At 32.4% G+C, this 57,671-nt stretch carries 57 protein-coding genes and 3 pseudogenes (2 of these 60 cut by a window edge); 46 read left to right on the forward strand and 14 right to left on the reverse strand.

Annotated elements, in window-relative coordinates; genetic code table 11:
- A protein-coding gene (locus BWGOE10_RS12080) for a lytic polysaccharide monooxygenase (protein ID WP_070142774.1) crosses the window boundary here: on the forward strand, positions 1-229 show its end. It extends 1,148 nt beyond the left edge of the window; only the last 229 of its 1,377 coding nucleotides appear in the window; its start codon lies off the left edge, out of view; it ends in the stop codon at positions 227-229.
- 137 nt (positions 230-366) lie between these two features.
- Here BWGOE10_RS12080 and BWGOE10_RS12085 read toward each other — a convergent pair whose 3' ends face one another.
- Together BWGOE10_RS12085 and BWGOE10_RS12090 are read right to left on the reverse strand one after the other, a co-directional pair.
- Complete coding sequence (locus tag BWGOE10_RS12085) at positions 367-1,782, reverse strand: phosphatidylinositol-specific phospholipase C (RefSeq protein ID WP_070142776.1); 1,416 nt, start codon at positions 1,780-1,782, stop codon at positions 367-369.
- A gap of 423 nt (positions 1,783-2,205) precedes the next feature.
- Positions 2,206-2,775 carry a methyltransferase gene (locus BWGOE10_RS12090; RefSeq protein WP_070142777.1) on the reverse strand — a complete coding sequence of 190 codons (570 nt, stop codon included), beginning with the start codon at positions 2,773-2,775 and terminating at the stop codon, positions 2,206-2,208.
- A 661-nt stretch (positions 2,776-3,436) separates the two neighbouring features.
- On the opposite strand from BWGOE10_RS12090, the gene BWGOE10_RS12095 reads away from it, so the two are divergent.
- From BWGOE10_RS12095 to BWGOE10_RS12180, 18 genes and pseudogenes are all read left to right on the forward strand, one after another.
- Positions 3,437-4,279 carry a metallophosphoesterase gene (locus tag BWGOE10_RS12095; RefSeq protein WP_070142779.1) on the forward strand — a complete coding sequence of 281 codons (843 nt, stop codon included), beginning with the start codon at positions 3,437-3,439 and terminating at the stop codon, positions 4,277-4,279.
- 216 nt (positions 4,280-4,495) lie between these two features.
- Positions 4,496-4,747 (forward strand): hypothetical protein, encoded by a 252-nt coding sequence (locus tag BWGOE10_RS12100; protein WP_070142781.1) that lies wholly within the window; start codon positions 4,496-4,498, stop codon positions 4,745-4,747.
- A gap of 292 nt (positions 4,748-5,039) precedes the next feature.
- Positions 5,040-5,259, forward strand: a pseudogene (locus BWGOE10_RS34005) (ATP-binding cassette domain-containing protein); the annotation flags it as partial.
- The gene (locus tag BWGOE10_RS34010) at positions 5,248-5,559 is read left to right on the forward strand and encodes an AAA family ATPase (protein WP_070142782.1); all 312 of its coding nucleotides are present in this window, start codon (positions 5,248-5,250) and stop codon (positions 5,557-5,559) included. The pseudogene BWGOE10_RS34005 and the gene BWGOE10_RS34010, both read left to right, overlap by 12 nt.
- Positions 5,556-6,575 carry an ABC transporter permease gene (locus BWGOE10_RS12115; RefSeq protein WP_070142784.1) on the forward strand — a complete coding sequence of 340 codons (1,020 nt, stop codon included), beginning with the start codon at positions 5,556-5,558 and terminating at the stop codon, positions 6,573-6,575. The genes BWGOE10_RS34010 and BWGOE10_RS12115 overlap by 4 nt, the downstream gene beginning before the upstream one ends.
- A gap of 24 nt (positions 6,576-6,599) precedes the next feature.
- The gene (locus tag BWGOE10_RS12120; protein WP_070142786.1) at positions 6,600-7,253 is read left to right on the forward strand and encodes a TetR/AcrR family transcriptional regulator; all 654 of its coding nucleotides are present in this window, start codon (positions 6,600-6,602) and stop codon (positions 7,251-7,253) included.
- A gap of 4 nt (positions 7,254-7,257) precedes the next feature.
- On the forward strand, positions 7,258-8,226 hold the full coding sequence (locus tag BWGOE10_RS12125) for a YbgA family protein (protein WP_070142788.1): 969 nt from the start codon (positions 7,258-7,260) through the stop codon (positions 8,224-8,226).
- Between the two features lie 216 nt (positions 8,227-8,442).
- Positions 8,443-9,588: an acyl-CoA dehydrogenase gene (locus BWGOE10_RS12130; RefSeq protein WP_070142790.1), complete on the forward strand. Its 1,146-nt coding sequence runs from the start codon at positions 8,443-8,445 to the stop codon at positions 9,586-9,588.
- Between the two features lie 15 nt (positions 9,589-9,603).
- Positions 9,604-10,941 (forward strand): acetyl-CoA carboxylase biotin carboxylase subunit, encoded by a 1,338-nt coding sequence (locus BWGOE10_RS12135; protein WP_070142792.1) that lies wholly within the window; start codon positions 9,604-9,606, stop codon positions 10,939-10,941.
- Positions 10,942-10,967: 26 nt separating this feature from the next.
- A complete protein-coding gene (locus BWGOE10_RS12140) occupies positions 10,968-11,183 on the forward strand; it encodes an acetyl-CoA carboxylase biotin carboxyl carrier protein subunit (RefSeq protein WP_001987345.1) in 216 nt (71 codons plus the stop codon).
- A gap of 21 nt (positions 11,184-11,204) precedes the next feature.
- Positions 11,205-12,116, forward strand: coding sequence for a hydroxymethylglutaryl-CoA lyase (gene mvaB / locus BWGOE10_RS12145; RefSeq protein ID WP_070142794.1), 912 nt, complete (start codon positions 11,205-11,207; stop codon positions 12,114-12,116).
- Positions 12,117-12,120: 4 nt separating this feature from the next.
- Positions 12,121-12,909, forward strand: coding sequence for an enoyl-CoA hydratase (locus BWGOE10_RS12150; protein WP_070142795.1), 789 nt, complete (start codon positions 12,121-12,123; stop codon positions 12,907-12,909).
- Between the two features lie 2 nt (positions 12,910-12,911).
- A complete protein-coding gene (locus BWGOE10_RS12155; RefSeq protein WP_070142797.1) occupies positions 12,912-14,453 on the forward strand; it encodes an acyl-CoA carboxylase subunit beta in 1,542 nt (513 codons plus the stop codon).
- Positions 14,454-14,501: 48 nt separating this feature from the next.
- Positions 14,502-16,442, forward strand: coding sequence for an AMP-binding protein (locus tag BWGOE10_RS12160; protein ID WP_070142799.1), 1,941 nt, complete (start codon positions 14,502-14,504; stop codon positions 16,440-16,442).
- Positions 16,443-16,493: 51 nt separating this feature from the next.
- Positions 16,494-16,797, forward strand: a pseudogene (locus BWGOE10_RS29945) (N-acetylmuramoyl-L-alanine amidase); the annotation flags it as partial.
- 218 nt (positions 16,798-17,015) lie between these two features.
- Positions 17,016-17,300, forward strand: coding sequence for a hypothetical protein (locus tag BWGOE10_RS32375; RefSeq protein WP_070142803.1), 285 nt, complete (start codon positions 17,016-17,018; stop codon positions 17,298-17,300).
- Positions 17,293-18,075: an alpha/beta fold hydrolase gene (locus BWGOE10_RS12175; RefSeq protein ID WP_070142805.1), complete on the forward strand. Its 783-nt coding sequence runs from the start codon at positions 17,293-17,295 to the stop codon at positions 18,073-18,075. The genes BWGOE10_RS32375 and BWGOE10_RS12175 overlap by 8 nt, the downstream gene beginning before the upstream one ends.
- The gene (locus BWGOE10_RS12180; protein ID WP_070142807.1) at positions 18,035-18,499 is read left to right on the forward strand and encodes a DinB family protein; all 465 of its coding nucleotides are present in this window, start codon (positions 18,035-18,037) and stop codon (positions 18,497-18,499) included. The genes BWGOE10_RS12175 and BWGOE10_RS12180 overlap by 41 nt, the downstream gene beginning before the upstream one ends.
- 48 nt (positions 18,500-18,547) lie before the next feature.
- Here BWGOE10_RS12180 and BWGOE10_RS12185 read toward each other — a convergent pair whose 3' ends face one another.
- The 3 genes from BWGOE10_RS12185 to BWGOE10_RS12195 form a co-directional block, all read right to left on the reverse strand.
- Positions 18,548-19,564 carry a D-alanyl-D-alanine carboxypeptidase family protein gene (locus BWGOE10_RS12185; protein WP_070142809.1) on the reverse strand — a complete coding sequence of 339 codons (1,017 nt, stop codon included), beginning with the start codon at positions 19,562-19,564 and terminating at the stop codon, positions 18,548-18,550.
- A 181-nt stretch (positions 19,565-19,745) separates the two neighbouring features.
- The gene (locus BWGOE10_RS12190; RefSeq protein ID WP_070142811.1) at positions 19,746-20,903 is read right to left on the reverse strand and encodes a sensor histidine kinase; all 1,158 of its coding nucleotides are present in this window, start codon (positions 20,901-20,903) and stop codon (positions 19,746-19,748) included.
- Complete coding sequence (locus BWGOE10_RS12195; protein WP_070142813.1) at positions 20,893-21,588, reverse strand: response regulator transcription factor; 696 nt, start codon at positions 21,586-21,588, stop codon at positions 20,893-20,895. Before BWGOE10_RS12195 ends, BWGOE10_RS12190 begins: the two co-directional genes overlap by 11 nt.
- 197 nt (positions 21,589-21,785) lie before the next feature.
- Between BWGOE10_RS12195 and yqeK the strand changes: the two genes are divergently transcribed.
- The 14 genes from yqeK to BWGOE10_RS12265 all read left to right on the forward strand — a co-directional run bounded on the left by yqeK (position 21,786) and on the right by BWGOE10_RS12265 (position 35,566).
- Positions 21,786-22,394: a bis(5'-nucleosyl)-tetraphosphatase (symmetrical) YqeK gene (gene yqeK / locus BWGOE10_RS12200; protein WP_070142815.1), complete on the forward strand. Its 609-nt coding sequence runs from the start codon at positions 21,786-21,788 to the stop codon at positions 22,392-22,394.
- A 13-nt stretch (positions 22,395-22,407) separates the two neighbouring features.
- Positions 22,408-23,082, forward strand: coding sequence for a DUF3885 domain-containing protein (locus BWGOE10_RS12205; protein WP_070142817.1), 675 nt, complete (start codon positions 22,408-22,410; stop codon positions 23,080-23,082).
- Between the two features lie 24 nt (positions 23,083-23,106).
- Complete coding sequence (gene mtnN, locus BWGOE10_RS12210) at positions 23,107-23,817, forward strand: 5'-methylthioadenosine/S-adenosylhomocysteine nucleosidase (RefSeq protein WP_070142819.1); 711 nt, start codon at positions 23,107-23,109, stop codon at positions 23,815-23,817.
- Between the two features lie 16 nt (positions 23,818-23,833).
- Entirely contained in the window at positions 23,834-24,469 is a 636-nt protein-coding gene (locus BWGOE10_RS12215) for an SDR family oxidoreductase (protein WP_070142821.1), read from the forward strand.
- A 14-nt stretch (positions 24,470-24,483) separates the two neighbouring features.
- A complete protein-coding gene (locus tag BWGOE10_RS12220; protein ID WP_070142823.1) occupies positions 24,484-25,224 on the forward strand; it encodes a class I SAM-dependent methyltransferase in 741 nt (246 codons plus the stop codon).
- 27 nt (positions 25,225-25,251) lie between these two features.
- Positions 25,252-26,100, forward strand: a complete 849-nt coding sequence (locus tag BWGOE10_RS12225) for a GNAT family N-acetyltransferase (RefSeq protein WP_070142825.1) — start codon at positions 25,252-25,254, stop codon at positions 26,098-26,100.
- Positions 26,101-26,307: 207 nt separating this feature from the next.
- Complete coding sequence (locus tag BWGOE10_RS12230) at positions 26,308-26,871, forward strand: class I SAM-dependent methyltransferase (protein ID WP_070142889.1); 564 nt, start codon at positions 26,308-26,310, stop codon at positions 26,869-26,871.
- A gap of 444 nt (positions 26,872-27,315) precedes the next feature.
- Positions 27,316-27,795, forward strand: coding sequence for an SRPBCC family protein (locus BWGOE10_RS12235; RefSeq protein WP_070142827.1), 480 nt, complete (start codon positions 27,316-27,318; stop codon positions 27,793-27,795).
- A gap of 79 nt (positions 27,796-27,874) precedes the next feature.
- On the forward strand, positions 27,875-31,045 hold the full coding sequence (locus tag BWGOE10_RS12240) for an ATP-binding cassette domain-containing protein (RefSeq protein WP_070142828.1): 3,171 nt from the start codon (positions 27,875-27,877) through the stop codon (positions 31,043-31,045).
- Between the two features lie 446 nt (positions 31,046-31,491).
- On the forward strand, positions 31,492-31,833 hold the full coding sequence (locus BWGOE10_RS12245) for a PadR family transcriptional regulator (RefSeq protein WP_002085418.1): 342 nt from the start codon (positions 31,492-31,494) through the stop codon (positions 31,831-31,833).
- A complete protein-coding gene (locus BWGOE10_RS12250) occupies positions 31,830-32,345 on the forward strand; it encodes a hypothetical protein (protein ID WP_070142830.1) in 516 nt (171 codons plus the stop codon). Before BWGOE10_RS12245 ends, BWGOE10_RS12250 begins: the two co-directional genes overlap by 4 nt.
- Before the next feature lies 1 nt (position 32,346).
- Entirely contained in the window at positions 32,347-33,807 is a 1,461-nt protein-coding gene (locus BWGOE10_RS12255; protein ID WP_070142832.1) for a serine hydrolase domain-containing protein, read from the forward strand.
- A 131-nt stretch (positions 33,808-33,938) separates the two neighbouring features.
- Entirely contained in the window at positions 33,939-34,751 is an 813-nt protein-coding gene (locus BWGOE10_RS12260) for a MerR family transcriptional regulator (RefSeq protein ID WP_070142834.1), read from the forward strand.
- A 239-nt stretch (positions 34,752-34,990) separates the two neighbouring features.
- Positions 34,991-35,566, forward strand: coding sequence for an NUDIX hydrolase (locus tag BWGOE10_RS12265; RefSeq protein ID WP_070142836.1), 576 nt, complete (start codon positions 34,991-34,993; stop codon positions 35,564-35,566).
- 49 nt (positions 35,567-35,615) lie between these two features.
- Here BWGOE10_RS12265 and BWGOE10_RS12270 read toward each other — a convergent pair whose 3' ends face one another.
- Positions 35,616-36,332: an SDR family oxidoreductase gene (locus BWGOE10_RS12270; RefSeq protein WP_070142838.1), complete on the reverse strand. Its 717-nt coding sequence runs from the start codon at positions 36,330-36,332 to the stop codon at positions 35,616-35,618.
- A gap of 186 nt (positions 36,333-36,518) precedes the next feature.
- Here BWGOE10_RS12270 and BWGOE10_RS12275 point away from each other — a divergent pair, with 186 nt between their 5' ends.
- The 5 genes from BWGOE10_RS12275 (at position 36,519) to BWGOE10_RS12295 (ending at position 40,635) form a co-directional block, all read left to right on the forward strand.
- Positions 36,519-36,893: a winged helix-turn-helix transcriptional regulator gene (locus tag BWGOE10_RS12275; RefSeq protein ID WP_081338118.1), complete on the forward strand. Its 375-nt coding sequence runs from the start codon at positions 36,519-36,521 to the stop codon at positions 36,891-36,893.
- 244 nt (positions 36,894-37,137) lie between these two features.
- Positions 37,138-37,890 carry a class I SAM-dependent methyltransferase gene (locus BWGOE10_RS12280; protein ID WP_070142842.1) on the forward strand — a complete coding sequence of 251 codons (753 nt, stop codon included), beginning with the start codon at positions 37,138-37,140 and terminating at the stop codon, positions 37,888-37,890.
- A gap of 136 nt (positions 37,891-38,026) precedes the next feature.
- Positions 38,027-38,860 (forward strand): alpha/beta fold hydrolase, encoded by an 834-nt coding sequence (locus BWGOE10_RS12285; protein ID WP_070142844.1) that lies wholly within the window; start codon positions 38,027-38,029, stop codon positions 38,858-38,860.
- Between the two features lie 115 nt (positions 38,861-38,975).
- On the forward strand, positions 38,976-39,770 hold the full coding sequence (locus BWGOE10_RS12290; protein ID WP_070142846.1) for a VOC family protein: 795 nt from the start codon (positions 38,976-38,978) through the stop codon (positions 39,768-39,770).
- A gap of 115 nt (positions 39,771-39,885) precedes the next feature.
- A complete protein-coding gene (locus BWGOE10_RS12295; protein ID WP_070142848.1) occupies positions 39,886-40,635 on the forward strand; it encodes an aminoglycoside phosphotransferase family protein in 750 nt (249 codons plus the stop codon).
- 84 nt (positions 40,636-40,719) lie between these two features.
- Here the strand turns inward: BWGOE10_RS12295 and BWGOE10_RS12300 are convergent, their stop codons facing one another.
- Positions 40,720-41,667 carry a phosphotransferase enzyme family protein gene (locus BWGOE10_RS12300; RefSeq protein ID WP_070142850.1) on the reverse strand — a complete coding sequence of 316 codons (948 nt, stop codon included), beginning with the start codon at positions 41,665-41,667 and terminating at the stop codon, positions 40,720-40,722.
- A gap of 336 nt (positions 41,668-42,003) precedes the next feature.
- On the opposite strand from BWGOE10_RS12300, the gene BWGOE10_RS12305 reads away from it, so the two are divergent.
- Positions 42,004-43,080, forward strand: a complete 1,077-nt coding sequence (locus BWGOE10_RS12305; protein WP_070142852.1) for a helix-turn-helix domain-containing protein — start codon at positions 42,004-42,006, stop codon at positions 43,078-43,080.
- A gap of 63 nt (positions 43,081-43,143) precedes the next feature.
- Here the strand turns inward: BWGOE10_RS12305 and BWGOE10_RS12310 are convergent, their stop codons facing one another.
- Both BWGOE10_RS12310 and BWGOE10_RS12315 read right to left on the reverse strand, forming a co-directional pair.
- A complete protein-coding gene (locus BWGOE10_RS12310) occupies positions 43,144-44,835 on the reverse strand; it encodes a M3 family oligoendopeptidase (RefSeq protein ID WP_070142854.1) in 1,692 nt (563 codons plus the stop codon).
- A gap of 17 nt (positions 44,836-44,852) precedes the next feature.
- On the reverse strand, positions 44,853-45,791 hold the full coding sequence (locus BWGOE10_RS12315) for a DMT family transporter (RefSeq protein ID WP_070142856.1): 939 nt from the start codon (positions 45,789-45,791) through the stop codon (positions 44,853-44,855).
- Between the two features lie 127 nt (positions 45,792-45,918).
- Here BWGOE10_RS12315 and BWGOE10_RS12320 point away from each other — a divergent pair, with 127 nt between their 5' ends.
- The 4 genes from BWGOE10_RS12320 (at position 45,919) to BWGOE10_RS12335 (ending at position 49,153) form a co-directional block, all read left to right on the forward strand.
- Positions 45,919-47,289: a PLP-dependent aminotransferase family protein gene (locus BWGOE10_RS12320; RefSeq protein ID WP_070142858.1), complete on the forward strand. Its 1,371-nt coding sequence runs from the start codon at positions 45,919-45,921 to the stop codon at positions 47,287-47,289.
- A gap of 242 nt (positions 47,290-47,531) precedes the next feature.
- Positions 47,532-47,948 (forward strand): VOC family protein, encoded by a 417-nt coding sequence (locus tag BWGOE10_RS12325; protein ID WP_070142860.1) that lies wholly within the window; start codon positions 47,532-47,534, stop codon positions 47,946-47,948.
- Between the two features lie 302 nt (positions 47,949-48,250).
- A complete protein-coding gene (locus BWGOE10_RS12330; protein ID WP_002119629.1) occupies positions 48,251-48,454 on the forward strand; it encodes a hypothetical protein in 204 nt (67 codons plus the stop codon).
- 201 nt (positions 48,455-48,655) lie between these two features.
- A complete protein-coding gene (locus BWGOE10_RS12335) occupies positions 48,656-49,153 on the forward strand; it encodes a DUF421 domain-containing protein (RefSeq protein WP_070142861.1) in 498 nt (165 codons plus the stop codon).
- 94 nt (positions 49,154-49,247) lie between these two features.
- On the opposite strand, the gene BWGOE10_RS12340 is transcribed toward BWGOE10_RS12335, so the two are convergent.
- Positions 49,248-50,750: a multicopper oxidase family protein gene (locus tag BWGOE10_RS12340; RefSeq protein WP_070142863.1), complete on the reverse strand. Its 1,503-nt coding sequence runs from the start codon at positions 50,748-50,750 to the stop codon at positions 49,248-49,250.
- A 408-nt stretch (positions 50,751-51,158) separates the two neighbouring features.
- Between BWGOE10_RS12340 and BWGOE10_RS12345 the strand changes: the two genes are divergently transcribed.
- Positions 51,159-51,692: a TetR/AcrR family transcriptional regulator gene (locus tag BWGOE10_RS12345; protein ID WP_070142865.1), complete on the forward strand. Its 534-nt coding sequence runs from the start codon at positions 51,159-51,161 to the stop codon at positions 51,690-51,692.
- Positions 51,693-51,850: 158 nt separating this feature from the next.
- Positions 51,851-52,273 (forward strand): DUF3995 domain-containing protein, encoded by a 423-nt coding sequence (locus BWGOE10_RS12350; RefSeq protein ID WP_070142867.1) that lies wholly within the window; start codon positions 51,851-51,853, stop codon positions 52,271-52,273.
- Between the two features lie 340 nt (positions 52,274-52,613).
- Here the strand turns inward: BWGOE10_RS12350 and BWGOE10_RS12355 are convergent, their stop codons facing one another.
- Positions 52,614-54,053 carry a PLP-dependent aminotransferase family protein gene (locus BWGOE10_RS12355; RefSeq protein ID WP_070142891.1) on the reverse strand — a complete coding sequence of 480 codons (1,440 nt, stop codon included), beginning with the start codon at positions 54,051-54,053 and terminating at the stop codon, positions 52,614-52,616.
- Positions 54,054-54,201: 148 nt separating this feature from the next.
- On the opposite strand from BWGOE10_RS12355, the gene BWGOE10_RS12360 reads away from it, so the two are divergent.
- Positions 54,202-55,119: a DMT family transporter gene (locus BWGOE10_RS12360; protein ID WP_070142869.1), complete on the forward strand. Its 918-nt coding sequence runs from the start codon at positions 54,202-54,204 to the stop codon at positions 55,117-55,119.
- 194 nt (positions 55,120-55,313) lie between these two features.
- On the opposite strand, the gene BWGOE10_RS12365 is transcribed toward BWGOE10_RS12360, so the two are convergent.
- The 3 genes and pseudogenes from BWGOE10_RS12365 to BWGOE10_RS32435 all read right to left on the reverse strand — a co-directional run.
- Positions 55,314-55,757 carry a carboxymuconolactone decarboxylase family protein gene (locus tag BWGOE10_RS12365; protein WP_070142871.1) on the reverse strand — a complete coding sequence of 148 codons (444 nt, stop codon included), beginning with the start codon at positions 55,755-55,757 and terminating at the stop codon, positions 55,314-55,316.
- An 81-nt stretch (positions 55,758-55,838) separates the two neighbouring features.
- The gene (secY, locus tag BWGOE10_RS12370; RefSeq protein ID WP_070142873.1) at positions 55,839-57,143 is read right to left on the reverse strand and encodes a preprotein translocase subunit SecY; all 1,305 of its coding nucleotides are present in this window, start codon (positions 57,141-57,143) and stop codon (positions 55,839-55,841) included.
- 394 nt (positions 57,144-57,537) lie between these two features.
- Positions 57,538-57,671 (reverse strand): annotated as a pseudogene (locus BWGOE10_RS32435) (DUF3937 family protein) (its annotated part continues 7 nt past the right edge of the window); the annotation flags it as partial.

Genomic DNA, 57,671 nt, shown 5'->3' on the forward strand with positions numbered 1-57,671 from the left:
GGCGGTTGATTTAGCTGGAAATGAATCTAGTAGAAGTGATGTTTTGAATGTAACGACAAAGTCAGAGGATTCCACATATGAAAAATGGGATGCAAGAAAGGCATATACTAAAGGTGATAGAGTAGTACATGAGGGAAAAGTGTATGAAGCGGTTCAAAATCATCAAGGAAATGGCGACTCAAATTGGATTTTTGCCCTATCGCTTTGGAAGCCAGTTTTGAATAAATGATAAGCGGGGAAGGGTAGTTATCACTAATTCTATGTGCAATACCGAAACAGGGGTGAAGTTTTTAATCTCCATCTCAACATATACGAAATGAAATTATTAAAGAGTCCCAATGGAATTCCATTGGGATTCTTTATTTTCTAATGTGTAATAGCGTATATTTTCACTGTAAATTTGTTAGTGGCACCATTTGGATTTGCAATATAATTTTTAGTATTTGTGTAAGCTTCAGTCCTAGATCCATGTGAAATGTTTTTCCAACGAATAGAATCTGAACCTAGGGAAACATCAATCATTACATTGAAAGAAATAGTAGAAGGATGCTCTTTTTCTGAAGGCTCAATAACCCATTTTAATTCCTTGGTACCTATAGGTAAGCTATCAATTTTAAAGTTTTGACTGGATCGATTTTTTTGTCCGGATAAAGGACTAGACTCAGATGAAATTTGCGAAATTAATATTTCTTTTTCAATCGAATGTATACCATTTAATTTAATGATACTATCAATTAAACCTGGTCCAGGAAAATCAGCTGCAATGATACCAGTATGTTTAATTCCACCTTGTTGTAAGAGTTCAGTGCCAAGTGTATTCATTCCACCATAAAATACTTGACCATTTATATCACGAGGGAAATCTTCCCATGCATTAGTTATAGCTTTTTGAATCATTTTGGAGTTACTATCAGTATTTCTGCTCTCTTTACCACTTGCAACAAACCAAGGATAAACATTATTTAATAATGCAGCAGCACCACCTGTGCCACTAAAATGGTTAAGATAGATTTTATCATTGTTAAAATTATTATTTGTATTTTGAAGGTGGGTTTTCACGGCATTCCATTTTTCATACATTCCGTCTGGTCCGTTTTCAATTTCAAATGTATCTTGTATATTTAAGCTATCGTAATTAATACCATATTGCTGAGAGGCTGTAAAGTTTTGTAAGATTACAATTTTCCCTCGGATATCGCCTAGAGTAGGATTATTTCTTTTTGAAGTTGGTACAGAACTCGGATCCCAAAAATAGGAGGAATTAAGGTCTTTGTATTTTTTAAGTATTTCTTCGAATGATAGTGAGCCGCTTTCAGGAGTAGTTTCTTCTTTTAAGCGCATTAAAATTGTTTCTGTAGGATGATCTTTTAAAAATTGAATTGCCTCTTTTAATACATCTTCAAACATTGCTTTTTGATTTACAATCCCATGGTACATTGCAAAAGAATCTTTTACACGTTTAACACGCATATCTACATATCGAATTCCAGAATTTAATTGTTGGGGTAGACTCATAGTTTGATTTCTTGTCAAATTTTCATCAAGAAAACTTGCTCCATGTAAGGCCATTGTACCGTGAGTACCTGGAATAGATATTTCACTTAATTTTGTTGAATCTGCTACCTTCGACATCCACGATGGATTTTGATATCCTATATTGGATTCATAGGAATAACCTGGATGACTATCAGCTAAAATAGTAGATGGTGTACTTAAACTTACTAGTGTAAAACAAGTGAGGATGCTAATTTTAAAGAAATTTCTCATTTTTATTTTGTTCATTTTATCTCTCCTGACTTTTAAATAATAGATATAATAAAATAAAATGATTTTTTATTATATTTATTGTTTTCATTCTTAAAGTAATGAATTTTTGGGATTGAAAAAATTAAAAATAGAGGTAGTAATTTACTTGAGACTTTAATAGTTTGTTGTAATAAATTGTATCTAATAGCCAAACGGATTCTTAAAGAATAGAAGCATAGATAGGTGAAAAACAAATTTTACGCGGTACTGTATACAAACAAAACAGAAGTCTTAAAAAAGACTTCTATTTTGTGACATATAATGAATGATAAGGTGGTTAACAAATCAAGATAATGTGACTGAGTGGTAAAAATCTATTTATAGCTGTTTCAGAATCTCTTATAACAAGGTTACCTACGAAAAATGGGCCTCTGCAAGGCTAATAAAAATTGAAAAATTCTACTCATTAAAACTTAAACTAACTACAGTTGCGATAGATTGGGCTGCATGTTCCCAGCTTCCATCTATAACTTTTCCAATCTGCTGACCAAGTGCATTTAAATCATTTGGATTAACTGGAATCCCATTATACGCAGCAAGAATTGATAAAAGTGGAGCAGCAAATGGTGTCCAACCACCTCTATCAATATTAAATACAGGCTTATCTATAACCTTTCCATCTTGCACTGTAAACTCATAATAAAATTGATCATCTGGACGAAAACTTAAATGATGAGAAATTTGTCCTTTAACATATTTTTTCCCTGCACCTAGATTTACTACTTCTATTTCTTTTACATTAAACTCATGCTCAAATACTTTTATTTTTTTGACTTCTGGACCATTTAAGGCAGCGTTAACCGCTGTTTCTAAATTATTTTGTGCAAATGGTTGAATACTCATTTTGGCCTCTTTTTGTTGGATAGAAGCCTCTTTTTCTGCAGCAAACACCGATGTAGTAGGTAGTGCACCTGTAGCTAATGTAGCTGCAAGTGCAGTCGTCATAATGACTTTTCTTTTCTTCTTCATAGTTTTCTTCCTCCTTTTAAGTTATGGTATATAATCTTTTAAAGACTGACACGGTGCATTATTTTATTTCATAATGTACACAAAAAATTAGTTTAAAAATTAAGTGAAAACATGTCAGAAAATTAAAATCAATTATATATGCATTTACAATGATATCTATCTACACATATTATTTCAATTTTCTAATAAATATCGTAATAATCACTTTTCATAAGTTAATTTAGTGTTTCAATTCTCTCTATGTACGTTTTAAATAAATTAAAATCGTAGTGGTAATAATATATTTGCAAGCAAATGTCGTATATACTTCGAGAAAAATACACAGTTTTTTTATAAAAAACTATAGGAATTATCATTATATCGTTATTAAACTAAGTAAGATAAATGATAATATGATGAAGAGCTTCCAGTGATTCGCTATAAATTCACTAGAAAATGAGCATGATATCATACACTCATGCAGGACACCTAGGATATTAAAGCTCCACTTTATAGCAGTTAATACGAATGGGATTGGAAAACAGCAGTAAGTGTTTATTAGAGACGTATAACACTATGAAAAATACTTCAAATCAATTAAAAAGTTTCAGTTATTCTGAATTTGAAGGGCACGGAATGTTTATTGAGAATTGTAGTACTGATCAAAATTTTAGGAGGAAATATGAACAAGAAGGCTAAAAGAATTGTATTACTTATTGCTACATTAGTAGGTAGTAGTATCTTTTTATATTTACAGAACAATTTAATAAGTATAACTGAGGTTAAAATAACCTCCAGTAAAATTCCCTCCGCTTTTAAAGGGTATAAAATTCTACAAATTTCAGATTTACATAATAAAAAATTTGGTGAAAATCAAAACGTTTTAATTAAAAAAGTAAAAAACTTGAATCCTGATATCATTGTTATTACCGGTGATTTAATTGACAGTAAATCATATGATGCAGAAATTAGTTTGCAAGTAATACGAGAACTTGTGACGGAGTATCCAGTATATTTTGTGACAGGGAATCATGAGCAGTGGTCAGGGAAATATAACAGTTTGGAGAAAGAATTGAAGAAATACCATGTTACTGTTTTAAGAAATGAGCATGTAAGTATTCAAAAAGGTGAGCAAGAAATATACTTACTTGGTATTGATGATCCTGATTTTACTAATGGAAATCGTGACGAAGGAAGTATTATAAAAGCTGAAATTGTAAAAGCAAAGGATAAAGCGCAACTAGATGGATATAAGGTATTGTTATCTCATAGGCCTGAATTTTTAGCAGAGTATGCTAACGAGAAAGTAGATTTAGTTTTATCGGGTCATGCACATGGGGGACAAGTTCGGTTACCTTTTATCGGGGGATTAGTTGCTCCTAATCAAGGAATACTGCCCAAATATACAGCGGGTTTATATGAAAAACAAAATACGTCTATGATAGTTAGTAGAGGATTAGGCAATAGTATCATTCCGCAAAGAATTTTTAATAGACCTGAGATTGTAGTCGTGCAGTTAAATTAATCTGTGCGGCTTTTTTGTTCAGGGGAATAATTTAAAGGTAGTTTTTTTTCAGTACAAGTTTCCATTACAATTTTGTTAAAATTTTTCAACGTTACATAAAGTAACAAAATTTGACCTATTGAGTTTGTTATAGTGTAAATAATCAAAAAAATTAAAAATTAGTCGAGTTAAAATAGTTATTATTAAACGATATTAAAAATATAAAGGGGTGTACAAATGCATAAAGAATTTGAAATTGAAGAATATACGGCGATCGAGGAACAAATTCATTATTATAGTACGTCTTTATTAGTAAGTCATCCTGAGCAAATTGTAAAGTATTTAGAAAAACGGTTAGAAAAGTATGCAGAAACGTTACAATATGCACATTTATATCCGGAACCGATTTTATTGCCAATACAGCAAATAGTGATCGAATATTCTTTAGATGTTGCTAGAATTAGAAGGTATTTAAATTTAAAAACATAACTAAAATCGAATAATTTACAATGAAACAGAGTCGACTTTAAGAAAAAATATTCTAATGTCGACTCTGTTTCATTGTGTAATATTGTTGATGGAAAATAAATACTAATCAATGAAGTTTGACATATAATTACGCAAGAGTAAAATAAAAGTGAGTACTCACTCATTTTAAAGAAAAGGGGGATTTTTAGTGCAACAATCTTCAATTATTTTACGAGATGTATCAAAAAAATTTGGAAAAAAAGAAGTTTTGTATAACCTTTCGTTGCAAATAGAAAAAGCAGAAATTTTTGGGGTGGTTGGACCTTCCGGGTCAGGGAAAACAACACTCATTCAAATGATTGCAGGTATTAATGAGTCAACTACAGGGGATGTAATTGTTTTTAATACAATCATGCCTAATCTAAATGAAATGAAAAGAATTGGTTATATGGCTCAGGCTGATGCATTATACGAAGAACTATCGGCATATGAAAAAGCAAGTACAGCACTTTTCAGGTGGAATGAAAAAGCGTTTATCATTAGCGATAGCACTCCTTCATGAGCCAGAAATATTAATTTTAGATGAGCCAACAGTTGGGATAGATCCTCTTCTTCGAAAATCGATTTGGGAGAAGTTTTATGATCTTAAAAAGAAAGGCACTACTATTATTGTAACAACGCACATTATGGATGAAGCTGAGTTTTGCGAACGTCTAGGGCTAATTAGAGAAGGGAATTTAGTTGCGATTGGCACACCGGAGGAATTGAAAAAACAAACGTCATCCGGACGAATTGAAGATGTCTTTATGTTAGAAGGAGTGATTGAATCATGAGAGTTAGTGGTGTAGTTATCCGTATCATTCGTCAATTTTTTCGAGATAAGCGTTCTTTAGCAATGATGTTTGGGGCACCAATGTTATTACTTTGGTTATTGTCGCTAGTATTTACACAAAAAGACTATATACCGCATATTGCTGTAGTCGATGTGCCTGCTCCTATAGTAAAAGCAATGAAAAATCAAGAAGCATCAATTTATGAATATAGTAAAGACAAAGCAATTTCGGAGTTAGAAAAGCAAAAGGTAGATGCAGTAATTCATTTAGAAAATGGAAAAATAAATCTTCTATTAGAAGGCAGTGATTCATCAAAAAACCGTGCGGTACTTCAAGTATTGCAAAAGAGTACAGAGAAGAATGAGGCATCAATGATGAAGCCTGAAGTGGATTATTTACATGGCTCTAAAGACATTACGATGTTTGATGGACTTGGTCCCGTATTAATTGGTTTCTTTACATTTTTCTTTGTATTTATATTGTCCGGAGTTTCTTTTGTAAGAGAACGTTTAAGTGGTACATTAGAGAGATTATTGTCCACACCAGTGAGAAGATGGGAAATAGTTGTAGGATATATTATTGGTTTTGGAATCTTTGCATTTATACAATCTATTATAATTGTAAGTTTTTCAGTTTATATTTTAGATTTATATGTAGCTGGCTCAATATGGCTAACGTTACTTATAACATGTATGCTTTCTTTAACTGCACTAACATTAGGCACATTTCTATCGGCATACGCAAATAATGAATTTCAAATGATTCAATTTATACCGCTTGTTATCGTGCCACAAGTCTTCTTTTCTGGGTTGTTTCCAATGGAATCCATGAATACATGGTTACAAATGTTAGGTAAATTATTTCCACTCACATATGGTGCTGACGCTATGAGACAAGTAATGATTCGGAATCAAGGGTTTACAGAGATTGCATTAGATCTTACTGTATTACTACTTTTTTCACTATTATTTGCAGTAGGAAATGTATTTGCATTAAAGAAACATCGCAAAATATAATGATGATAAAAAGGAGCACAATAAATGAAGAAGGATTGGCTGGAAGAATTAGTTGCCGCAACGAATACTGATAAACGTAATGAACGTCAAATGCGTATATTAGAGGCAGCTGTTGATATGTTTGGAGAAAAAGGGTACGCTTCAACTTCAACGAGTGAAATTGCAAAGCGAGCTGGTGTAGCGGAAGGAACCATCTTCCGCTACTATAAAACGAAAAAAGATTTATTGTTTGCAGTCGTGATGCCGACCTTAACAAAGTTTGCTGCACCATTTTTCGTACAAGCCTTTGCAAAAGAAATATTTAAAACAGAGTATGAATCGTATGAAGTGCTTTTAAGAGTAATAATTCAAAATAGATTTGAATTTGCTAAAAAGCACTTTCCAATGATAAAAATATTAATTCAAGAAGTACCATTTCAGCCGGAACTAAAAAGTGAAATACAACAATTAATAGAAAGAGAACTGCTTGTACATTTTAAAAAGCTGATTGCAAAGTTTCAAGAAGAAGGGGAAATTATTGAACTTCCACCATCTTCCGTATTACGTCTTACTTTATCAGCTGTATTAGGGTTGCTCTTAACGAGGTTTTTATTATTGCCGGAAGAGAAATGGGACGATGAAGTGGAAATTGAAAATACGATTCAATTTATATTGTATGGACTAACGCCACGGAGGTAATGTGATGCGACAATTTGCTAAACCGATAATTGTTGTAAGTAAATGTTTAGAATTTGATGCCTGTCGTTATAATGGAGAGATGGTTCCAGATATAACAATTCGAAACTTACAGCCATTTGTTACATTTATACCTGTATGTCCTGAAGTAGAAATAGGTTTAGGGACTCCTCGTGAGACGATACGTATTGTAGAAAAAAATGGTGCGAATAGGCTTGTACAACCGTCAACACGAGAAGATGTAACTGGAAAAATGGAGCAATTTTCAAATGCGTTTTTACAAACATTACATGAAGTTGACGGTTTTATTTTGAAGAATCGTTCGCCAAGTTGCGGAACTCGTGATGTGAAAATCTATTCTAGTTTTGAAAAAGGACCAGTAAAAGGAAAAGGAACTGGATTATTTGGCGGAGCAGTAATAAAAAAATTTTCGCATCTTCCAATTGAAGAAGAAGGTAGATTGTCGAATTTTATTATTAGAGAGCATTTCTTTACAAGATTGTTTACAATCGCGCATTACAAAATGATTAAACATACTAAAAACATAAAAGAACTCGTAGCGTTTCAATCTGATTATAAGTATTTATTTATGGCATATAATCAGGTGAAACAAAAAGAATTAGGGCGTATTATTGCAAATCAAAAAAATGAAACGATTGAAGTTGTATTTGACAATTATGAGAAGACTTTATATGAATTATTCATGCGTACGCCCCGCTATACATCAAATGTAAATGTATGTGAGCACATTTTCGGATATTTTAAAACAAAGCTAAAAAAACAAGAAAAAGCTCATTTTTTAGAGTTGTTACAGAAGTATTCTGAAAAGAAAATCCCACTTAGTTGTTTACTTGTAATTTTAAAAACATGGGCCATTCGATTTGATGAAAAGTATTTATTAAGACAAACATATTTCGAACCATATCCTGAAGCTTTAGTAGAAATTTCTGATTCGGGAAAAGGTAGAGATTATTAAACAATAAATTACATAATTCGACACGAAACCTCCTATGTTGTTGTAGAACAATGTAGGAATTTTTTTGTGCATTGGTACAGAATCTGTTTTAAAATTAAGTTATGACAGAATTATAGCAATTGTCTAACTAATATTCGTCTCTTTTAAGAAGTAATGTTTGTAGTAGAAACTCGCACGCTGTCGAAACTAAATATTCGATAAGGGGTGTGTAGCGGAATGGAATTTACTCTAACTCGCGAAAAACAAATGATTAAAGAAATGGTACGTGACTTTGCTGAAAAGGAAATCGCACCGAAAGCTGTGTATTATGACAAAACTGCAGAGTTTCCATATGAAACATTTCAAAAAATGGGCGAACTAGGATTATTAGGCATCCCATTCCCAGAAGAGTATGGAGGTTCAGGTGGCGATACAGTATCGTACGCATTAGCAGTTGAAGAAATTGGTCGTGCTTGTGGTGGTACTGGTTTAAGCTATGCTGCAACAATTTCATTAGGTGCTTCTCCAATTTATTATTTCGGTACAGAAGAACAAAAACAAAAATATTTAGTTCCAATGGCGTCAGGGAAAACATTAGGTGCTTTCGGATTAACAGAGCCAAACGCTGGATCTGATGCAGGGGGCACACAAACGAAAGCGATATTAGATGGCGATGAATATGTTATTAGTGGTGAAAAGTGTTGGATCACAAATGCAGAGTATGCAAATACAATTATTGTAACCGCTATCAACGGTGTTGAAGACAATGGTAGGAAACGTATTTCTGCATTTATCGTACCGACTACTAGTGCAGGGTTAACGATTTCAAGCCCTTACGATAAGATGGGTGTTCGTGCTTCTAACACTTGTGAAATCGTACTTGATGGTGTACGTGTACCGAAAGAAAATATTCTTGGTGATGTAAATAAAGGATTTAAACAATTCTTATATACACTTGATGGAGGACGTATTTCAATCGCAGCATTAGCAGTAGGTATTGCACAATCTGCATTTGAACGTGCATTGCAATATGCGAAAGAACGTCAACAATTTGGAAAAACGATTTCTAATTTCCAAGCGATTCAATTTAAATTGGCTGATATGGCGACTGAAGTGGAATTAGCTCGTAATTTAGTACATAAAGCAGCTTGGTTAAAAGATAACGATAAACCTTTCGGTAAAGAAGCAGCTATGGCAAAATTGTTTGCATCTGAAGCAGCTAGTCGTATTGCGAATCATGCAGTACAAATTCATGGTGGATATGGCTATATGCGTGAATATGAAGTTGAACGATATATTCGTGATGCAAAACTTTTAGAAATTGGTGAAGGAACTTCTGAAATTCAACGTCTCGTAATTGCAAGACATTTAGGATGTAGATAAAAAGGAGGAGTCACTATGTTTCAAAAAATATTAATTGCTAATCGCGGGGAAATCGCAGTTCGCATTATGAAAACTTGTCAAAAACTTGGCATTCGTACCGTTGCTATTTATTCTGAGGCTGATGAAAATGCCCTTCATGTAAAATTGGCAAATGAAGCTTACTTAGTAGGCGGCCCACGTGTCCAAGAAAGCTATTTAAACCTTGAAAAAATTATAGAAATAGCTAAGAAGACAAATGCTGAAGCAATTCATCCAGGGTACGGATTATTATCAGAGAATCCATCTTTTCCGATTCGCTGTAAAGAAGAAGGAATCGTATTTATTGGTCCTTCAGAAGAAATCATTACTAAGATGGGAAGTAAAATTGAATCACGTATAGCAATGCAAGCAGCAGATGTACCAGTAGTTCCAGGCATTACTACAAATATTGAAACTGCTGAAGAAGCAATTGAAATTGCAAAACAAATTGGTTATCCATTAATGCTTAAGGCATCCGCGGGCGGCGGCGGCATTGGAATGCAGTTGATGGAAACTGAGCAAACGCTCACCAAAGCATTTGAAAGTAATAAAACAAGAGCGCAAAATTTCTTTGGTAACGGAGAAATGTACTTAGAACGCTATATAGCAGATGCACATCATATTGAAATTCAACTTTTAGCAGATACACATGGTAACACAGTGTATTTATGGGAACGCGAATGTTCAGTGCAGCGCCGAAATCAAAAAGTGATTGAAGAAGCGCCGTCACCATTTTTAGATGAAGGTACACGAAAAGCTATGGGAGAAGTTGCTGTACAAGCTGCTAAAGCTCTTGGTTATACAAATGCAGGTACAGTTGAGTTTCTTGTAGATGATCAGAAGAATTTCTATTTCTTAGAGATGAATACGAGATTACAAGTGGAACATCCAGTTACGGAAGAAATTACTGGTTTAGACCTTGTTGAACAACAACTTCTTATCGCATATGGTGAGAAGCTATCATTTACACAAGATGATGTAAAATGTAGTGGTCATGCCATTGAGGCTCGTATTTATGCAGAAGATCCGAAAACATTCTTCCCATCACCTGGGAAAATTACAGATTTAACGTTACCGACAAGTGTACGTATCGATCACTTTTTAGAGAATAATGTAACAATTACACCTTTCTATGATCCAATGATTGCGAAAGTCATTGCTCATGGTGAAACTCGTGAAGAAGCAATTTCAAAATTAGAAAATGCTCTAGAAGAGTTAAAAGTAGAAGGTATTAAAACAAACACACCAATGCTACTGCAAGTTTTGGAAGATGATGTGTTCAAAAGTGGTATTTATACAACAGGTTTTGTAACGAAACAACTTGTTAAAAAATAAGATTTATGAATATTAAGGGGGAAAAAATGATGACGAAAGTATATGCATCGATGGCAGGAAATGTTTGGAAGATTGTTGTAGGAGTAGGAGACACAGTAGAGGAAGAACAGGATGTCGTCATTTTGGAATCTATGAAAATGGAAATTCCAATCATTTCAGAAGAAGCTGGCACAGTTATGAAAATTAATGTGCAAGAAGGCGATTTTGTAAATGAAGGAGATGTATTACTAGAAATTGAATAGGGAGATATAGGGGGAAGCGAATTGAAACTACCTAATTTTGCTGTCATTAAAGAAGTCGGGCCACGTGATGGCTTACAGAATGAAAAAAAGATTGTTGGCACAAAAGATAAAGTAAAATGGATTCAACTACTTACAGAAGCGGGATTGTCGTACGTTGAAGTTTCCTCATTCGTTCACCCTAAATGGGTTCCTGCATTAGCAGATGCAAGTGATGTATTTTCTGAGCTAAAAAGGGATCCAAATGTTACATATGCAGCGCTTGTTCCAAATCAAAATGGTTTGGAACGAGCTTTTTTGCAAAATGTAGATGAGGTGAATGTTTTTTTATCAGCAAGTGAATCTCATAATAAAAGTAATATTAATAAATCAATTAAAGAAGCATTAGCTGTAATTGAAGATATAACAAAACAAGCAACATTCGAAGGGAAAAAGGTAAGGGGCTATGTTTCTACTGTATTTGGATGTCCTTATGAAGGAGATATAAGTGCCACAGCAGTTGACGAAATATGTAATCAACTATTTTCATACGGCATTTATGAAATCTCACTTGGTGACACGATTGGTGTAGCGAATCCGTTACAAGTAGAGCAAGTATTAGAACATTTATTAAAGAAGTATGATGCTTCGCAGTTTGCAATGCATTTTCATAATACGTATGGAATGGCACTGGCAAATGTAGTTAAGTCTTTAGAACATGGTATTACAACGTTTGATAGTTCTTGTGGTGGACTTGGAGGATGTCCTTATGCACCAGGAGCATCGGGTAATGTTGCTACTGATGATTTAGTGCATATGCTCCATAAGCTAGGTGTCCAAACAAATATAGACGAAGAAAAGTTATGGAAAGCTAGTCAATTTATTCAAAGTAAGTTAAATATCCAATTACCGAGCCATGTGTATAAAGCGCTTCAACATAAAACGATAAGTAGGTGAGAAGATGCTACAATTACAAAATATTTCAGTTGACTATGTAACACCGCATGTTGTAAAGATTTCGTTATATCGTGAAAGACAAGCAAATTCTTTATCTTTAGCGTTATTAGAAGAATTGCAAACAATATTAACGGAAATAAGTGAAGAGTCAAATACACGTGTAGTTATTTTAACAGGGGCTGGTGAAAAAGCGTTTTGTGCTGGCGCTGATTTAAAAGAACGGGCTGGTATGAATGAAGAACAAGTTCGCCATGCTGTTGGTATGATTCGTACTACTATGGAGATGGTTGAACAATTACCACAACCAGTTATTGCTGCTATTAACGGAATCGCACTTGGTGGAGGTACTGAATTAAGCTTAGCTTGTGATTTTAGAATTGCTTCTGACACTGCAAGTCTAGGTCTCACTGAAACTTCCCTTGCAATTATACCTGGGGCGGGTGGTACTCAGCGCTTACCTAGATTAATTGGAGTGGGTAGAGCGAAAGAATTAATTTATACAGGAAGACGTATTTCGGCGCAAGAAGCGAAAGAATATGGTTTAGTAGAATTCGTAGTACCAGCTGATTTACTAGAAGAGAAAGCAATTGAAATTGCAGATCGAATTGCTAATAATGGTCCAATTGCCGTTCGATTAGCAAAAGAAGCAATTTCAAATGGCATTCAAGTAGATTTACATACCGGCTTACAAATGGAAAAACAGGCGTATGAGGGCGTAATCCATACGAAAGATAGATTAGAAGGATTACAGGCATTCAAGGAAAAACGCAAACCAATGTATAAGGGGGAGTAAATATGTTAGATCAAAAACAACAATCTAATTCATTTGAAGAACGAGTTGAAACAATTAAGCAAGGCGGGGCACCGAAATATCATGAACAAAACAAAGCAAAAGGGAAACTTTTTGTTCGAGATCGTTTAGCTCTTTTATTCGATAATGGTGAATATGTGGAAGATGCATTATTTGCAAATTGTGAACAAACTGGATTACCAGCTGATGGTGTTGTAACTGCGACTGGTAAAATACATGGTCGTACTGCATGCGTAATGGCAAATGATTCGACTGTAAAAGCTGGATCATGGGGAGCACGTACAGTTGAGAAGATTTTACGTATTCAAGAAACAGCTGAGAAATTACGTGTACCGTTATTTTATTTAGTTGACTCTGCTGGGGCACGTATTACAGATCAAGTAGAAATGTTCCCGGGACGCCGCGGTGCAGGAAGAATCTTTTATAACCAAGTGAAATTATCTGGTAAAGTGCCACAAATTTGTTTATTATTTGGACCTTCAGCGGCTGGTGGTGCGTATATTCCAGCATTTTGTGACGTTGTTATGATGGTTGAAGGAAATGCTTCTATGTATTTAGGGTCTCCGCGTATGGCTGAAATGGTTATCGGTGAGAAGGTAACTTTAGAAGAAATGGGCGGAGCACGTATGCATTGCTCAGTATCAGGATGCGGAGATGTTTTATGTAAAACAGAAGAAGATGCAATTACGCAAGCAAGACAATATATTTCTTATTTTCCAAGTAACTATTTAGAAAAGACTCCTTTGATTACACCTCAAGAACCGAAACAGTTCGATAAAATGTTAGAAGAAATCATTCCAGAAAATCAAAATGCTCCTTTCAATATGAAAGATCTCATTAACAGAATTATTGATGAAGATTCTTTCTTTGAAGTGAAAAAATTATTTGCTCAAGAACTAATTACAGGTTTAGCACGCATTGATGGTAAGCCAATTGGCATTATTGCAAATCAGCCGCGTATGAAGGGCGGCGTATTATTCCACGATTCAGCTGATAAAGCAGCGAAGTTTATAAATTTATGCGATGCATACCATATTCCATTATTATTCCTTGCAGATGTACCTGGATTTATGATTGGTACAAAAGTAGAACGTGCCGGAATTATTCGTCACGGTGCAAAAATGATCTCTGCAATGAGTGAAGCAACTGTACCGAAAATTTCTATCGTCGTTCGAAAAGCATATGGAGCTGGCTTATATGCAATGGCAGGTCCAGCGTTTGAACCAGATTGCTGCTTAGCATTACCGACAGCTTCTATTGCAGTAATGGGTCCAGAAGCAGCAGTCAATGCTGTATATGCAAATAAGATTGCAGCTTTACCAGAAGAAGAGCGTGCAAGCTTTATTGCTGAAAAACGAGAAGAGTATAAGAAAGATATTGATATTTACCGTTTAGCATCTGAGATGGTGATTGATGGTATTGTTCATCCAAACAATTTACGTGAAGAGTTAAAAGGACGATTCGAAATGTATATGAGTAAATATCAAGTATTCACGGATCGTAAACATCCTGTATATCCAGTTTAAAAGCCCTATTTAGGGCTTTCTTGCTCAAAAAGTCAAGGAGGGGAAAACATGAAACAAGCAGTTTGGTTTCCAACAGAAGAATATAAAGAAAAAACTCGTTTATTTGGTTGGATGAAATCATTAGGCTATGAAGATTACGAAGCTTTTTATAATAAGTCAATTGAAGAAACAGCTTGGTTTTGGGGAGAAGCTGAGAGAGCAGTTGGCTATCAGTGGATGAAACCATATACTGAAGTGTTAGATTTAGAAAATGGTACACCATTTGCACAGTGGTATACTGAGGGAACTTGTAACGTTGTAGAATCTGCTTTATCTCGCTGGCTTGCAGACGATAAAACGAAAACACAAGCAGCACTTATGTATGAAGGGGAAAACGGAACTTCGAAATCATTTACATATGAAGAGCTTGACAGCTGGGTAAGCCGTGTTGCCAACGGTTTGAAACATGCTGGTATTGAAAAAGGTGATCGTGTAACAATTTACATGCCAATGATTCCTGAAACAGTTGTTGCTATGTTAGCGGTAATGAAAATTGGAGCGATTATTTCACCAATATTTTCAGGTTTTGCTGCTGATGCAGTAATGACACGTGTACAAGCAGCTGGTTCAAAAATGGTTATTACCGCAGATGGCTTTTCACGCCGTGGGAAAATTGTTTCATTAAAAGATGAAGTAGATAAAGCTTGTGAACATTGTCCAACTGTTGAAAAGGTGGTAATCGTTCGTCATGTAGGAAATGATTTTACACCACATAACTATGACTTTTCGTGGAGTACGCTAGAAAAAGAAAAACCATTCATACATGCCGAAGAAATGCAAAGTGATGATCCATTAATGCTCATTTATACATCAGGAACGACTGGTAAGCCGAAAGGAACAGTACACACGCATGCAGGATTTCCTTTGAAAGCAGCTTTTGATGCAGGATTTGGAATGAATATTAAACAAGGTGACCGTGTATTATGGGTAACTGATATGGGCTGGATGATGGGGCCATTTTTATTATTCGGTTCACTCATAAATGGAGCAACGATGGTTATGTACGAAGGTGTTCCAGACTTCCCAGAAGCAGATCGCTTATGGGAGACGGTTGATAAATATGAAATTACTCATCTAGGTATTTCGCCAACGTTAATCCGTGCATTAATGGCAAAAGGTGATGAGTATGTAAATAAGCATTCTTTAAAGAGTTTAGAAGTATTCGCATCAACAGGAGAACCTTGGAATCCAGATCCGTGGATGTGGCTGTTTGAAACAGTTGGAAAAGGAAAAGTCCCAATCTGTAATTATTCAGGTGGAACTGAAATTTCTGGTGGGATTTTCGGTAATGTTCTTATTAAGCCAATCGCACCAATTAGTTTTAACGCATCGTTACCAGGTATGGCAGCGGTTGTACTTGATGATCAAGGTAAAACAATTCGTGATGAAGTTGGAGAATTATGCTTAGAGAAACCTTGGGTTGGAATGACGAAAAGTTTCTGGGAAGACGATGAGCGTTATGTGAACACATATTGGTCACGATTTGAAAATAAATGGGTTCATGGTGACTGGGTTATTTACGATGGTGAACAATATATCATTACAGGACGCTCAGATGATACGCTAAATATTGCTGGTAAACGTATTGGGCCTGCTGAATATGAATCTATTCTTGTGAAACATATTAATGTAATAGAAGCAGCTTCCATTGGTGTACCTGACGATGTAAAAGGTGAGGTTTGTCATTGCTTTGTAGTATTACGAGATGGTGTAATATTCTCTGGAGAATTAAAAAAAGAATTAATGAGTTTAGTAAAATCTCATATTGGAAAAGCATTATGTCCAAAAGATATTCATGTTGTAGAAGATTTACCAAAAACTCGTAATTCCAAAGTTATGAGACGTGTCATTAAAGCTGCTTACTTAGGAAAAGAATTAGGAGATTTATCGTCACTTGTAAATCCTGAAGTAGTTCCGTTTATTCAAGGGTTACAGTCTAGTGAGCTATAAAGTTACGTATGAGCTCTATGTAAATAGAGCTCATTTTTTTTAAAACTCATAGACAGCTGGTTGAATCTTGGCGAAGAGCAATGGATTAAATACGATTCTTTTTATGTGAAGTTCGATAAGAAAAGTACATTAGATTCATCTATTGTAGGAAAACGTGGTGTTTCCAAAGTGAATAATTTACGTTTCTATGATTCTCCATCTTGGCAGGATAAAGATGTTGCCGGTTCTGTTGATGCATGATTAGGGTTTGTTATTGATGCAAAAGTAAGTGTTAAAGGAACGCTACAATACAAAGTGCACAATAGCAAAGGGAAAACATACTACTGCAAATAAAGCTTATGTGTATGTGAAGTAATTAAAAAGTCGATTTATAAGAGTCAGCTTATTTTTTCTCAATACCCCACTCAACCAGTAATTATATATGCTAGTTTAAATCTCTATGTGTTAATATACAAAAAGTTGACTATATTTAGTCAGCTTTTTGTATATTATATCTAGTATTTATCGGCCCCAAAAGACATATTCTTTGCCTTTAAGTTGACATTTAAAATCTTACCAATTTTTTCTTTTACAATGACAACAAATAAAGAAACATTTACAACGACACTTATTTCGCTTAAACTTCCAATCATCATCACAATGATGCTTTTCTTTAGATTTCCACCAGTCATCATTACAATGCTTTTACATAGTGATCTAAAGCATTATATAACATATGCGAGAAAAGCTTATTTAGAGGCAATTCATACTGTTAAACCGAATTCAGATATCGTTTTGGATGGATCTCTATCTGTAAGTGAAATAATTAATTATATTGTAGAAGAACTTAGTCGAAGAGAAGTGATTGTCAATGGTTGAATGTATAGAGGAATATGTACAAGTTGATAACTTTAAAATATATACGAAAATATTCCAAGGAAAGAAGCTGCAGCCTGTTATTATAATGGAGGCAGGTTATGGTGATTATTCAAAGGCATGGGATCACATTGCTGAAGAACTGACGAAATATGGGACGGTACTTACATATGATCGAGCCGGATTAGGAAAAAGTGATAATAGCTCTAAGCGACGTATTAGTTCTGAAATGGTAAAAGATTTAAGAGATTGTTTAAAGCAACTACAACTAAGCCCACCATATATCTTTGTAGGTCATTCATTTGGTGGTATAAATGCACGTTTATTTACGGATTTTTATCCTGAAGATATGTTGGGAATAGTTTTAGTTGATTCGACACCAGAAAATTATAAAGAAGATTTTTTGCCAATAATGTCTTCTGAATTTCAAGAAGCTTACTATAAGCAATTTATATATGAAAGTCCATACGAAGAGTTCATGTATAGTTTAGGTGAAGTAGGCAAACATCGTAAATCAATGAAAGATATTCCACTTGTCGTGTTAGCTGCTGGAAAAAAAGCTTTTTATTCAGAAGAGGCACAAATGAAATGGTTACAATTGCAAGAAGAATTATTACAATTATCAACCAACAATAAATTTATAATTGCAGAAAATAGTGGTCACTATATTCAAAAAGATGAACCACATTATGTAATAGATGCTGTGAAATGGATAATAGATATGGAGATTGATAAATGTGCGGACTTTATTTCAATACAATTGGCAAGTAAGGAATGATTGGTTTAAGTGGTGTGAGCAACTTACTGAGGAAGAATTACTACGCAAACGTGTTGGAGGGATTGGGAGTATTTTAGAAACTTTATTCCATATAGTGGATGTAGAGTATAGCTGGATCTGTGATTTGCAAGGAAAAGAAGTTAACGAACCTCAGTTTAATGATTACCAATCACTTCAAAAAGTAAAAGCGTTATCTGGTTTATATAACAAGGAATTAGAAGAGTTTGTACAGTCATGGACTGGAGAAATAGAGAATAAAATATTACAAGTTTCATGGATGGATAAAGAGTATAGATATGGAGAAGTGTTACGACACGTAATTGCACATGAAATTCATCATATTGGTCAGATATCTATATGGGCGAGGGAGTTAAATCTTCAGCCCGTTTCAGCGAATTTAATTGGAAGGGCGTTACAGATTTAGAAACCGACTTGCTACATGCAAGTCGGTTTTTTATATAAAAGAGAACTTTTAGTTAAAATCCTCTGATTTTTTCTGGCGTATATGTAAAAACATTAAGGTGGTAATGATTGAAAAAATCATAATCGTTTGTATAATTAAATTTTTAAACTGAAGCAAAATGGTCCAAGATGTAATAGTGTCTTTGAAAGCTTGGAGTGCAGAATATGAGGTAGGTTCAAAACCGTATTGAAGTAACTTTTTCGTCTCAGCAAAAGCTGTGTTTTCTTCATTGGCGTCTAATACTACAGAAATAAACCTTGTATCCCCTTGTTTTGCAGTGCCGACGAAACTATAATTACCGTTAGTTGACAAACTAGTTTGCAAGCCATCAACACCTTTTAGTTTAATGTTTTTATCAATAGAGTAAATCATTTTATTCGTATTGAGAACTTGAAAATCTTTGAAGGTAAATTGGTAAGAGGTTAGTTTAGTTATATTTAATACATCTGGATAGTCTTTTATTAATTGTGCAGCTATTTCGGCTGCATCTATTGCTGTTGTAATCGATTGTTTATTCTTTTCACTATTTATTCCAGTGGAATTTAAAAATAGAGATTGTTGTGATAACTTTAGTTGTTTTGCTTTTTCATTCATTAACGATGTGAAATTATCTTCATTTCCAGCAATGTGTTCTGCTAGTTCAAGTGCAGAACGATTATTTCCGGTTAAAAGCAATGTATTTAGTAAATCACGAACGGTTGTTTTATCATTCGATGTTACATGTATAGGACTCGTTTCGGTTTGAAAAACGTCGTTACTTATTTTCACAGATTCATCTAATTGTATTTTTCCATCATGAAGTTGTTCCATCACAATATACTCTGTCATTAATTTAGATAAAGTGGCCGATTGAATGGGAGTACTTTCATTTTTTTTATAAACAATTTCACCAGAATTAGTATCTATTAAAATAGCTGATTTAGCTTGAATAATTGGACCATTTACATAAAGATAAAAATATAAAACGATAAGTGCAGTAATAAGAAAAGATAATAATAAAATTGTTATTTTTTTCAAGAATTGCATAAGCGATCCTCCTACTATTACATCAATAATATTATTGTAAGAAGGAATGCTTAATTAGGAAGAAAGAAAAGGTAAAGAATTTCTAAAGAATTATAAAGGATTATTAAATTTTGGATATTCATGGAAAATAAAAGGTTCAATTTCTTATATGATAAGAAATTGAACCTAAAAATATGTCTTATTAACATTTGTATGGAAGTAATTTTACAGTGAAAGTTGTCTTTTCATCATCACTATATACTTCAATTGTTCCTTTATGCAGTTCGACAATACTTTTTGCAATTGCTAATCCGAGCCCAGATCCACCAGTGTTGGTCGATCTTGATTTCTCTACGCGATAAAAACGTTCAAAAATATGAGGTAAATCCGTACTTGGAATAGCTTGTCCGTAATTTGTTATATCAATTGCGATCGTATTATTGCTTTCGTAAGCTGTAATATCAATATGATCTCCATCATTTCCATAAGTAATAGCGTTTATGATTAGGTTTTCAAACACACGTACTAATTTATCCCCATCAGCTAGTACCATTAGCTTCTGAGATGGGAAAGAAGGGCGACATTCAATATTAGCTTCTTGAAGCTGTATCCGAAATTGGACAGTTAATTGTCCAAGCAATTCTACAATATCAATGGGAACAGAATTTAAACTTAACTCTTTATTTTGAACACGTGTATATTCAAACAAATCATTCATTAATGCGTTGAGACGGGTTACTTTATCGTAAATGACTTGTATGTAATGACGCAATTCCACTTCATCTCTATAATTATCATGATGGATTAAATTCACATAACCAACTATAGATGTAAGAGGCGTTCGTAAGTCATGTGATACATTCGTAATCAGTTCGCTTTTTGCTTGTTCCGCCTGTCTTTCTTCATCAATTGATACTTTTAACTGTTCAACAATTTGATTAACGCCAGTTGCTAATTCTTCTAAATAATTATGGTGTACAATAGAAACTTTATGATTAAAGTTTCCACTCGCAACATATCGAATTTCTTCAATCATTTTTTTAATACAAGTTTCATAGTAAAGCTTTCTTTCATGACGATAAAAAATGTAAAGATAGGATGAGAAAATAGAAAATAAAAACAAATAAGAAACGATCATCATCCATAAAGATTCCTTTATCCCTCTATACTTTTCATAACCAAAAATTCGAATGAATTCTTTACCTAGTTCACTTAGAGTAAGTGAACTCTCAATTACACTCGTTACGAGGCGATATATAATTAATTCGGTAATAGGTGTAAGAGTGATAGCTAATACAAGCCAAAAAATAATCTTCCACTTTGGAATATCTTTTAATATATCAAATGCTTCATTTCTCAATTTTATAGCCTACTCCCCAAACTGTATGAATCAGTTTTTCACCATTCATTACTGTTTCAAGTTTATCCCGTAAATTACTAATATGGACCATTACCGTTTTATTAGAACCATAACCATCTTCATTCCAAACACGTTCGAATATTTCTTCAGAACTAAATACTCTTCCAGTATTGCTCGCAAGTAAATATAAAATATCAAATTCAATTGAGGTGAGCTTAATATATTCACCATTTACTTTAACGGTATGATTATGTTTATGTATTTCAGCTGTACGAATGCGAATGATACCATCTTCATTCTTTGGTGTAGCAGCGTTTTGGAAAGCGGATCTTCGTAACAAAGCTTTCACTCTAGCAACTAATTCTAGTGGATTAAACGGTTTAATCATATAATCATCTGCGCCTGTCATAAGTCCTAAAATTTTATCCATATCTTCAGCCTTTGCACTAAGCATAAGGATAGGCACAGTATTATTTTCACGCACTTCTTGACAAACTTCTAATCCGTTTCGTTTGGGCATCATAATATCCAAAATCATAAGGTCAACTTCATATGTAGATATCATTTGTAATGCTTCATCACCATCATAAGCTTTATAAATGTTATAGCCTTCATTTCGTAAATAAACAGCCAGTAATTCTACAATATCTTTATCATCATCAATAATTAATATGTTTTTATTCATTTTATAGTTAGTTCCTTTCCTTACAATTAATCAACATTACTATAATATCAAACATTTATGTATTTTGTAGTAAAGTTTCTACATAAAATTTCATGTATCGTATTAAAAAGGAATTAAAACATTCATAACGAATATAAAATAAGAAGGACATTTAAACTCCACATTATACTGAAAGATAGTTATAAGGGGGACTTGCTATGTTATATAATGATATATATTCATTTACTCCAACTGGAAAAATAGAAAATGATATTAAAGCTTTTCTATTAAAATACAATAAAGAAGTTACATATAAACATTCAATTCGTGTGGCAAATGAGGCGAGAAAAATTGCGGGAATATTTTATGAAGATGAAGAAAAAGCAGCGATTGCAGGATGTTTACATGATATTAGTGCGATCTTTCCGAACGAGGAGCGGGTTTCAGTTGCTGAAAAATTTGGAATAGAAATATTACAAGAAGAACGAGAGTTTCCAATGATTATTCATCAAAAATTATCGAAAGTAATTGCAAAAGAGATATTTAAAATAGAGGATGAAGAAGTTTTAAATGCAATCAGTTGCCACACTACTTTGCATAAAAATGCAACGAAGATGGATTTAGTATTATTTGTTTCGGATAAATTAGAATGGGATCAAATAGGGACACCATCATATTTAATTGAGGTGAAAAAGGGATTGGAAAAATCTTTGGAACATGCTGCTTTTGTATATATTTCATATTTGTGGGAAAGAAAAGATACATTAAAAGTCATACATCCGTGGCTAGAAGAAGCATATTGGCATTTAAAAGAAATTGTAGAGTAGAAAGGGTATAAAAATGCAATTTAAAGAATATATGAATCAAACATTTCCAGGAGTTACGTTAGTACCGTACATATACTCTCAGTGGGAAAATCATCTACATTTTGATTTTGGGAAAGGTAAATATCAATTTAAAGAAGATGGTAACACTTATAATATGGAATATTTCACACAACTATATAGGTATAATAAATATCTATTTAAAGATATATTTTCAAAAGAAGATACCGTCTTTTTAGTCACAAATGTTTATCGATTTAAACAGGAAAATATAAAAAATCTGCAGAAAATAAATGTATATAATAGATTTATTAAAAAGAGGGGTTTAAAGCTTCATATTAGACAAGAAACATTACCTTTTCTATTTGAAGATGAAGAAGCTGACTTATATTGTACATATCAATTTTCTTTAAAATGTCTTGCGGAAGATATTAAATATGAACCGCTTATTGAAGCTGCTAATCATGAAGATTTCCCTGACCTACGTCCACGCCTAGGACGAAAAAAAGAAATTTCATATCCAGATGTATTTTTTATAAATGTAACAAAGGATATTATCATGTTTATTTATGATGATAGAGGATGTGAAGTAATCGCGAAGAATAAAGAAATGATACGGGATTTATATGAGAAGTATAAAGAGTGGGTACCAGATTATGAACGAGAAAGTATAGCTGACTTATTTACATGAAAATAGGAGGAAGTGAAGTGTGTAATGAAAAGGATAGCAATTGTATCTGCATGGGAACCAGAGCTTACGTATTTGCATCAACATTATCCAAGTGAGCGTGTAGAAAAAATAGCAGCTTGGGAATTTCATTTTCATTCTATTAATGAATTAGAAGTTATTTCAGTTGTAACTGGTGTCGGTAAAGTAAGTTGTGCTAGTTGTGTACAACTATTAATAAGTGAATTCCAGCCAGACCAGTTATTTATGACAGGAATTTGCGGGAGTTTATCAGATAAGGTGAAAAATGGACACATCGTTGTAGCTCTTAATACTTTGCAGCATGATGTTACAGCGGCTGGCTCAGGAGAAGATAGTTTTAATCTATATGATGGTAGAACAGCACCCATTGAAACAACTAAATCACTTGTAAAACGGATGAAGAAATTGCGTTCGTATGACCCGGTCCATTTTGGTACATTTCTATCTGGAGATCAACGTATTCGAAGTTCAGAAATGAGATATTTACTGCATACTGTATACGGTGCTTTAGCCGTTGATCAAGAAGTGGCAGCATTTGCTTATGTATGTCATGTAAATAAAAAACCATTTCTATGTTTAAAAGCTGCCTCAGATCAAGCGAATGACAAAACGAAAGAAGAACAACAGGTTTTTAAAATGTTAGCATGTGAACGAGCATGTGAGCATTTAATTACTTTTTTACGTGTTTATGAGATTACTGTAGTAAATAATAGATAGTTAGAGGGTTTTAGTATTGGAAACTACAAATAAAATAGCAATTCTTGGTGCGAATGGTAAAGCAGGAAAGTTCCTAGTAAATCAAGCGTTAGAAAAGGGATATCAAGTGCGAATATTAACGAGAAATTCTAAAAATATAACGATAACTAATGAAAATATAGAGACTATCAGTGGAGATGCTCGTGATTTTTCAGCCATACAGGAATTACTTCAGGGGTGTAAAGCTGTAATTAATGCGGTAGGTCAGCCGAGAAATGAACCTTATATTTTTAGTACAGTTACGAAGCATATTTTAAAAGTAATGAAGGAATATGAAATGAAGCGCTATATTCTTATTTCTGGAGGCTCTTTAAATGTAAAAGGAGATCAGAAGGGAATTGTAAATAAAATAGGGGCTAACTTGTTTAAATTATTTTTACCAAAGATGATGCAAGATAAATATAAAGAATTGCAAATTATACAAAGTAGTGATGTTGATTGGACAATTGTTAGATTACCATTTGTTATAGAGGGAAATGGCATTGGAAATATAACAGAGAGTTTGGTAGATATGCCAGGAATCAAAATTCAAAATGGAGACATCGCACCATTTGCTATAAAACAAATTAATAGTGGGACGTATGTAGGGAAATGTCCTTTCATTGCAAATTAAGGGGTGAAATAATATTGCTTACGTATTATGGTGATCTTTGTACAAAAATATATGAAAGTGATAAATCAATTGCGGCCGGAAAAGAATTGGAATTTTATCTTTCTTTTATAAAAGATAAAAACATAAAAGTGTTAGAACCGATGTGCGGAAATGGTAGAATGCTAATTCCATTTATACAAAATGGTGTGGATATAGAAGGATTCGATATTTCCGAAGATATGCTTAAAGTGTGTAAAGAGAAGGCGGAAAAATTAAATTTAAAGCCTGTTGTGTCACAAGGAAGAATAGAAGAATTCCATACTGATAAAAAATACGATCTTATTATGATTCCAATTGGTTCATTTTCACTTTTACCTGATAGTTTAGTAGAAAATAGTCTTCAAAATATGAAAAATAACTTAAAGGAAAATGGAAAACTCCTTCTTACAGTTGTACAAGGTGGAAGTGAGACAGAACAAATTCTAGATTGGATAGAGACAAATAGAAAAGAAATTAACAATGAATTAATTGTTGAGTATAGAAAAGTATCATATGACAAGGTGCAAAAGCTTTTAAATATTAAACTAAAATATGAAGTTATTCATGATGAGAAAATAGCAGAAACTGAGATTATGGATTTTCCTATAAGACTATATGATTTAAAAGAATTTGAAAATATACTTATTGCTAATGGATTTAGTCAAATTGTTGTTCATGAAATAAAAGATGGATATGGTGTAGGGAATTCATTTCATGTGTTTGAATGTAGTATATAACTAGTCAAAGCGGAGGATTATACTTATATGATTCAATACAAAAGATGTAGTGAAGTGAGTATAGATTTAGTGTACGAAGCTTTTAAGGACGGATTTTCAGATTATATTATTAAAATGGATGTTTCAAAAGAAGATTTTATAAAAAGGTTTTTTGGGCCAGAAGGCAATTCGTTAGAACACTCCTTTCTTGCTTTAGATGGTGATAAATCGGTTGGTGTAATACTTGGTGGTATTAAGGTATATGAAAGTATAAAAACAATGCGCTGTGGAACCTTAGCGGTTCATCCAAATTATCGCGGCATTGGTGTAAGTCAAAAGTTATTTGAGTTACACAAAGAAGAAGCAACACAAAATAAATGTAAGCAGCTTTTTCTTGAAGTTATTGTAGGAAACGATCGGGCGATTCATTTTTATAACAAATTAGGTTATGAAAAAGTATATAATCTTTCTTATTATAATTTAAATGATTTAACTAAAATAATGAATAAAGGTAATAAAAATATTGAAGTAAAACAATTAGAATTTCCAACATTTAAAGTTGAAATTCAGAAATGGTTAAACTTCCATATAAATTGGCAAAATGATATTGATTATATCGAAAAAACAAATCATACATTTTACGGTGCATATGTTGATAGTGATATAAAAGGTTCTGTATGTGTAAATGAACAAGGAAAAATTAGTTTTATTTTCATAGACAAAGACTATAGAAACATTGGTATTGCGACGCAATTATTACAAGTAGCAAGTAAAGAATTAAAATTATCAAAATTATCAATTGGGTTTCCTAATAATAGTTTACTTGAGGGGTTTTTAAAGAAATGTGGGTTTGAAAAGAATTCTTTAGCACAATATGAAATATATTTATTGCTATAAAAGCGAAAGGGATTATTCTTTTTGCTTTTTATTTTGCACTATAAATGTAAAATATTATAGACGTTTTTGCTGCATGTGGGAGGATAAGTAAAAACAACAGAAGTTTTGTTACCTATCTTATTGAGCTAACTGGCACTTTAGTTCAAAAAGGAAAATATATAGTAAACATAGAATATATTAATGCATAAAAAGATTTATGAGGTGAAAGTGATGGAAATTAAGCAAGACGAAATTAAAGTAGTAGTCGGAGCTGGAGTATTTAATAATAATCCAGGTTGGGTTCAAACTCAAGAAGATGAACTTAATTTACTAGACAATACCACTTGGGAAGAAAGATTTGAATACAATTCCATTTCAGCTATTTTAGCTGAGCATGTGTGGGAACATCTTACTTTTGAGGAAGGTGTAAAAGCAGCTGAAATTTGTTATAAATTTTTAAAGCCATCAGGTCATATTCGGTGCGGAGTCCCTGATGCATTTTTCCGAGATGAAACCTACCAAAATATAGTTCAAATAGGCGGACCTGGCCCGAAAGACCACCCAGCTGCAAGTCATAAAATCGTTCATAATTATAAAACATTAACGAAAATGTTTGAAACAGCTGGATTCGAGGTAGTTTTACTTGAACATTGTGATGAAAATGGTCAATTTTATTACAATGAATGGGATGCAAACGATGGTGTTATTTTCCGTTCGAAAAGGTATGATTCTAGAAATCGAGGCGATAAACTTGGTTTTCCATCGCTAATTGTTGACGCGATTAAAAGGTAAGTCATTCACCTAAAATAGGTGTTAGTTCTATCAGTTCATGAGTCGCAAATGCGGCTTTTTTTATTTGTTTTGTAATCCTACGTTTAACAAGGAAGCAGACATACATAATAAGTGATTTTGAACATTGCATAACTTGATTTGAATACTATATTAGCTTTTTTAACTCCATTTACCTTAAAGGAAATTGCTTTCAAATATATAATAGAAATATCATTTAAAGTAAACAAATCAACGTTTTCTCATGTTGAATTTTTTGGTAAAAATGATGAGGTGCGCCTAATGTAATAAACACATGGAGAGAATATATAATAAATCAATCAATGTTCAAATTACCATTCACACATTAAATTAATATTTCATTGCCATAGAGATTTCTTTTATACATAAATTCGTGTAAAATAAAACAAGAACATACATTCTATATGAGAGTAGGAGGCAATAAATATGTTAGCTCAAATAGAGAAACAAACTGATGGCTATATTATAAAATTTGAACGCCAATTTCCTTATACAATAGAGGAAGTTTGGTCTGTTTTAACTGAAAACAGCAAGCTTAAAAAATGGATGTCTAATTTACAGATTGAAAACCTTAAAACAGGTGGAATTATAAAGTTCGACATGATGGATGGTTCATTTTTAAATATTGATATTTTAGAGTGCCAACTAAATTCAGTACTTGAATTCACATGGGATAAAGATCGTGTCCGATTTGAAATACATAAACAGGAAAATGGCTCTCTTTTACTTCTTAAAGAATTCATTCATGGATTAACAGATCATACACCGAAAGATATAGCTGGTTGGCATATTTGTCTTGACCTTTTTTCTTCGGTTTTAGAAGGAGAAGAGAATGCGTTTTCAAAAGATAAGTGGCAATATTGGTTTGATAATTATAAGGTAAAGGTTGATGAATTGAAAGATTAGGGGTTATATTCATAGTATTTATTATGTAATTATTATCTTATAAAAATGATTTTTAAAAACAATAAGAATAGAGGTTAATATGAAAGTAAATCAATTAATTGCAAATAACATAAATAAACTAGATGCTGTCATTCCGTTTAATAAATCACTTGGTATTGCTGGTTTATCTGGATCTGGAAAAACAACTCTTTGTCAAACAATTGGTGAAGAATCAAAGAAGCGTCTAGTTTCCTTATTGCCAAAGGCTGAATATCAATATTTATTTCCTAATATTATGGAAACTAATTTTAGTGCTATTAAAATGGAAGAAATGCCTTTAGTACTTTTTTTAGGAAAATCATCGATTTCTTCCAATCCGCGTTCGACGATTGGTACTCATACAGGCATTTTTAAAGAGATTCGTGAAAAACTAGCTGAAGAATTTAATCTTTCTCCTGAAATCTTTTCATTTAATAATCAATTAGGTTGGTGTGCTGGTTGTAAAGGGCGTGGTACTACTAAAAATATTGAGTGTAAAAAATGTAAGGGGAAACGTTATAGTGAAGAAGTTGAACAACGTACTATTGAGCTATTTACTAAATCACATACAATTTCCGATATTAACGATTTAAGTGTTGAATCTATTCTTTCATTAGCAGAAGAATTAAATATTAGTGAAGCAAAACAACATATATTGCAAAATATTATCAATATGAACATTGGTTATTTAACATTAAATCGAATTATGGGTACGTTGTCAGGTGGAGAATTAACACGACTTTACTTAGCTGAATTCATGGCAGTAAGTGAAAATGCTGTAATTATTATTGATGAGATTTCTGTGGGGCTTGATCACATAACATTATTACAAATATTAGAAGAGATCAAGCAATTAGGGTGCAAAAATCAAATTTGGCTCATTGATCATTCAGATACAGTACTGGATACAACTGATGAGCAAATGTTCTTTGGACCTGGTAGTGGAAAATATGGTGGAAAAATCGTAAAAGAATCACCAAGGCCAAAGCCAATACTGTCGGAACGAAATAACGAAGTGCCAGCAGAATATTATACATTCCATGAATTATATTGTCGAAATATCCAAATGACTGAGTTTCAGATTCCTAAAAATAGACTTGTAACCGTTACAGGGGAATCAGGATGTGGGAAATCTACACTTGTTAATGAATGTATCGCTAAAGATTTTCAAAAGCGATATCAAAAGGACAAACTTGTTATGGTAGGACAAGATCGAAACCAGTCAATTACAAGTCGATCAACCGTGGCAACTTTCCTAGATATTAAAAAGAAACTGACAAAGTATAGTGAAGAAATTGATGATATTTTTGAGCGCTCAATTGAGGATATTATTGATGAAATTCCAAATGAAGATATTGCGTATAAACGTTTGAGCCTACTAATCAAATTAGGACTGGGCTATTTAACATTAGAACGAAAAACACAAACATTATCAACAGGTGAGTTTCAATGTGTTCATTTAGTTTCTGAGTTATTTGCAAAAACAAGAAACCCACATACATTATTTATTTTTGATGAGCCTTCAAAAGGTTTATCACAAAATATTTTAAATCAATTTATAGATAGTGTTAGAGGAATATTGCAAGATGAATCAGTCTCTATCATTATGATTGAACATAATAGTTACATGTTAGAAAGCTCTGATTATATTGTCGATTTTGGAAAAAGACAGCTTGAATCTATAGAGCATCTTGGTGTAGTAAGTCATGAGGATTATTATCGTCAAAAAAGCAGTGTGAATAATACTGAGCAAATATATATTTCTTCAACACTGAATCAACAAAATGGAATTAACTACTTAGAAGAAAATCATATTTCTTATTTTAAAAATGCAGAAAATATCTATAAGGGTGGCATATTAAAAAGCTTATCATCAATGGCTCGTTTAATTTACGGTGAATACGAATCTGATACAATTGCACCTGTTGTTGCTATTGATCTCGAAAGACATTTGTATAGTCAATATAGTTTCTTATATGAAATTGGTGGATTGATCAATCATATTGTAGCTGCTCATCCGACTAATAAAGATACGAGAAGCTTCGATTTCTATTCTCAGGATAATCATTGCCCCTCATGTTCGGGACGTCTTCAAATTGAAGTTTTTGATAAAGAAATTACAATTCAAGATAAAAATGTTCCATTTTGGGATGGTCTATTCGATCCGGAAATCATGAAAGTATTAAAATTTTATCAATATGAAAAAATAGAATTTCTATTTGAAGAAATTAAAAATGAGCTTGGCCATGATTTGTCAAAGAGCTATAATGATATGTCTGAGGAAGAAAAACATACATTTTGGTATGGCTATTTTGATAAGTCATTTTATGATAAGAAAGGCAAGACACGTAGAACATGGGTAGGATTTAATACAATTATTGGCGGATATATTGTTATTTCAAAAGCAGCTATTAAAGAAGATATTAAGACGTCTAAAGAAATGATGACATGTCCAATTTGTGAGGGGACTGTATTAAATCACCATAAACCACTTAAATTTGGAGATACAGATATTCGTGAAATTATCAATCAGCCGCTTAATGAAATAATAAAAATTGTAGGAGATTTACCTGTACTCATCAAATTGAAATCTATCGTAGGTGACAATATGATTATGACGGAAGATGTCTCTTTACTGCCTAGGAAAACACAAGTCGCACTGAAAATGTTTGAATTAGAACAAGCAAGCTTTTCAAACTATGAAATGGTGTTACAAAATGTTTTACCATTCTGGGGCGAAATTAAAGGTAATATCGAATCAATCAGCAATAAAAATAGGGTGACTATTTGTGATTTCCAAAATATCAATGAAACAAGAGAAACTATCATAGATAAGTATTTCACAAATGGTAAATATAAAAAACTAACATATGTGTATGAAGCATTTGGTTATAAAAAAATAGTTACCCAAATTAATAAAATTAAAAAAAGCAACCAATGTCCATTCTGTAACGGAAAGAAAGTTATTACCGAAGATAATCTGCATGATGGCGTATTTAAGTTAACAATTCCATGTGTAACTTGTAATGCAAGTGGTATTAATGATGAAGGACGTAAAGAAATCGTCGATGGCATAGACGTAGAAACATGGTTAACTGGAAAAGTTAGTGATGTTGTGGATGAAAGCTTACGAACTGAGGATGTTGCAGATATTCTAATATTTAATCGAATTCGTGAGTTGAATAAGCGGGAAATGATGGCTGTTTATGAATGTCTGGAGAAAAATAATTAATTTAAGAAGAATAAAAAATAGTGGTCAGTTAAGGATTAAAAACTCATTTGCAATAATCTGCAAATGAGTTTTTGTTTGGAGAAGAACTTGTTGGTTTTAAAATTTTAATTTAGTTTGACAAAAGATTGAAAAAAGTCACTTGTAATACTTAAGAAATTTATTTGTAAATTATAAGTTGATAGATATAGCATGTGGGCAAACATGATTAAATATGTTTTTACTAAGTTTTAGTAGGAACTACATCGGTGAGATGCAGTGTTAATGCTTTAATAATAATGATTTATTATATAATTATTATTGTATAAAAATGATTTTTTCGGGATGATAAATAAAACTCTGGATATCTATATCTGATTAGATGAAAAGAATCTGAAATTTTTCTGATTTTTTAAATTTAACAGAAATATATACTTGAATGAAGTATATATTTCTGTTAAATTTATCCTATGGATAGAACAAGTTTAATTAAAGGGAATTTAGAAATGTGTGTATTGTCTATTTTGTCTACAAAGAAAAGTTATGGTTATGAAATTATGAAAGAACTCGAAGTACATAATTTAAAATTGAAAGGAGTAGGAAGTATTTATCCCATTTTAACTAAACTGAAAAATCAAGAGTGGGTTAATACTTATCAAGAGGTGACGGATAGTGGTAAAGTTAGGATTTATTACGAAATTAATGAAAATGGAAAATTACGTCTTGAGAAGAAAGTTAATGAATGGTTAGAGTTGCAATCTGATATTAAAATATTATTAAAGAGTGGTTTGAAAGGAGACCTTCTGAAATGAGGAATGAATTAAAAGATAAAGAACAGCAATTTTTAACTGGCGTACTTAAGGAATTAAAGCAATACGATATAAGTTTAGAAGAAAGGGAAAATATTAAACAACAAATTTTAGAGCATATCCAAGAATGTCGTGAACATGGTGAGGAAAGTATAAATGACCTAGGAACGCCTCAATTATTTATTCAAGACTTTTTGGAGATAAATGAAATTGATCTGCGAGTGAAAATGAAACAACTTCAAAATGTAAATAAAAAATCTAATACATTAATCATAATTGGCATATTCGTCGCATTTATTACGTACCTCATTTCACAAACTACACTTTCAATATTTTTAACTGAATCCCTTAATTCAACCAACAGTGAAAATAACTTTAATTTTAATCTTTTATATCGAATAGCAGAAAATCAATGGTGGAACTCTATATTAATAATGATTAGTTTAATGGTTTCTTTATTAATATCTATAATTTTAGTAATTTATAAAAAAAGAAAGTTATCCGAAGTACATTAAGATGAAGATATCGAAATATAAATTGTTTCTAATTTGTATAGTTTGTAATGTATTAATGTTATGTATTATACATTCAAAAGTTTACGCTCAGCAAAATATTAGAGTTACTTTAGATATTTATATTGAAAAATTTTTAAAGGAACATAAAATTCCAGGAGCTTCAGTAGCTATTGTACATAATAGAGATGTATTTTACACAAAATTATGGGGGGTTACTGGAAAATCTGAAAAAAAGATAACTAGTAAAACACCATTTGCAATTGGATCAATAAGTAAATCTTTAACTGGTCTAGCTATAGTGAAGTTAATAGAAAATAAAAAAATAAATTTAGAGGATTCAGTTCAACAACATCTTCCTTGGTTTAAAGTAAAAGATAATCAATCGGCCTCAAATATAACAATCCAACATCTACTAACACATACAAGTGGAATGAGTACCTATGAAGGTTTAGCATTATCAGATAAGCAATCAAAGACTACTACGGCTATAAAAGAAAATGTAATGAAACTGTCGAATGTAACATTAACTGCTCCCCCAGGACAAAAATATCAATATAGTAATGCAAATTATCTCGTTCTTGGTGCACTTATTGAGGAAGTTTCAAAAGAGACATACTCTACTTATATGGAGAAGCAAATTTTTCAGCCATTAAGAATGAATGGTGCAGCAGCAAATAGTGAAGATTCTTATAAAAAGGGTTATTTAACAGGTTATCAATCATGGTTTGGAATACCAAGAAAAAGTACGGTGTCGTATGATAATGGTGGGACACCATATGGATATATTACAGCAAATCTAGAAGATATGATTCAATTCATTAAGTTTTTGAATCACCAAGAGCATACACAATTTTTAAATAAAGATAGTATGGATCTTTATTTATCTCCATTATATAAAATAGATTCAGCGAAATATTATGGTTTTGGACTGAGGACAACAAATATAAATGGAAACGAAAAGATGGTTTGGCATTCAGGCTCAACTCCTGATTCACATGCAGAAATATTTATTTTAAATGAAACTGGCTGGGGTGTTGTGATTTTAACGAATAAAAATCATGTTTTAGAAGAAGCATCACTACCAGAATTTAAAAAAGGGATTATTAATATTTTAAATGGTGAAGAACCGGTTGTTATACCTCGAAATATACCAATAGTTCAAATTATTATGTCAATGTTAATATTCGCACTTTTCATTACAGCAATTATGTTAATAATAAAGTATAAACGTAAGAAAATTTGTAAAAAAATGACCTGGCTTTTTCTAGGGAGTTTATTTCTAATATTATCTATTACTTTAATTCCACTTCTTATTTATAGTACAAATTCACCGTGGCAGACGATTAAAATGTTTTCTGCAGATGTAGCGTTGCTCATTAGTATTATAGTTACTTTATTGAATGTAAATGGATTAATATCAATATATATTGCGTTGAAAAGTGAATTGATAAATAAGTCATAAGGGATTTTAATTATATAAATATAATACATTAAATAATTGTTTAAACTGTTATAAATAGTTGACTCTCACACAATGTCATTGTTTAAGATGGAATTGAGCTTCGAAGTTGATGTAATTTATAGGGGGAAATCATGTTTAAAATAGGGGATTTTTCAAAACTATCTTCCATTAGTATACGTATGTTGAGACACTACGATAAAGTGGAATTATTACAACCAGTAAAAGTCGATGAGCAGAGTGGTTATCGATTTTATTCAGCAGCCCAATTAAAGAAAGTAAATCAAATTCAAGTGTTAAAAGATATGGGATTTAATATTGCCACTATTAAAGAAATATTAGAGAGTGAAAATATTGAAGTAATAAAGTCACAATTTGAAAATCGTAGTGCTCAAATAAAAAAAGGAATGGATGATCTCCAAAAACAATTACGTCTCCTCGAAGACTCAATGAAAACGATGAGAGAGGATGTTATTGAAATGAACTATCATGTTTCATTAAAAGAAATTCCAGAAAGAAATGTAGCAAGTGTTAGAAAGGTTATTCCATCGTATAATTGCGAAGGTGATTTATGGAGTATATTAATGCAAGAAATTAATGTTAAAAATATTAGTATAGCTAATCCGAGTTATAGTATTGCTACATTCCATGATCAAGAATATAAGGAAAATGATGTGGATGTGGAAATACAGATAAATATTTTAGGGAAGTACGAAAATACAAAAGATGTTAATTTTAAAAAAATAGATCCATCCTATGTAGCTTCAATAACCGTTAACGGAAGTTACGAACAAATGACAGCTGTAAATGAGGCTGCAGCAAAATGGATTGAAACGGAAGGTTATGAATTAGCCGGACCGATGTTTAATATTTATCATGTTAGCCCAGCGATGGAATCAGATCCTAATAAGTGGGTTACAGAGGTTTGTTATCCGATAAACAAATAAACAATAAAGTAAAAAAGGCATCGTATATGCCTTTTTACTTTATTTCCATCCGAAAATATTTAGCACAAATGACTTGTTGATTAGTCTTTTAAACCAAACATAAGAATTCCACGTAATTCGATATTAATAAAAAATTGTTTCTCATCTTTAAAATGTTAAATAGTTTATCACAATCGCATAATATAATTATAGTAAACTATTTGTGTTTGATGCTAATTAAATGATTTGGAGGGGAAAGTTTGATAGATATTAATAGAAATGTACGAACATCTGGGGCTTATGTTCTTTATAAAAATCTATTTGTTTTTCAAGTTGGTCCAACGAGTAAAGGTGATCCATTAGGTGTAGTAAGGTTGGGAGGACATAAAGAAGACAATGAAACAGCAGTAGAAACCGCTAAAAGAGAAGTGAAAGAAGAAGCTGCTATCGATATTACTATATTGAATTCACCAAGAACATATTATAAAGAAAATTGGAATGCGCTATCGAAGAAAGTAATTGTAGAGGATGAAGTGGAGCCAATATTAATTATTAATGGTCCAGATGGAAATTTATCTATCATGTATGTTGCCTATTCAGAGATTCAACCTAAACCCCCTTCTGAAACGAATGGATTACTATTACTTTCATTAAAGGATATAGAGTTAATTTGCACCGGAAAAATAACATTAAATGATTTTATAAATCAAGGTGGAGTTACTATTTTAAAAGAAAAAATGAATAAAGAGTTAGTCTTACAACCTTTTCCACAGCTTATATTTTTAGCAGAGCTTTTAAAAGAAGATCCTACATTACTATATCACTTTCTAAATTAACAATAATAGCCTCCTTAATACTACTAAGAAGGCATTGAATTTTTACAAATTAATGATATGTGTATCCCCCATCAGGAAACAATACGTTGCCAGTAGTAAAACTATTTTGCATTAAATAAATGACAGTGTGTGCAATTTCGTCATTATATCCAGCTCGCTGTACAAGAGAAAGAGATTTATAATCTTCATAAGCAACTAGTCTTTTTTCGTTTTGTTCATTCTCTCTTCGTATTGTTCCAGGAGAAACAACATTAACTCTAATCGGTGCTAATTCAACAGCTAAAGCTTTCCCTAAACTTTCAATAGCCCCATTACAAGCACCATAAGCAAGCGCACCTTTAAGTGGTCTTTGACTAAATGCACCAGACATTAACACAATGGATCCAGAGTTTGGAAGAAAAGGAAGCGCAAATTTTACTGCGTAATATTGTGGCCAAAACTTTCCGATAAAGCTGCTTTCAGCAATTTCATCTGTAGCAGTTATTGGCCCAAGTGTATAAGAGGCACCTGGTGTGAACAAATGATCAAAATTACCAACTTTCTTGAAAAAATCTTGCAACTGTTTCTTATTTTGATTATCCACTATATAAGTTTGAAGATTGTTGTTATTTATTAATTCTCGAGCAGTCTTTAACTTTTCTTCCGAGCGCCCTGCAATAATAACATGTGCTCCTTGTTCAATTGTTTGTTTCGCCGTAGCTAATCCAATACCAGAACTCCCACCAATGATAACAATACGACTATCTTTTAATGTAGTAATAGACATATTTTAGCCCCTCCTTTAATAAAAACTTTAAAATAAAACTGCTATGCTTTTATTATTCGTTAAAAGATTGCAAGTGAAAAGTACGCACTTTATATGTACATAGTCGCAAATTTCGTACTAATCGCTTGTTATATGGATACATAATATAAAAAATTACTCATTATAATTTATGATTTGAGGGGAGTGGTGAGGAAAATGAATTTAGAAGAACCGAAATTAAAAGGAGTAATAGCAACATTACAAATAATCGGGGGTAAATGGAAGCCACTCATTTTATTTATATTATTAACAGATGGAACAAAACGGTTTGGTGAATTAAAGCGATTAATACCAGACATATCTCAAGGAACATTAGCAAAGCAGCTTCGTGAATTAGAGCAAGATCAACTAATAAAACGCGAAATTTATCAAGAAATACCACCTAAAGTTGAATATAGCTTATCTGAACATGGAAAAACGGTAAGCACTGTTTTGGATAGTATGTGTGGTTGGGGAAGAGGACATTTAGAATATATAGATAGAAATAAACTATATGTGGTGTGCGGGAATATATTATTTTAATAATTTGTATTTTATGATATATAATTAAATAGTGTTGCAGGTTATTATACAAAGAATCTTCCAAATGAGGTGGGGTAGATGAAATACCGTATTGTTCGAAGTAACTAGTTGTTCGGGGCGAAAAAATTCGTATCAAATATAAGGGGAGACGGAGGCCCTTTAATAAAAATAGCTACCTTGAGTCTATTTCGAGGGTCATCAGAATTAAACATTTCATGCATTTTTACAAAGGAGAAATAATAAAATGAATGAACTAGAGTATAAAAACTTTTATGATAAAGTAGGAAGATTAAACGGCTGGGACTTTAGTAAATTAAAATGTGAAACTGTAGGAGACGCTTGGGACTTTTATGGGGAAGTGAAAGTAAGATGTAAACCATTAGACATTCTACTTGATGTTGGTACAGGTGGAGGCGAGAATGTACTAAAAATAGCATCTTCAGCTAAACTACTAATTGGAATAGATAATTCTAGTGGCATGATTGAAACAGCACATACCAACTTGAAAAAAACAAGTGTACAAAACGTTGAGTTTCTCCAAATGGATTCTGATGCTTTAACGTTTCCGCATGCTCATTTTGATATTGCTTCTTGTTGTCATGCACCGTTTATAGCATCCGAATTAGCAAAAGTAATGAAAAAAGGTGCATTTTTCTTAACACAGCAAGTTAGTGAACATGATAAATTAAACCTTAAAGAAGCATTTGGCAGAGGACAATGCTTAGGAGAAAGAGATGGAACTTTAAAAGAAAAGTATATGGGTGAACTTATTAGTGCGGGGTTTGAACTCGTGCAAGTGCGTGAATACGATGTTACCGACTATTACAGTACGCCTGAAGATCTCATTTTCTTATTAAAACATACTCCTATTATTCCTAGATTTGGAGAAGTGGAAGAGGACTTTAATATTTTACAAAAGTTCATTGACACTAATAGTTCTGAAAAAGGGATTCGTACGAATTCAAAAAGGTTTATGATTATTGCTGTTAAATCATAATGTATTTTAATAAAAAAGCTGATCTTCTTTAAAAGAAAATCAGCTTTTTATGTGGGGAAAAATGCAGGGAAAATTTGAAAGCAATAGAAATAAGTAAAGTATTAATCAGAAAATCGGAATATGGAGGATAATTATTTTGAAACGTTACTATATTAACAACGAAAAAATAAACGTACATATTACTGAGTGGGGAAATAATGAAAAGCCCGTTATCTTTTGTTTACATGGATTAGGTAGTACGAGTTTAAGTTTTATAGAAATCGCAGAAAAATTAAAGGAAGAGTATAGATTTATCTCCATTGATGCACCTGGGCATGGTAAAACACCGCCCTTTGAAAGAACGGAAGATTATGAGATGCTGAATTTTGCAAACTGGTTAAATGAAATAATAAATGAACTGAGAATTGAACATTTCTATTTTTTATCACATTCGTGGGGAAGTTTTGTAGCACTATTTTATTTATTAAATAATCCAGAAAAAGTACTAGGAAGTATTCTTATTGATGGTGGATATCAAACAAAAAGACTTAAAGAAGAAACACTTCAAGAGGAAATCGCGCATTACGAAAAAGATTTCGATGAATATGTTTTTAATAATTGGGATGAATTTTTCAAAAGCGAAAAAGAAGCCTATACTAGGTGGTCTCCATCATTAGAACTTGCAGTAAAGGATCTTGGCATTGAAGTGGATAATAAAGTACGTTGGCATGCGAGAGGTACAACAGCTGGGAATATTGTAAGAGGTATGCATAAGGACGAAATGATAGATATATATGAGGAGTTACCATCTAATATTGTATTACTTCGAGCTACACTGCCTCAGATATGGGAGGAATATAGAGATAAGACAGTAACCATTTTTAAAGAGAAAACTGACGGTGTAGTAAAATTAATCCCTGATACTACACACATGTTGCACTGGGATAGACCAGAAGTTGTTATAGAGGAAATTAAAAGTAATTGGATTTAGACGATTCATACTAAAGTTGTAGTTTCTATATGAAAAATCCATCCTTAGGTTTGATTTTATCTATTTATAAGTGTAATACAATAAGAATAGATAGAATAAAATAGGGGGATTGAATATGATTACACATATTTCAGATATAAAACTCCAAACGGTTTCTATAGAAGGGGTAAAACAAGTTTATAAGGATATATTATCTTTTCCAGTAAAAAAAGAAACCGCATCATATATTCAATTTGAAGTAACACCATACACAACAATTAGTTTCCAGGAAGTGTATGAACCAATTGCCCCTGCGCATTTCGCCTTTGAGATTCCATATTCAAAATTTCATGAAACAGCAAAATGGCTTGAAAAGTCTGGGTTGCTTATTGTGAAATGGAAAGATGGAAATACAATTGGTGAGGAGAACAATCTATTCAATTTATACTTTAAAGACGGAGATGGAAATCTACTCGAAATTATCGCACATAGTTATGTTAAAGAAGATGTATTAATTCCGCAGTCACCTTTAAACATTTTATATGTAAGGGAAATCGGTCTTCCCGTTAAAAGTGTACCTGTATTTACGGAATGGTTGAAATCAAACCTAAATATGAAAACGATGGAAGATGGGGATATTTTCAACTTTGTTATAGGTGGAACTGCCTATGTCGTCGCAACTTGGTGGCAGCGACCTTGGATTCCAATTGCGATGAAAGCTTTACCACCGAAAGTACACGTATCTTTCGGAACACCAGATCAAAGATTTTTACAGCGAATCCAAATTAACTTTAAGAAAAATTGTGTTCCATTTGAATGTAAATATAATGAAGTATCATTTATTGAGCAGGGATATGCATTTTCAATTGTGCATACACCAGAGTTTCCTTCCGATATTCCTAGTAAATTAAACTTACCGCTTTCTATTTAAGGATGGAAAGTGGTAAGTTTTTAAATTTTCGTGGGAAAGGGTTTCAGCATAATTATACTGAATTTATAGAGGAGTATAAGGTGTTAGTTTAATTTACTGTAAGGAGAGAAATGAATTGAATCTAGAAAATCCGATAGCAAAAGGAAATACGGCTGAAATTTATCTATGTGATAATAAAGTTGTAAAATTGTTTGAAAAATATCTCCCTAATACAGAATCTCTATATGAAGCACAAAAACAAAAGTATGCATATTCACGTGATTTACACGTTCCTAAAGTATTTGAAGTTACAGAGGTACAAGGAAGACAAGCTATTATTATGGAATATGTAGAAGGAGAAAGTGTTGGTGAGCTTCTACTTAATAATTTGAATAAAGCAGAGCATTACATTGGCCTATGTGTTAATGAGCAAAAAAAGATTCATGCTATACGTGTGAATACGGATGAAATGGAATCAATGAGGGAAAGGTTAGAGCGTCAAATTAAATCTGTACATAAATTGGATGAAAAACAAAAGGAAAATATATTGAATAAGTTACATTCAATCAAATTTGAACCTAGATTATGCCATGGGGATTTCCATCCATTTAATCTAATTTTGAGTAAAAAGAATGTGAATATTATAGATTGGGTAGATGCTAGTTCAGGTGATATTCGTGCAGATGTATTTCGTACATATTTATTGTATGCGCAGTCTTATATAGAATTAGCGGAAATGTATTTACAAATATATTGCAGTAATACTGATCTAACAAGAGATGAGATCTTTCAATGGGCTCCTATTATTATTGCAGCTAGATTTTCTGAGAAAATACCTCCGCAAAATGAAGTGTATTTGAAAAGATTATTGAATCAGTATTTATAAGTAATAAAACAAAGGTTGTCTAGTAGCTAATTAATAAATGCTGTTGTTTAACTAAAGTTTCCTTATAGTTAAACAACAGCATTTTTAAATATTGATATAGGTATACTTATTTTGAATCTTCATCCTATAAAGATTCATTATCCGTACTTGTTCCTCAGTTAATTCTTCTTTATCCCAATACATATGCATTAAACTATATTCAAAAATCTCCTTTAATTTAATAAACAATGGAAATAGATCTATCATTTCTTTAGGAATCTCATTTTCTTCTTGGTATCCGTTGATTATTGCATTTGTAATAGAATTCTCATAGTCGACTATGTTACCATTCCCAACGAATGAATATTCTATTGCACTATAGATTGGGACTGCTAAATCGAATATATAAAAATGTTTCTCACAGTCTTGAAAATCAATCATTGTTAAATTTGAATTATTTTCGACTAATATGTTTTCTAACCATAAATCTCCGTGTATTAAGCCGTAATTTGAAGGATTCTTTGGCAGTTCCTTTATAGAAGTTAAAACGTCAGATGCAATTTCTCTTATAGTAGTTTCTTCTTTAGGGATATAGTTAAGAAAATTATATTCTTCATTTTCATACCAGTCGTTTATATGATTTACCGGTTGAATTCTTTCAAAGTCTTTAGATATACGATGTAATTTTCCAATTTGTTGACCAAGCTTTTTAAATACATTAGAATTCCATTCGTTTCTTGGTAAATGTATACCAGGAGCAGCTTTATATAATACAGCAAAAACTTCTTTGTCTAATGTTATTTTCACTACTAAATTCCCCTTTAAAGAAGGTATTATTGGAGGGACTCCTAAGCCCTTTTGATATAAAAAGTTCGTATATGTAACTTCTTCTAATTGCTCTTCATATGTTTTATAGTTTGTAATTCTAACGAAGTAAGTACCTTGTGCCGTGAGACATTGATACATTTCATTCGTTATTGGTGTCATTTCAATAAAATCCAATGGATATAGTTTATTAAATAGTTTAAGTATCTCTTTTTCTATATTATTCATTTTAACTTCCTTTCCACTCACAAAACTACTAGTTCCTTAACTTACAAATTTCGTGTTTTATTTGGTAGAATCCTTTAAAAAAGATTTATCCCGTAAAAGCCCGATTAGTATGGGATAATAATCAGTGGGGAGGAACAAACTCCCCACTGATTAAAGTTTCACTTTATTGGAAAGTTAAGTAAATGTATGACAAAATAAGATAGCTGAAAAAATATGAAATGAGTAATTACAAATGATATTTAAAGGTTCTAGAGGGTGGTTAATGTTATAAACCACAAGAAATATCAAAAGAAAGAAGTGGATACTTCTTATAATTTTTAGTGAGGAGGGAGATAAATGAATGAACATATACAGCTAATGATTGAATGGATTGAGGGCAATTTAAAAAAGGAGTTTTCATTAGATAAATTATCTAATTATATGGGATATTCTCCTTACTTCTGTTCGTTTAAATTTCATCAAGTAACAGGGATAAGTATTAGACGATATATTCTTCTTAGAAGATTGTATTTATCAACGGAAGATTTAATGAATGATAGAAAGATAATTGATATCGCATTTGATTACGATTACTCTTCGCAAGAGGCTTATAGTAGAGCATTTAAAACTGTTTTTGGTATAACCCTAGGAAAATTCCAACTTAACAAAATACCGGTTCAATCATTTATTAAACTCTCAATCAATGATGGCAAGGAGTGGGATAGAATGAATTTTTCTAGAAAAATTGAAGTTGATCAATTACGAAATGCGAAGAGTGAGCTGTTTGATAAAGATGTACTAAACATATTAAATGGTCAATTTATGTATGAAGAATTTAAAAGTGAAAAACTAATGGGAGAGTCTGATTATGCTCCATTTAATGAAGCTATGTGTGTAAATGCGACTACTGCACAGATTTTTGATGATGAGTTTATTAAAACAAGGGCAGAAGGACACCAAGGTACTGTAGAAAATTATATGAAAAAGGTTATTCATCCTTTAGAGGATCTTTTTAAGAAAGAGTATAAATGTATTGTTTTATGGTTCGGTGAAGATATGTTTTGTCAAATGAATCTACTTACAGTACTTTCTTACCTTGAACAGTCTGGTTATAAGGGCAAAGTATACTTAAATAGCTTCAGAGAGGATGAATTTAAAGTAAGTCAAATTGAACTTGAATTAGGGAACTATTCTTCTGTTTACAATGAAGTTCTAGTAAATCATAAAAAGCCATCTCATGAGGTACTACCTGTAATGTATCAGGCGATAGATTTATATTTAGAAATGCTAAAAGAAAATAATGTAGTAGTAAAGTATATCTCCAAAAATAAAGGTTTACCAACACAAGAGTTATTAAAAAGGTTGTTTAATCTTTTTCCAACAATAGGATATGGGGACCTACAATATATAGAGCTTATTAATAAAGCGAGATGAAAATTGAAACTAATTAGAAGAGAATAAAGTAAAAAGATGCACCTGATAGGTACATCTTTCTACTTATATCCGTTCAAGTAATTCCAATTCCTCTTCTACAAATGCCATTAAGTCTTTTATTGTCTCACTAGAAAAATCAAAACGAATTCCAGCTGCTTCATATACTTCTGTTAAGGATTTAGAGCTACCTAGAGATAAAGCTTTTTTATAATTTTGTAGTGCCTGTTTAGGATTCTCTTTATATTGTTTATACATTTGTAGTGCACCAAGTTGCGCGATTGCATATTCGATATAGTAGAATGGTATTTCGAAAATGTGTAGTACAGGTAACCAGCCAGTTGCTATCCAGTTTTCATAACCTTCAATATTTACCACATTCGATTGATAAGTGTTATGTAATTCTAAATATTTTTCATTTCTTTCTTTAGCAGTATGATTTGGATTTTCATACATCCAATGTTGAAATTGATCAACGATAAGCATTTGTGGTAAATACTTAACAATATCTTTAAAGAAATCTAATTTTGCTTTTATAAATTCTTCTGTATTCTCATAAAATGTATCCCAATACTCCATCGAAAACAATTCCATTGTCATGCTGGCTAGCTCAGCTGATTCTGAAGGGATTTCTAAATATTTTTGTAGCTCTAGCTGCTTCATACATTCATTATGAATACTATGGCCCATTTCATGGAGGAAAGTAGTAACATCATAATGTGTATGATTGAGATTCATAAAAATAAAAGATAATTGAGAAGCAGGTAAGTGTTCGCAAAATCCTCCAGGTGCTTTTCCTTTACGACTTTCTAAATCTAAGCAATCATTTTTATGCATACGGCTCAATAATGCAGAAAATTCTGGGTCTAGTTTTTGTAAAATATGAGAACTTTTTTCGATTAAATCACTCTCGTCTTCAATGGGTTTTAATACTTTTTGATTTGGTGCGGCTGCTTTTAGATCCCACGGACGAAGTGTATCTACTTGAAGTTCAGCTTTTTTCTCATTAAATATATTATCAATAAGTGGCACAACGTATTTACGAACGGATTCTGCAAGTTCATAGCAATCATCAGCCGTATAATCAAAACGTTCATATTTTTTAAACATATAATCACGATAATTATTTAATTGAATGTTTTTTGCCTTTTGGTGACGGATTGCAATTAATTCATTTAAAATATGTTGTAAATTATTTTCAACCGATAAGAATTTTTCAGAAATGAGCGTTTTTGCTTTTTTTCGTATATCACGATTCGGATTTTGTAAGTAAGACTGTAGTTCAGTAATTGTTTTTTCTTCGCCATCCCATAGTGCAGTCAAACTGCCTGTAATTTCGAAGTATTCGGTTACTAATTTGTCTTCTTTTACTTCTAAATCAATGTTCTTTTCACAAAATAATGTTTGCGCATTCTTTATTTTTTTATCTAGTAAGCTATAAGTTTTTGGATCAAGTTGCATTCGAAAAGGTGATTCTAAGTATTTATTATCAAATAAATTTTGATAACGTTTTAAGAGAGGCCTTACATATTGTTGATCATATTCAAACGTATCTTTTATTTCTTTGCTATCTGTATTACATTGAAAGTCAATATAGTGTGATCTTAATTGTTCTTCGATTTCCCATATTAATTTCGACTGTATTTTCAGCCAATTTTTTAAATCTTCGCCTGAAGAAATGGGTTTACTTAATAAAGTAGACAATTCGTTTTCTAGCTCATGTATATTACGGATATCGATCGTATTAGAGTTCTGCATTATTTACCCCTCACTTTTTATTTACTTAAGGAGGTATTCTTCTTTTTCGCTATAATTCCTTTTTTACCCAAAAAGTTTGTACCTACTACTCCAAGGACAATCAAAAGTGTACCGATAATATGATAGTATGCGATTTGCTCGTGTAAGAATACAACGCCTGCGATAATGGTAATAAGTGTAGATAAGTTACTAAAAACACTTATTTTAGCTGCTTCAATATAAGATAATGAATAGTTTAATAACAATGCTGTCAGTAAGGAAGATAGTAATCCTAAATATAAAATGGAGATAAGGAATGTTCCATTTGTAAATGGCTTAAAGTATACAGTTATTGTTCCTTTGTTCATATGGTCAATGATCGCGATGAAATTAAAACTAATAAAACCGATTGCTGTCATTGTGTATGTTAAATCCATTAGCTTGAATTTCTTTGTCATTTTTCGAGCTAATACATTGTAGCAAGCAGATGATAATGCCGATAATAAAATGAGAATAACGCCGATGAAGTTCGTTTCATGAGCCCCGATACCATTCATGATAAATATATAAATGACACCGATGACAGAAATGAATACAGATGTTTTTTGCCATGTATTCGTATATTCTTTTGAAAAATAGGAAGCGAGTATCATTGTAAATATAGGGATAGCAGCCTGTATAATTCCAGCTTCAGATGAACTTGTATATACTAGACCAAATGCTTGGAAAGCAAAGAATAGTGCTGGATAAAATATTGCGAGTGGTAAAAGGGCAAGTATGTTTTTGAATGATATATTTAGCTTTACGAAACCGAAAATAACCGGAATACTTGCTGCGATGAAAGCAACTGTAAAACGATGAGCCAGAGTATCAAGAGGGCTCGTAATGGTTAGTGCTAGTTTCACAAACATAAATGAAAATCCAATAATTAAAGAATAGAGTAACGCTGATAAATATGCTTTTGTTGTATTTTTCATAATTTCACCTCATAGTAGTTAATTTTTTACTGGCCAGTATACGTACATAGTAATCTTTCTGATCTAGTGCTACAATGTGAACAAATACAAACTGTACCGGTACAAATTAAATATTGGGGTGGTAATGATGTATAAGTATTTACATGTTTTAAACGATTTAGAAAGTATGATTCAAAATGGAGAGATAAAAGAAGGAAAGAAATTACCGTCTATACGTGCACTTGTTACGAAATATGAATGTAATAAGGCGACAGTTATTCGTGCACTGCATGAATTAGAAAAGCGTCATATTATTTATTCTGTACCTCAAAGTGGATACTACGTTGTTAAGAAATCTGGGAGTTACATAGAAAATAACGAGATGATTGATTTTGCTTCCTCAGCACCAGATCCAGATGTTTTTCCATACTTAGATTTTCAACATTGTATTAATAAGGCAATTGATACATATAAAAATGATTTGTTTGTATACGGAACACCGAAGGGTTTACCATCATTAATTCCAGTCATTCAAAAACAACTGGCAAACTATCAAGTCTTTACAAAAGAAGAAAATATCTTTATCACATCAGGCGTGCAACAAGCACTTGCTATATTAACTTCTATACCATTTCCAAATGAACATAGCACGATACTAATTGAACAGCCAAGTTACCATTTATATATTGAATATGTAGAAACAAATAACATTCCTGTAATCGGAATTAAGCGTACGCATGAAGGGATAGATTTAAATGAACTAGAGAGGATATTCAGAACAGAAAAAATTAAATTCTTTTATACAACTCCAAGATTTCATCATCCACTTGGAACTTCGTATTCTAAAAAAGATAGAGAGAAGATTATTCAACTCGCGAAGAAATATAATGTATTTATAGTGGAAGACGACTATTTAGCAGATTTAGAAACTGATTCAAAAGTAGATCCGTTTTACAGCCAAGATAATTGTAATCATGTTATATATTTAAAAAGTTATTCGAAGATTATCTTTCCAGGCTTACGAGTCGGTGTTGCAGTCATTCCGCAATCTATTGCAGATGCCTTTTATAAGTATAAGAAGATATTAGATATCGATAGTCCTATGATTTCGCAAGCTGCTTTAGAAATTTATATAAAGAGCGGTATGTTTGATCGGCATAAACATAAAATAAAAGCATCTTATTACAATAGGTCAAAAAAACTAGCGGAAGTAGTAGAAGGTGTTCAAAATGAAAACCCACATTTGTTTACTTATAGAACAGTAGATCCAATTGGGATACACACTTGTTTACAGTTGAAAAGAAATATAGTCACGGACACATTTATTAAAAATTTAAGCAAGAGTCAAATAAGCATAGATTCTATTAATAAAAATTATTTAAGTAACTTTCATAAAGAGAGATTGTTAAAGTTAAATGTATCTAATGTAAAAGAAGAAAAGATTGAAGAAGGGATTGGCAAAGTAATTGGGGAAATAAAACGAATGAACCGTGTGGATTTTCAGTTTAAAAAAGAATAATAATTATGAGAGGGCTTGTTTTGAATAGAATAGCCTTGTTTGTATGTATTGCTCTTGTTGATTCACAATATTATTGTTTAATTACAAAAAAATTGTTACGTTCATGATATGCCATTAAAAGGGCATTTTCTTGAATATGAATAAGAGAATGGGTTATTTATATGTGAATTAAAGGTAATTAAGAAGGTGTTATTTCGTTTAGTATGTGGAAGTATTACTCAACATTATGGAGGAGATCGATTATGAGCGATACACAGACATTAAGAGGGCTAACCACAGTTAGTTTTTGGACAGATGATCTAGCAGCTGCGAAGAAATGGTATGCTGACCTATTAGGAAGCGAACCATACTTTGAACGTCCAGGATATGCCGAATTTCGCATTGGCGACTACCAACACGAGCTAGGTTTAATCGATAGCCGTTATGCGCCAGCTGGTTCAGTGACCGGCTCAACTGGCGCTATAGTGTACTGGCATGTTGATGATGTAACAGCAACTTTCAATAAGCTGCTGTCTATGGGAGCAAAAGAGTATGAGACACCTACAGAGCGTGGTGTGGGATTCATCACCGCTTCCGTAGTCGATCCCTTCGGAAACATAGTAGGCATTATGTACAATCAGCACTATTTAGATGTGCTGATTTCGAATGAAAAAGCGTGAACCTTGCTGCTGAACAACGAGGCATAGGGTGCAACACTAATCAAATTTAATTAATATTATTTTTAACCCCTTCTTAAAATCAGAACGGGGTTATGCTTATTTTAGGTTCTAAAATTAAATAACTGTACTGTCATTTTACAACTGAAGTAATTCTAAGAGCAAAATTAAACAACTTTATTATCTCTACACATATATCGCATGAAATATTATTTAAATTCTATTTAAAAAATAGGAAATTATTACCAAATCAATGATATCCTTAAAGTATAGTTTTTATTTTGAATAGGAGGGTGATGGAGTCTATGGCGGTACGTATAGTCGATGATTTACAACAATTATCTTTGTTACTTATGTTTTTGAGTACATTAATATTTTACAGATACTTAAAGAAGATTAAACGAGAGAGAAAACTGACTTTTTTCGAATGGACAATGTATTTTGTCACTCAATTCGCGACTTCCATTTGGGCAATTACTTATTTTATTAAATTCTTGTCTGAATCGTAAGTTACATTAAACCATTTCTCAGATGTTAATCCTTTATATCCGAGAGAAACTGGATATGAAAGTTATGGTGAAGTTATTCAAGTTGGTAGTAAAGTAACAACTTGGTCTGAAGAGTTTAAAGATTTGAAGAGTGTGTGAAATATCATAAAAATCCTTTAATGGGAATACTAGTAACATTCAGTATTAAAGGGTTGGGCTGTAATGAATATACTTTTTGAAAGCATTATTTTAATCCTCACTGGAATTATTGTTTTAAAATTGACAGGTAGTAAATCTGTTAGCCAAATGACTAGAGCTGAAATTATTATTGTTGTTTCTATAGGTCGTATTATTGTAGAACCTATATTAAGTAGGAAAGTAGTCCCATCTATTTTTGCTGCGTTTATTTTTGCGAGTGTTTTACTTATCATTCATTTTTTTGAATTGAAATCACGAAAAGTAGAAAAGTTTCTAAATGGAACTAGCATTATTGTTATAGAAAACGGAGAAGTTTTAAAAAAGAATTTATTACGTGCAAAAATGTCAGAACAACAATTATTTATGCATCTGAGAGAAAAAGGTATACATGAAATTAAGAATTTACAACAAGCAACCGTAGAAACGAACGGACGGATTGGATACCAACTAACTACTAAGGCACAACCAGTTACTTTGGAAATGTTAGAAAAGCTTCTAGAGCAATACAATCTTAAAAAATAGTTGTAGACTGAAAAGCACTTCCTGTACTTTTCTCAAACATGTAAAAGTCTCTTCAGTAATCCTGAAGGGACTTTCGTGTTATCTAATGTATCTATCAATTTAATTTGTGTCTATTAAGATTGGAAGGTATGATTTTTAACGGTCTCATCATGTCATGGTCTTCATGCTCTAAACGATGACAATGCCATACATAATCTCCAGAATAGGGCTCAAACTTCATTATGATTCGGACAGTTTGTTCACCTGCTACTAGCACGGTATCTTTTAAACCGAAATCAGCTGGGAGAGGGGCTAATAAGTTTCCATTCAAGTCATGACGATCAAGAACTCGAAAATTAACTAGATGCATATGAATAGGATGAATCCCAACGGTCAAATTTACTAACTCCCATATTTCAACAGAATTAAGTAAAGGTGTTTCTGTCACGGGATCGGTCCATTCTTTATCATCTAATAAAAGCATAAGCCGCCCAAATTCATCCTCTGAGTCATTTAATGTTAATCGTCTTACTTTTTTTACGTTTACTTTTTCTAATGGAGTAAAGTCAATGTTACTTAATTTGCATGGGATTTTACTTTTATCTGGGCAGGATAATCGTTTCGTTACTTGGAACTCCATTATCTCACCAGTTGGATTATCTAAATCAATTCCATTTTGTAAAACTACTTTTTTTCCTTCAAACCTTGAAAAATCAATAATAATGTCAATACGCTCTGCTGGTGAAACATCTAAACTTTGTACTTTAATCGGCCGTTTAAGAAGGCCTCCATCAGTTCCTATTAAAAAGAATGAGCTAAGGTCACTTAATTGGAACTTGTATGTGCGAGTATTAGAAGCGTTTAATAAACGAAATCTATATTTGCGGGGCTCCACTTTTAAAAATGGCCATACTTTCCCGTTAACTGCAATTGTATTTCCTAAAAATAGAGGAACAATAGAAGGGTATGGTAAACCTGGTGATGGGTCTTCTGGTTGAGCAGGATAAAATAGGGAACCGTCCGGATTAAAAGATTTATCTTGAACGATAAGCGGTATTTCGTATTTTCCCTTAGGAAGAGGTAGTGATTTTTCTTCTTTATCACGAATCAAGTAAAGTCCTGCAAGACCCGCATATACATTTAAACGAGTAATCCCAAGTGCATGATCATGATACCAAAGGGCAGTTGCTCGTTCTCGATTCGTATAATGATAAATCTCTTTTACGAAACTAGGTCCTGTTTGTTGAAAGTTTTTTGTAAACCATGCTTCAGGATGACCATCGCTATCTGGTTCACTTGGGCTTCCATGTAAATGTACAACAGTCCGTACTTCTGGGTTATCATGCGCCCCGTGAACGGTTGTATCAACAGGTAAGAAGTGTTTTTCAGGTAAATCGTTTGACCATCTCACATATACAGGATGATTTTTTTTTACCTCAAACGTTGGACCAGGTACCATTCCATTATAACCCCATACTTTCGTCTTTGGTAAATCACTATGAAACTTGTGTAGCGTTTCAATCATACGTACATCATAAAACGGCTTACCTTTATATGTTCCTTTAGGTTTTATTGCAGAGGGAATCGGAAGGGGATCAATAAATTTTTTTAATTCCAAATATCGCTATCTCCTTTCGTGTAATATAGTATATTCTATTACATGAATGTTATATTGTTTGTATACTTGACCAACAAAATCATTGATATATCCCTTATACATGTGAAGCTAATATGACTTAAAATAATATACAGAAAAATTTAGTGGTCTAACTGCTTCTTCAGGGGTTTTAGGCTGTGGACCATCCGAATTTTCTTGGAATTTACAGAGGAAGGTATTTTACTGAACAAAACAGAAAATCTATTTGATTTAGTATGTGCTTGTATTTTACCAAGGGTGATAACGATCAATATTATGATTAACAACATTAAAGTTCAAAAAATATACAGAATGAATAATTGACAAAAAATGAGAATAGTAGTAACCTAACGTAAAACATACGCTACCGTATTTTATTGGAGAGATGATATGCAATTAACGAGGGAAGACTGGATAAAAGTAGGATTACAACAATTAGCTAATGAAGGGATACATAAAGTTCGCATTGAAGCACTTGCTCGATTGCTAAAAATAAGCAAAGGAAGCTTCTATCACTATTTTCGTGACCATCAAGAGCTTTTAGATTCTATGCTCGACTTTTGGGAAGTACATGCAACAAAGCTGATTGTTCAAAGTATGGAGCAACAGGATTCCTCTTTAGAACAGCTATTACAGATTAGTTTTAATCGAGATAAAAAAATTGAGAATGGTATTTATGCTTGGGCTAAATATGATCCTGTTGTGGCAACACGCTTAGTAGATATAGAAGAACAAAGAATTTCTTGTGTTGCAAAATTGTATCAAAAAATGGGCATAGACGAAACTGAATCAATTGATCGAGCGAGACTTGCCTATTTAACGTATGTAGGATGGATGACAAGGTTTGAAGCAAATCCTAATTTTGATATTGATAAAATGGTTGGGCTTTTAACTTCTTTCAGCGGGTGTCCAAACATCGACTGAAAGAAGTAAAGCTTCCGGACGCAATTATGCTGAGGCATAATTGATTATTCGATAATAAATGTCCCTAATATGGTTATAAAACCTGAAGGGACAAAATTTTTACTGTAACATACGGTAGTGTATGTTATTTTTGAAGTTACGACATTGGGGGCGAATAAATGAAAATACTATTAACATTAGTAGCTGTAGTGCTTCTGTGTTTTATCAGTTGTATGCATATTTATTGGGCTTTTGGAGGTCGATGGGGTTCTGCCGCTGTTATCCCAGTAAAAGAGGGAGAACATAAGCCCGCTTTTACTCCGAGAATATGGGGAACATTATTCATTGCCATTCTTATTCTACTAGCTAGTGTCATTATTGTTGTTCAAGTAGGTTATTTGCAGGGGTTCCAAGCAAATAGTTTATCTAAAATCGGAAGTATTGTTTGTGCTTTAGTTTTCATTATTAGGGCAATTGGTGATTTTAAGTTTGTTGGATTTTTCAAAAAAATTAAACACTCTCAGTTTGCTAGATACGACACTTGGTTCTATAGTCCATTATGTTTATTCTTTGGCTTTGTCTATATCAGGTTGTTGTTTTAATAAGTATAATGAATTCCCTATAAAATAAATTTTATACAGGAAGAAAACACCTCTTATTGAACAAGTAGTAATAAAAAGAAGTTTGAGCATAGCAATAGAGCAATACGGGTTCTGTTGACAGCGAAGTCCGCTATGATTAGTCATTTGTGGTTAAAAAGAGGATAGAAAGGGCGAATTTATTCAAGCTCTTCTATCCTTTTAATTTTTATACATATAATGTATGACATTAGATAAGAATTCACTATTAATAATAGGTTCAGCTTATATCTTGACTTTTAATAAAATTTTAAAGTGTTGGTTTTTTATTGTGTGAATAAGAGGTTAGTTGTTGTTTTGGAGTTTAAATCATTGATTTAAACTTGGCAATTGTATCATGTAATCTTTCTAATCCAATCAACATATCTTTTTCATTTAACATTGAATAACTAATTCGTAAATGATTATATTGAGTTTCATGGTTTAACAGACAAGCTGTGCCGGGTAAAAAAGAAACATCTACTTCATTCGCTTTTTGTAATAATGTAAAAGGATCGATTAACTGAGGGAGTGTAATCCATAAGTTAAATCCTCCATTAGGTATTTCAAATTCTAATTCTTTTAATGGAGATAATATATCAATTGTTAAATCGCGTCTAATTTGTAAAGCTGTACGTAATTTTTCTAAATGATTTTTCATTCGTTCCGCTCGTAAAAAAGGAAGTAGTGCTTTCTGCGTTAATAAAGGGCTACCAATATCCATCGAGGCTTTCACTGCATATAACCATTCAAAGATATGACCTTCAGCTGCTAGCGCTGCAATGCGAAGACCTGGCGCTAACGTTTTACTAAATCCTTTTAAATATATAACGTGACCATTTGTATCAAAGCTTTTTATGGTGGGAGGTACTATAGCATTCTCAAAATATATTTCTCCGAAAGAATCATCTTCAATTATAAAAAACTGATATAACTCTGCTAGTTCTACAAGCTCCATTCTTCTTTCTTTACTCATTACTGTGCCCGTTGGATTCTGAAAAGTAGGATTCACATATAACAAAACAGGATGTTTTCTTTGACAAATATCATCGATTAAATCTGAGCGAATTCCATTATTGTCGAGACTAACAGGGATAATTTGAACGCCTTTATTAACAAATACATCAAGCGCCGCTCCATAACATGGACTTTCTACTAACACTAAGTCTCCGGGCTTTAATAATGTTTGAGCGATTAAATCAATTCCTTGTTGGGCACCACTTGTAATTAATAATTGAGATGGATCTGTATCTAATTGTTGGTGTTCTTTTAAGTAGTTTGTTATTTCTACTCTAAGTTCTTTATCACCTTGAACAGGTCCGTAAGTTGCTAATATCATTTGATCCTTATTAAGTAATTTCTGCATTTCATCTGAAAGAAACGGATTTGGTAATAAACGTGGATAAAGAACCGCCTGTGAAAAATCGAAATATTTACGGTGTTGGTTCATTACATATTGAGAACGCATAACATTAATGGATTTCGTTTGTTGCCATTGATACGGAATTGGTTTGAAATCTTTATTCACACGTTTATGTATATAGGCACCTTTTCCTTGTTCAATTCGTATATAACCTTTTGTTTCTAACTGTTTATAAGCTTTACGAACAGTTAATAAACTAATTTGCAAATCATCGGCCATAGAACGTAAAGAAGGGAGGTAATCGCCATGTGAAAGCATCCCGCTTTGAATTCTCTCAACAATTTGCATATATATTTGTTGGTAATATGGTATGTTGGATTCTTTACGCAGTACTATCTTCATAGAATCACCTGTTTTTCTTTTTAATTTAATTAAAGCGAAAAACATTCTGGCAATCAACTATATTTTTATTCAACTGTTATATGCGTTGATACACTGTTATACACCATATCCTCTATACTCGTTTCAAGAGTAAAAAGGAGGAAGAAAAATGGTCATTTTAAATTATATTTTAGTATGTATTATTTTTGGAACGACATTTTTAACGATAAAAATTGGAATAGAAGCGGGCGCACCACCATTATTTTCAGCTGGAATTCGTTTCTTTTTGGCGGGCCTTATTCTCATTATTATTTTTAAATTAAAGCGAAAGGATATTATGCCTTACTTATTATCGAAACGTATTATATATGCTGGTTTTTGTTTAACATTTATGACATTTGCGACCCTTTACTGGGCTGAACAATATATTTCTTCTGGATTAGCTGCAGTTTTATCTGCTACGGGTCCAATGATGATCTTGCTATTGCAATCAAAGAGAAATAAAACAAAATTGCAAAAAGAACAACTTGTCGCTTTAGTTATAGCACTCCTAGGTGTTTTTTGCATTTCTTTACCTGGAATGCATCAAAAACTTACATTCATATGGAGTATCGCTTGCCTTGTTATATTAGTAGGGGAGTTGTTTTATGGAATAGGTTCTATTCGTTCAAAAGAAATACTTTCAGATTTACCTGACATATCACCATTTCTCATTAACGGCATTCAAATGTTTTATGGAGGAGTTTTGTTGTTAATTGTATCTATCGTAATGGAACAGCCTAATCTAAGGATTTTAACATCTTGGAATGTACAATGGCCAATTTTATATCTCATATTTGTAGGTTCTATCGGTGGACACGGTTTATATTACTGGCTTTTATCAAAAACAAATCCTGTATTTCCATCAACGTGGTTATATGTATCGCCGTTAATCGCTGTTATTGTAGGTTATTTTGTATTAGGAGAACCATTAAATCCTACAATGGGAATTGGTGCTTGTTTAATCTTGATTGGTGTGTTTTTAGCAAATCGTACTACACTTGGAGTTTATTTCAAGCAAGGAAGGTTGTTAAAAAAAGAGATGTAGTTAAAGATTAATGATGTGGAAAACAGGGAAAACGTATTCAAACTTTAGAAGAAAATGATTAGCACATTAGAATACAGATTAGAGATAGTAAAATCAAAAACACAGTGGGGGAAATAACCAACTGTGTTTTTATATAGTCTATATTTAATTTTACACTTAATTAAATCGATCGCATATTGTTTGGTGGATGAATGTTATTTTTTTATTACGGTATTGCCCATCGCAATAGAAATTCGATTCCAACTGTTTATTTGATTAATGATTAACACAAGATCAACATATTGTTTTTCGTCAAAGTATTCACGTACTCGGTTGTATAGGTTTTCAGGAACTCTTTTAGTAGGAATGAGAGTAATATGCTCCGATAGTTCCAGAGCAACTTTTTCTTCAGGAGTATAAAAATCACAATCATCCCAAGCATTTAAGCAATAAATTCTTTGCTCGGTTTCACCTAATTTTCGGGCGTCAGAAGTATGCATATCGATACAATAAGCACAACCATTAATTTGAGAGACTCTAATTTTTATAAGCTCTCTAACAGCACGATTAATTGAGGATTTCTTCGTGTATTTCTCCATATCCATCATAATTTTCATACTATCAGGCGAAATATCATAGTAGGCAATTCTTTGACTCATAAGACAAAACCTCCATAATAATAAGTTTTTATAATAAAAACACACTAGGTCGCTATTGGGACTTCTAGTGTGTTTTCATAATTAATTTACTTTTTTAATAAATCCTTTATAATGCTGTTTCACAAGCTGACTTTCGAGCGTCTTCATCGTTTCTAATGCTACACCTACGATGATAAGTAAGCTTGTGCCACCGATTTGGGCAGAAGGTGGTAATGTTGCGATTTTCGTGAATACGAGCGGTAATATTGAAATTGCGCCTAAGAAAATGGCACCAATAAATGTTAAGCGATATAAAATTTTTGTTACATACTGTTCTGTAGATTTACCTGGACGAATACCAGGTACGTATCCATTTTGCTTTTTCAAATTCTCAGCCATTTGTTCAGGGTTCACTTGAATGAATGCATAGAAATATGTGAAAGCAACGATAAGACCCACATAAAGTGTCATTCCAAATGGATGTGCAAAATCAAGATTCGCAATTATCCATTTAGATACGCTTGAATCAGGGAAGAGCTGCGCAATTGTACGCGGCGTCATTAAAAAGGCAGAAGCAAAGATAACAGGAATTACACCTGCACTATTTACTTTAAGAGGTAAATGAGTATTTTTTGCTCCTTGATATTGATTGTTTCCTGAAACAGCTTTTGCATATTGAATCGGTATTTTTCGAACTGCTTGTTGGATGTAAATAACACCAACAACAATCGCTAAAATAACAAGTCCAATTAAGACCATTTTTATAATGTGCATAAATAACTGATCGCCTGCGTTTTGGAATTGTTGTAAATAAATTTGATTTGCAACATTTGGGATAGCTGCAACAAGTCCTGCGAAGATAATCATTGAGATTCCATTACCAACGCCATTAGCGGTGATTTGTTCACCTAACCAAAGTAAAAATGCAGTACCAGCAGTTAATACTGTCGCAATAAATAAGTATGTAGTCCAACTTGGATCCGTTATTAATTGTCCACCTGCTATATTATTAAAGCCATAAGACATCCCAATGGCTTGTATGAATGCGAGAATGATTGTAAAGTATCGAGTAAATTGAGCTGATTTCTTGCGGCCCATTTCTCCTTGCTTTGCCCATTCTGTAAATTTAGGTACAACGTCCATTTGTAGTAATTGTACAATGATAGAAGCTGTAATATATGGTGTGATACCTACAGCAAAGATTGAGAAGTGTTGCAGTGCTCCTCCGCCAAATACGTTCAGCATGCCTAAAACGTTGGCCTGATCTTGTACTTTTAATACCTCTGCGTTAGTGTGAGGAACTGGAATAAACGTGCCAATTCGAAAAACAATTAACATCGCTAGTGTAAAAAGAATTTTGTTTCTTATTTCAGCTACTCTCATAAAGTTTGAAATCGTACGAAACATCATGTCGCCTCCTGTATTTTTATCAGTTCAATAAAACCGATTATTATATCCCGATGAAGTAACCACAAACCTCCTTCCGCATTAAATTCATTTGACAAATGGAATTTTATACATTTTGTAGTTTTCACGGATATAAATATACAAGTGTTTATATAAGCGATAGATTATCTTCGTAATCATTCAATACCCATAATATAACTAATAAATAAAAAAATGTACATACATATGCATGAAAAGAATAATTTTTTTACAGTATTTAAACCGTCTTATTACATAAATAAAAATAATTCATCAGAAAAGCTGGTACGGCAATCATTACATTTACAGCTTGCACAGTTGTTTCAGATGTCGTAAATATTAATCGAGATTTATTTTAAGTCAACAAAAAACACATCTAAATAGATGTGTTTTTTTCGGTTGATTTTTTTGTGAACTGATATAAAGAAATTGCACCTAAAATGACAAGTATATTTTCAGGAGCGTCTAATAAAATAGCAATCCATGTTTCTGAGATTACCAATTCATTAC

Origin of the sequence: Bacillus mycoides (genome assembly GCF_001757995.1) — a bacterium.
GTDB lineage: Bacteria > Bacillota > Bacilli > Bacillales > Bacillaceae_G > Bacillus_A > Bacillus_A mycoides_B.

Coding starts and splice junctions, on each gene's coding strand:
- BWGOE10_RS12135 (WP_070142792.1), top strand. CDS start 9,604: ATGTTTCAAAAAATATTAATTGCTAATCGCGGGGAAATCGCAGTTCGC.
- BWGOE10_RS12250 (WP_070142830.1), top strand. CDS start 31,830: ATGAGGAATGAATTAAAAGATAAAGAACAGCAATTTTTAACTGGCGTA.
- BWGOE10_RS12085 (WP_070142776.1), bottom strand. CDS start 1,782: ATGAACAAAATAAAAATGAGAAATTTCTTTAAAATTAGCATCCTCACT.
- mtnN (WP_070142819.1), top strand. CDS start 23,107: ATGAAAAGGATAGCAATTGTATCTGCATGGGAACCAGAGCTTACGTAT.
- BWGOE10_RS12185 (WP_070142809.1), bottom strand. CDS start 19,564: ATGCAATTCTTGAAAAAAATAACAATTTTATTATTATCTTTTCTTATT.
- BWGOE10_RS12280 (WP_070142842.1), top strand. CDS start 37,138: ATGAATGAACTAGAGTATAAAAACTTTTATGATAAAGTAGGAAGATTA.
- BWGOE10_RS12365 (WP_070142871.1), bottom strand. CDS start 55,757: ATGAGTCAAAGAATTGCCTACTATGATATTTCGCCTGATAGTATGAAA.
- BWGOE10_RS12175 (WP_070142805.1), top strand. CDS start 17,293: ATGGTTGAATGTATAGAGGAATATGTACAAGTTGATAACTTTAAAATA.
- BWGOE10_RS12270 (WP_070142838.1), bottom strand. CDS start 36,332: ATGTCTATTACTACATTAAAAGATAGTCGTATTGTTATCATTGGTGGG.
- BWGOE10_RS12260 (WP_070142834.1), top strand. CDS start 33,939: ATGTTTAAAATAGGGGATTTTTCAAAACTATCTTCCATTAGTATACGT.
- BWGOE10_RS12120 (WP_070142786.1), top strand. CDS start 6,600: ATGAAGAAGGATTGGCTGGAAGAATTAGTTGCCGCAACGAATACTGAT.
- BWGOE10_RS12130 (WP_070142790.1), top strand. CDS start 8,443: ATGGAATTTACTCTAACTCGCGAAAAACAAATGATTAAAGAAATGGTA.
- BWGOE10_RS12240 (WP_070142828.1), top strand. CDS start 27,875: ATGAAAGTAAATCAATTAATTGCAAATAACATAAATAAACTAGATGCT.
- BWGOE10_RS12345 (WP_070142865.1), top strand. CDS start 51,159: ATGCAATTAACGAGGGAAGACTGGATAAAAGTAGGATTACAACAATTA.
- BWGOE10_RS12125 (WP_070142788.1), top strand. CDS start 7,258: ATGCGACAATTTGCTAAACCGATAATTGTTGTAAGTAAATGTTTAGAA.
- BWGOE10_RS34010 (WP_070142782.1), top strand. CDS start 5,248: ATGAAAAAGCGTTTATCATTAGCGATAGCACTCCTTCATGAGCCAGAA.
- BWGOE10_RS12225 (WP_070142825.1), top strand. CDS start 25,252: ATGATTCAATACAAAAGATGTAGTGAAGTGAGTATAGATTTAGTGTAC.
- BWGOE10_RS12115 (WP_070142784.1), top strand. CDS start 5,556: ATGAGAGTTAGTGGTGTAGTTATCCGTATCATTCGTCAATTTTTTCGA.
- BWGOE10_RS12315 (WP_070142856.1), bottom strand. CDS start 45,791: ATGAAAAATACAACAAAAGCATATTTATCAGCGTTACTCTATTCTTTA.
- BWGOE10_RS12360 (WP_070142869.1), top strand. CDS start 54,202: ATGGTCATTTTAAATTATATTTTAGTATGTATTATTTTTGGAACGACA.
- yqeK (WP_070142815.1), top strand. CDS start 21,786: ATGTTATATAATGATATATATTCATTTACTCCAACTGGAAAAATAGAA.
- BWGOE10_RS12300 (WP_070142850.1), bottom strand. CDS start 41,667: ATGAATAATATAGAAAAAGAGATACTTAAACTATTTAATAAACTATAT.
- BWGOE10_RS12100 (WP_070142781.1), top strand. CDS start 4,496: ATGCATAAAGAATTTGAAATTGAAGAATATACGGCGATCGAGGAACAA.
- BWGOE10_RS12140 (WP_001987345.1), top strand. CDS start 10,968: ATGATGACGAAAGTATATGCATCGATGGCAGGAAATGTTTGGAAGATT.
- BWGOE10_RS32375 (WP_070142803.1), top strand. CDS start 17,016: ATGACAACAAATAAAGAAACATTTACAACGACACTTATTTCGCTTAAA.
- BWGOE10_RS12310 (WP_070142854.1), bottom strand. CDS start 44,835: ATGCAGAACTCTAATACGATCGATATCCGTAATATACATGAGCTAGAA.
- secY (WP_070142873.1), bottom strand. CDS start 57,143: ATGTTTCGTACGATTTCAAACTTTATGAGAGTAGCTGAAATAAGAAAC.
- BWGOE10_RS12150 (WP_070142795.1), top strand. CDS start 12,121: ATGCTACAATTACAAAATATTTCAGTTGACTATGTAACACCGCATGTT.
- BWGOE10_RS12305 (WP_070142852.1), top strand. CDS start 42,004: ATGAATGAACATATACAGCTAATGATTGAATGGATTGAGGGCAATTTA.
- BWGOE10_RS12205 (WP_070142817.1), top strand. CDS start 22,408: ATGCAATTTAAAGAATATATGAATCAAACATTTCCAGGAGTTACGTTA.
- BWGOE10_RS12320 (WP_070142858.1), top strand. CDS start 45,919: ATGTATAAGTATTTACATGTTTTAAACGATTTAGAAAGTATGATTCAA.
- BWGOE10_RS12330 (WP_002119629.1), top strand. CDS start 48,251: ATGGCGGTACGTATAGTCGATGATTTACAACAATTATCTTTGTTACTT.
- BWGOE10_RS12290 (WP_070142846.1), top strand. CDS start 38,976: ATGATTACACATATTTCAGATATAAAACTCCAAACGGTTTCTATAGAA.
- BWGOE10_RS12255 (WP_070142832.1), top strand. CDS start 32,347: ATGAAGATATCGAAATATAAATTGTTTCTAATTTGTATAGTTTGTAAT.
- BWGOE10_RS12325 (WP_070142860.1), top strand. CDS start 47,532: ATGAGCGATACACAGACATTAAGAGGGCTAACCACAGTTAGTTTTTGG.
- BWGOE10_RS12245 (WP_002085418.1), top strand. CDS start 31,492: ATGGATAGAACAAGTTTAATTAAAGGGAATTTAGAAATGTGTGTATTG.
- BWGOE10_RS12335 (WP_070142861.1), top strand. CDS start 48,656: ATGAATATACTTTTTGAAAGCATTATTTTAATCCTCACTGGAATTATT.
- BWGOE10_RS12355 (WP_070142891.1), bottom strand. CDS start 54,053: ATGAAGATAGTACTGCGTAAAGAATCCAACATACCATATTACCAACAA.
- BWGOE10_RS12235 (WP_070142827.1), top strand. CDS start 27,316: ATGTTAGCTCAAATAGAGAAACAAACTGATGGCTATATTATAAAATTT.
- BWGOE10_RS12095 (WP_070142779.1), top strand. CDS start 3,437: ATGAACAAGAAGGCTAAAAGAATTGTATTACTTATTGCTACATTAGTA.
- BWGOE10_RS12090 (WP_070142777.1), bottom strand. CDS start 2,775: ATGAAGAAGAAAAGAAAAGTCATTATGACGACTGCACTTGCAGCTACA.
- BWGOE10_RS12160 (WP_070142799.1), top strand. CDS start 14,502: ATGAAACAAGCAGTTTGGTTTCCAACAGAAGAATATAAAGAAAAAACT.
- BWGOE10_RS12350 (WP_070142867.1), top strand. CDS start 51,851: ATGAAAATACTATTAACATTAGTAGCTGTAGTGCTTCTGTGTTTTATC.
- BWGOE10_RS12195 (WP_070142813.1), bottom strand. CDS start 21,588: ATGAATAAAAACATATTAATTATTGATGATGATAAAGATATTGTAGAA.
- BWGOE10_RS12155 (WP_070142797.1), top strand. CDS start 12,912: ATGTTAGATCAAAAACAACAATCTAATTCATTTGAAGAACGAGTTGAA.